Below are 57,671 nucleotides of genomic sequence, written 5' to 3'. Positions count from 1 at the left end.
TCGAGAAGATTGAGGGGCTCGACCATGCCGTGGTGTTCATCGACGAGGTTGAAGAAATCGCGGTGCGTCGGGGCGGTGAGCCGCCCTCGCCGATGCAGGGCGTGACGAATGAACTGCTCAAGCTCATCCCCGCGTTTCGAGAGAAGCCCGGTCGTCTGCTTATTTGTGCCACCAACTTTATTCGTGCGCTGGACCCCGCATTTTTGCGCCACGGTCGGTTCGATTATGTGCTTCCGATCGGGCTGCCGGATGCGGATGCCAGGCGCGCCATTTGGCAGGGTTTCGTGCCGGCCAAGTCGGCAGCTGCACTCGATTTTGATTCGCTCGTAGAAGCGAGCGACGGCTTCTCCCCTGCCGATATTGAGTTCGCCTCTCGCAGCGCCTCGCAATCGGCTCTGGAGCGCGCGGTAGCCACGGGTGACACTTCCGGCGGCCCCACTTTGGAGGACTTTCTCGCCGCGACGGCGCAGACGCGCACGACTGTGTCGCCCGAGGTCAATGCGGAGTTCAAGGAAGACATCGAGGAGATCGCGCGGCTTTAGGTTGGCGCGAGTGCGGCGCTATTGCGCACGCGAGTCCGCACTCGCGTCGCCATTCTTGTCACCACCGCCAGCAAGGATGCGCGGGGACTGAATCGTCATCACGGTTGGCCCGCCGGAGGGGCTGGTTATAGCGAGGGTGGCGTCAAAGGTATCGAGTCGCTTACGGATACCCGCGAGACCTCCCGCGCTGTCGGATCCGCGTGATTCGGCCAGAGCTCCCACCCCACCCTTACCGTCGTCGATCACGAAGACGGTGACGCTTTCGCTCGTTTCGGTGAAATCAACCCGGATGTGTGACGCTTCGGCGTGTTTTACGGCATTGGTGAGGAGTTCGGACACCGCAAAGTAGAGCGCCGATTCGAGCGGTGCGGCGAGCGGCTGCCCCAGTGCGGAAGTAACTTCCGTGAGCACCGCCGAATCAGCGGCGAGCGCCCGCACCGCCGCCACCAAGCCGCGGTCGGCCAGGACCGGTGGGCGAATGCCGCGCACAAGGTTTCGCAGGTCACGCAGGGCCGCGGCAGATTCATCTTTCGCCTGCGTCAGCAACTCGATCGCCGCATCCGGATCGTCTCGAACCAGCCGCGTCGCTTCCCCAATTGTGAGGCCTGTGGCGACCAGGCGCATTTGCGCACCATCGTGCAAATCGCGCTCGATCCGGCGCAGCTCGGCCTGTTCGAGATCGAGCGCATCTGCGCGGGTGGCCTCAAGCTGACTCACTCGACGCCGCAGCGCCGCGGTGTTTTCCACGTGCAGCACCGCACGGGTCCAAACGCCGAGCGCGCGTAGCGTGGGCCGGGCGATCACCCAGCCGAGTGCCATCTGCGCGAGCGAGGCGAGGCCCGAAGCGAGGACGATCAGCCCGAGGTTTTCCGTGAACAGTTCGAAGAGAATAAACCAGGTCCCCGGACGAAACTGCGGAAACGCGAGTTCGAAGGGAATCGCCGCGAGTTGCCAGAGCCCATCGAGCACGAGGCCAAAGGGCAAGACGCCAAGCACCAGCCCGACGACGGGATTGGCGAGCTGCCACAGCAGGTCCCGTTGCACCGCCGGGTCACGCAGCCGCTGCAGGGAGTGTCGATACCCCGCGAATCCTGCTTCACCCGCGATCGGCAGGTAGTTCGCCTGTACATCCTTCCCTGCAAACCGCCTCGCGAGCCGCCGCGAGCGCTCGGCGTTGTTGCGCGCAAACGCGAGCGCACTGGGCACGAGCCACAGTCCCACGACCACCAGCACCAGGGTGAAGGCGAGGAGCGTCCAGAGCAACCCGACTAGGTCCAGGAGCGCCTGCCCCGCGAAGCGCAGTGTCCGCCACCAGGCTCGAGGTGCTTTCGGTAGCGCGCTCTTGCGCGCGGTGGCCGACGAGGTGTCGGGATACGATGTGTCGGCAATCACAGTGTTCATGGCTCCAAGAATGTCGCGGCGCAGCTCGTGGCTCGATGGTGCCAGCACCACTGTTCGCACCGATAGTTTCGAGGGTAGTGCCGATGCGTGTATTCATCGCCGAAGACCAGCTGCTGGTTCGCAAGGGGATCGAGCAACTCATCCGCGCCCACGGTATCGAGATCGTGGGCACCGCCGACACCGCAATTGGGCTCGAGGATGCGGTACTCGCCTCGGGCGCGTCGATCGCGCTGCTCGATATTCGGATGCCGCCGACCGAAACCGATGAGGGTATCCGTGCCGGCGTCGAACTGCGGCGCCGCTCACCGGGGTTCCCTGTCGTGGTGCTCTCGCAGTACGTGGAACAGCTCTACTTCAATGAACTCCTCGCAGACGGCCACGGTGCGGTCGGGTACCTCTTGAAAGACCGGGTCTTCGATGACCGACGATTCATTGGCGTCTTGCGGGCCGTGGAGGCCGGTGACACCGCGGTGGATCCCGAAGTCATTGCCAGGCTCGAGCAGCGCCGACCCGCCACCGGGGTGCTGGCCGAGCTCACCGATCGCGAATACGAAGTGCTCGGCTATATGGCCATGGGCGCGGCGAATTCCGAGATTGCTGAGCGGCTTTTCGTTACGGAGAAGGCGGTCGCAAAGCACATCAACGGGATGTTCGCGAAACTCAGCTTGAGCGACACCACGGTGAGTTCCCGGCGAGTCCAAGCGGTCCTCATGTACCTGCGGCGGTGACAGCCTGCAAGCGGTGGTGTGGTGGCCTGAGGCGCGCAAATAACGAGTACCGTTGAATTGTGGTCGAACTCCTGTTGGCTTCCCCGCTTCTCACGCTGTTTCTTACCGCTGCGCTCGGTACGTTACTCGGCGCGATTCCATTTGGCCCATTGAAGTTCGGCGCCGCAGGAGCACTCTTTGTTGGGCTGGCAATCGGTGCGCTGGACCCCGATCTCGGTACCGGGCTCGAGATCGTCCAGTCCATCGGCCTGGCGCTGTTCGTCTACACCGTGGGGCTCGCCTCTGGTGCTACCTTCTTCCAAGACCTCCGTCGTCAAGCACCGCTCATTCTCGGGGCAGTCGCGCTGCTGGTCGTCTTTGCCGCAATCGCGATCGCCGCGAACCACATCCTGGATATTGGCAGCGAACTCACCGCCGGCATGATGGCCGGCGCCCTCACCTCAACCCCCGCGCTCGCGGCGGCAACCACGGCAGCTGGCGGCAGCGTAGAACCCGCGGTCGGCTATTCGATCGCCTACCCTGTGGGCGTCATTATCACCATGATTATCGTGACGATCGTGGCTCGACGTCCCCTGCCCGGCAAGCGCGACCCCAACCGCACCAATCTCGAAGGCCTCGAAGCCTGCACTGTCGCGGTGGAGCATCCCATGCGGGTCAATGAGATTCCGGGCATTGCCGAGATCCCGGGCAGCGACACCGGAGAGGTGCGCGTGTCGTATCTGCAGCGAGATGGCGGGGTATCGGTAGCCACGCCGACCGAGTTGCTCCATCGGGGCGATCGGGTTGTCGTGGTCGGGGTGCCGGATGCGGTCAAACGCGCCCAGGAGGCGCTCGGTAGTCGCGTCCAAGACAACCTCGTCCACGATCGCTCGGTCGTGGACTACCGACGGTTTATTGTCTCCGACCCGGATCTTGTCGGGCGCACGGTGGCTGAACTGCTCATCCCACTGCGTTTCGACGGGCTCATTACCCGCGTGCGCCGCGGAGACCACGACCTGCTGCCGACCGCAGAAATGACCCTGCAACTCGGCGACCGGGTGCTGGTCGTAGCCCCGCGCAAGCGGCTCGGTGAAGTCTCGGAGTTCTTCGGTGACTCCGAAAAGCGAATCACCGAGATCGACTTTTTCTCGATGGGTCTCGGCATCGCCCTCGGTGTCGCGGTCGGACTGATCTCGCTCCCGTTCGGAGGCGGGCTGAGTATTGCGCTCGGCAGCGCTGCCGGTCCCCTCATTGTCGGGCTCATACTGGGGCGGATGGAACGCACCGGGCCGATTGTCTGGAGCATCCCGATGGGAGCGAACCTCACGATTCGACAGCTCGGGCTGGTGATCTTCCTGGCGGCAGTCGGGCTTGCGAGCGGACAGGCCTTTGCGGATACGGCGTTTACGTTGACGGGGTTGACAATCGCACTGACTGCGGCGGTGATGCTCGCAGGAATACTGCTGTTGCTGTGGTGGTGGAGTCGGGTTACCGGGATGTCTTCGGCTCGAGCCGCCGGTGCCATCGCTGGCTTCGTGGGCCAGCCCGCAATCCTGAGTCACGTGAATTCACTCGTGGACGATGCCCGCGCGAGTTCGGGCTACGCCGCGCTCTTTGCCATCGGCATCATTGTGAAGATTGTCCTCGTGCAAGCGGTCGCGGTGCTGTAGTAGCGCGACCGAACGGCCCGCATCCAAGGGCATAGTTGCACCTGAGATAAGGGCCGTTGCTGGCTGCGGTGTCGAACCGCGAGCTAGCTATCCGGTAACCACCACGAGCTCATTCGAGGCGTGGGGCAATTCCGCCGACTGGGTCACTTCGCCGGACACGTAGTCGACCTTGTGGATGGCATTGTTCTGCGGATCGGTGATGTACACGTAGCCACGCTCCTGCGCGATCGCAGGGTGGGCCTCTTGCCACTCAACCGGGGCGGTCCACGCATCCGTCACCTCGATGGTCGAGGTAATTTCACCCGTCTCCGAGTCGATCACGCGCAGGCTTCCGTCTTCTCCAAGCACGAGTGAGGAGCCGTCGATGCCGCGATCGATACCGCGCCAGGTGTAGGTGGAGCCCACTTCGACAACGGAGATTTCTTCGGCCTCGGTGTCGATCAGCGAGATTTCGGTGAGACCGTTACCGGCATCCGGGTCGGTCTTGTAGTCACCGAGCACGATGGCGGAGTCCTCGACCGAGTGTGCGTTGCCGATGCGCGCAAAGTCTGGGCCCGCGTCGATCTTGTGGAAGTGGTCACCGTGCAGGAGGAGCACGCCGTCCTCGCAGCCCACCAAGATGTTGTCTTCCACGACCGTTTCACCGTGCACGCCCGGGCACTGGTCGTTGGTCACGATTTTCTCGTCATTCTCGTCGAGCAGGGATGCGCCGTCGCGGTTATCTTCATCCCCTTCGGTGACGAAGAGGGTGCCGTCTTGGGAAGCCACCGCGACGCCGTGGTGCGGGGCGTCGGTGGTGTAGGTACGCGTAGGTGTGACTTCGCCGGTTTCACCGATGGTGGTCCAGTCTTCGGTCGGGATCACCGTGACCTGACCGGTGCCGTCGTCGAAGAGCGTGGTCAGGCCGTCGTGGACCACGACGTGGGCGGGCGTATCTGCCTCCACAACCACTTCGTGAAGGACCGGGTCGGCGGTGTAGGAGTGCGTGTGATCGCCGTGCGGCTCCGTCCAGGTGCCCGTGTCCAGGAGGGCCCAGCCACCCGCGGTAGAGACGAGGACGTGGCGTCCGTCACCCGCGGCATTGACTCGATTGAAGCCATCCATTTCGAAATCGGCGACCACTTCCAGGCTCTGCGAGTCGATCACGAGCAGGCCCCCGTCATAGGTGACTACCGCGCGCGGGGTGGGACCGGCGGCCTCGGTTACTTCTCCGCTGCCTTCTTCATGCTCGTGGTCGTGCTCATGCGCGGTCGTGGCCGTGCCCGAAGTTGTCGGCGCGGGGGTTCCCGCCGACGCGCAGGCAGTGAGTGCCAATAGGGAGGTGAGCGCGACCGCGGCGAACGCGGTGCGGGTGATCTTCTTTGTCATGTGCTGATTGCTCGACTTCGAGCAGTCCTCTCCAACTCGGTAAATATCTTGCACCAGACACAGTACTCTATTGATAGCGATTATCATTACTTGGCCAAATGGAAAAGGAAACCCGGCTCCACACACCGAACCGGGTCTTTGTCGCGCTTGTTGGCGCGCGGTCTTAGTCGCGCTTATCTCGGCTCACACGAGGCGCGTCCCGGAGTCGTCGATGAGCAACGCTTCGCCATCACGCAGTAACACCAGTCGATGTTCCGCGCCGTATTGCCGCACCGTTTCGGCAAACACTTCGATGGGAAACACCGGTACCGAACCGCTTGCATGTGGAATCACGACGTACTCGGTGAACCCCAGCCCGCTGTAATCGGTCAGTTCCGGCGCAAGCGCCGGCGAATCCAAGAGGCTCACCGGTGCAATGCTCGGCCCCGCAATCACAGCGCCCGCACTCGTACCGATATATCGCAGCCCCGCCCGCACGTGCCGGGTGAGGATTGCATCCGTGCCGGTGGACCGGAGCACGTGCAGTAAATCGAAGGTCTCTCCCCCGGCTACGTAGACGCCGTCCACTGAATTCAGGATGCGTTCTACTTCGGCCTGCGGGGTGGTCGCCAGCGGCAATTCGACGAGTTCGAGCCCGTGCTCACGGAGCATCTCGCGCTCGACGTGAACGAAGGACTGATCCTCAAAGGTGCGAGTGGCATCCGAGACGTAGGCGACTCGCCCGGAGACAAAATCCCCGATGAGTTCGTGGCCGAAGGACGTGAGTAGTAATTCCATGCCGAAAGGCTAGCTGAGAGATATTCGGTGGTGCTCGCCGCGAGCTCGACCTCATCTTCGATCATGAGTACGTCGTAGTCCATGCGCTTCCCCCGAAGTCCTGTGCTCGCCTTCGAGCATAGGCCGCTCAGGATTTCAGGACGCTGACGCGATTGACTGCCCCGCGATGAAATCCGCAGCTACCTCACACAGCCGCACGCGGCATGGCCGCATCCGTGATGAAGGAATCGACCAGCAGTTTTCCGCCGAATCCGATCAGCACCAGGCCGGTGATGCGATCGATCAGCGCGAGTGCTCGCGCGTTGGCGAGCCAGCGTCGGGCATACGAGCCGCCAATGATGATCAAGGCGAACCAGACCATGGTCAGCAGACAGTGCACCCCGGCGAGCAGAACTCCCATGAGTAGCGGCGAGGCACCTGAAGGAAGAAACTGTGGAATCGTGGCGATATAGAACACGCCAACCTTCGGGTTCAGCAGGTTCGTGCCCGCGCCAATGAGCCAACCCTGCCACGGCGAGGAAGCTTGCTTTACCGGCACCTGATTCGCGCCCGTGTGACTTTGCGGTTTCTTGCGGAACGTTTTCCAGATCATGGATGCGCCGAGCCACAGCATGTAGAGCGCACCTGCGGTCGTGAGGATGCGATAGGCAAGTTCGGATGCCGTGAGCAGTGCCGAGATTCCCACCGCAGCCGCCACTCCCCAGACCATGGCACCGGTTGCGACACCCGTGGCTGTTGCCCAGGCGTACGCTTTCGATCGTGTGAGTGAGGAACGCAGCACGAGGGTGGTGTCGAGCCCCGGAACCAGTGTCAGAAAGCCCGCGAGCACGGCGAAGGCGAGCACCGCATCCAGAATCGTCATCGAAAAAGCATAGCTGCGGCTGCCAGAGGACACGGACGATCTCGAATCACTGTGGGTGTATCACGTAAGCATTGCACCTAGCGCTCATCATGGTTGAAGTACGAACCATGATGAGCGCTAGGTGCAATGACGACGGCGCGCCTGCCACCAATGCGCTGAAAACTAAAGGCCCTCTGACCAGGTTTTCACTGGTCAGAGGGCCTATCTCGTTGCGGGGGCCAGATTTGAACTGACGACCTCCGGGTTATGAGCCCGGCGAGCTACCGAACTGCTCCACCCCGCGGCACGAAGGTCTAGCCTAGCCCATCGATTGAGGGATGTGCAAGTTTCACCACTCGCGGCGTAGCGAGACTCTTGGGTTCACAAAACGCGTGGGGTCGCGAACATTGCCGTGCGTGTGCAATTTCCGAACCAGGACACGATTGCGCCCCGAGGCAATTTTCTGAGTCACCGCGGTGCCAGACTTGAAAGAAGGCATCGCTCAGGAGGAATGGCCATGAGTATTGACGTTCAACAACCACAACCCTATGACCTCGTTGGCACGACCATCCAAATCGCCGGCACTGCGGGCGGCGCATTTGAAGCCAACTTCAACTACCGAGTATCCGAAGGCCACGATGAAGTGTCCGGCCACTTTATGTCTGGCGACGGCATCGGCGGCCACGGACAGTTCCAAGTCACCGTTGATGTTGCTGGCGCCTCATTCACACAGGCCGTAGCCTTCATCGAGGTGTTCCATGTGTCGCCTCGCGATGGCGCAGAACTCGACCACGTGTTCATCCCGATCGTACTGGGCCATATGCTCGTTCCCGGTTACACCAGCTATCTCGAACACGAAGTGCGCGCAGGCGAGACCCTCTGGGGAATCGCGCAGCAGCACTACGGCAATGGCAACCTCTACCCGCGGCTTGCGACCGCGAACCGCCACACGATCCCGAATCCGAACCTCATCCGTCCCGGCGACATCGTGCGCGTACCCCGAGCGCTCTAAACAGGAATCGTGGAATGGTTGCTGCATGACGCGAAGGACAATCGATCTGCAGTACCCATTCCACGGGTTCTGTCTCATTCAGAATTCGCCGGCTAACCGCATCCCCAGCCACGGCACCCACCGCTTCGCCCTCGCCCACTCCATCGACCTCGTTCCCACCGATGCGCTCGGCCGCACCGCGCGCATCCGTGCCGGTTCCCTCATCCGCGCCGAATCACCCGAAAGATTCCCCGGCTTTGGGATACACGTCACGGCACCGGCGAGCGGGAGAATTATCGCCGCACATGATGAAGAGCGCGACCACGATGTGTTCCGCGGCCTTCCATCGATCTACTATGCGCTGACGCAGCGACGCCGACTTCGCGAGGGAGGCTGGCGCGGCGTCGCCGGCAATCATATTGCGATCCATTGCGACGGCGTCGTAGTCATAGTCTGCCATCTACGGCGACACAGTATTCGCGTGGCGATCGGCGACGAAGTCACTCAGGGTGAAGTCATTGCGCAGTGCGGCAACTCGGGTAGCAGCACGGAACCGCACGTGCACTTGCAAGCAATGACTTCTTTCGATGTCGAGCGAGCCGAGAGCGTGCCGATCACGCTTGCGGGGCGTCTGCCTCGCAACGGCGAGGTCATCCATTCGGATCGCTAAGCGCCGCGGATGGCACTTCGCCGGGCTTCTCGTCGTGTGTCGTCACGGGGCGCACGCAAGCATTGCACCTAGCGCTCATCATGGTTCGTACTTCAACCATGATGAGCGCTAGGTGCAATGACAACTGCGCGAAGCCACGGATGACGGCTGCGCGCCAACGCCAACGCCAACTGCACGCCGCTGCGCCGCCGTCGCGACCCAGGAACCCAGGAACCCGCGCGGCGGAAAGCTAAAGGCCCTCTGACCAAGTTTTCACTGGTCAGAGGGCCTTTCTCGTTGCGGGGGCCAGATTTGAACTGACGACCTCCGGGTTATGAGCCCGGCGAGCTACCGAACTGCTCCACCCCGCGGCACAAGAGTCAACATTACCGGACGTTTACCTCAATGTCTAGTCAATGTCAGAATCACGTTGCCGCGGGGCCAGCATCACTACGGGTTATTCATCCGAGCTTCCGCTTCAGCAGCGCGTTCGAGCGCCTCCGTCATCCGCGCATCCGCCTCGGCCGCAGCGACCAGGTCGTTATTCGCGTATGCCTCGGTGCGGTCGTCAAGGGCCTGGGACGCATCCTCGAGCGCCTGGACGAGATCCGCGTAGGCGTCGTCACCGCTACCATCGGCCGGTGGTGCCGGAGTCTCTGCTGGCGTTTCCGCCGGAGTCTCTGCCGGTGCCTCGGTTGGTGCGGGAGTCTCGGTCGCATCAACGCCCTCGGTCGGTACGTCCTCCGGTGCGTCGCCCGCATCCGGCACCTCGATATTCGGGTCTTGCTCAACGTTGTCGATGTTCTCATCACCGGCGCTCGCACCCGAATCACCGAGGAAGAGCTCATCGAGAGCCGCGTCGAGGGTGTCCTCGAAGGCGATCTGGTCACCGAATGCGACCAACACACGACGCAGCAGCGGATAGCTGGTTTCACCCGTGGACTGCACGTAGACCGGCTGGACGTAGAGGAAGCCCTCACCCACAGGAAGTGTCAGCAGATTACCTCGCAGCACTTCCGTCTGCCCACCTCGTTCAAGCAGGTTCAGCTGGTTCGCGACCGTCTCGTTCGAGTTGAAGATGTTCTGTACCTGACCGGGACCGTTCACCGAGTCGTTCTCGATCTCCAAGAGCGTCAGGGTTCCGTAGTCTTCGGCAACTTGCCCATCTTGGTTACCGGCATTGGCATTCGCCGATAAGTATCCGGTCAGCACATTTCGGGTACTCGCCTCCCCCGACACCATCGGGATGAAGGTGGAGTACAGCGAGAAAGCGGGTTCCTGGCCCGGCATCTGCATGGTCAAGTAGTAGGGAGGCTGCAGCTCTTGCGACTCCGAAGAGGAAGTCGGGTCAAGCGGCAGCTGCCACGCGTTGGTCTGGTTGTAGTACTCCGCCGCATCGGTGACGTGGTAGGTCGAGAGGATCTCACGCTGCACCTTGAACATGTCTTCCGGGTACCGCACGTGGCTGAGGAGGTCACCCGACATGTCGTCGATCGGCTGCAGGTTGTTCGGGAAGATCTTCTGCCAGGTCTGCAGGATGGGGTCTTCCGTGTCCCACGCATAGAGCGTCACGCTACCGTCGTACGCGTTAACCGTGGCTTTCACCGAGTTCCGGATGTAGTTCACCGGCGCAGTGGGGACGCTCGGGGCAGGCGTATTCGAGTCAGCCGCAGCCTCCTGAATCGAGGTTTGGGTTGAGTACGGGTACGCATCACTCGTGGTGTAGCCGTCAAGAATCCACACAAGCTGTCCGTCGACCACGGAAGCATACGCATCCGAGTCAAGCGTCAGATACGGCGCTGCCGCCTGGACGCGCTCGACAGGACTGCGGTCGTAGAGGATCTGCGACTGATCGTTGATCGCATCCGAAAGCAGGATCTGCTCCGACTGGAACTGAATCGCGTAGACGAGCCGGTTGAACAGGTTTCCAAGCGAAGGACCGCCATCACCGCTAAAGGTGTAGTAGGTCTGCGAGGCTTCCGAGGTGTCCGCGGCTTCCTCACCGGCCTCGCTGGCCTCGACTTCCTCGGGGTTCGTCGCATCCGGAGGGCCGATACGGTCGAACTCCACCGGGTTCGCCTCATCCGGCGCACCAACGATCGAGTATTCCGGTGAGTTCTCGCCGAAGTACACGCGTGGTTCGAACTCCGGCAGTGCCTCAGCCTGCTGCGGCATACCGGATGCGAAGAACAGCGGCTGGCCGTCGGGGCCGCGCTGGTTTCCATAACCGGCGACGAGGCCATAGCCGTGCGTATACACGATCGTGCGGTTGACCCACGATTGCGCATCCGCGCCAAGGCCGTCGACGTTCAGCTCACGAACCGCCATTACCGCATCCTGCGTCTGATCGCCGATCTGGTAGCGGTCCACATCGAGTTCGTTGGAGAACTGGTAGTACGCACGCTCCTGCTCGAACTGCGCGTAGGTTGGCGCGACCAGCGCGGGATCGAGGATGCGGATATTGGCGGTGGTTTCGGCGTCTTCACGAAGCGCGCCGGGCTCCGCCTCGGTCACGCCCGCATAGCCTTGGACGTTGATGTCAGAGACGCCGTAGGCATCTCTGGTCGCATCTATGTTGTATTGGATATATTCCGTTTCGAGCGACTGCTCGTTCGGGCCAACCTGCAGCTGCTGCACGATCCACGGGTACAGTGCACCGGCCACGAGACCGACCACGAGCAGACCCGCGACACCCACCACGGGCAGCGTCCAGCGTCCCGCGATGGCGGCGAAGAAGAACAGCAGTGCGACGATTACGGCCGCACCGGCGAAGATTGCCAGACCGGGGATGCGCGCGTGGGCATCGGAGTAGAGCGCACCGGTCCAGCGACCGTTCGTTTCGGTCAGGGCGTTATAGCGATCGAACCAGAAGCTCACGCCCTGGCTGAGCACGAACAGACCCGCGAGGATCGCAACCTGGATGCGCGCGGCCTTTGAGATGACGACCTCGCGTCCGGTGACTCGAATACCACCGTAGAGATAGCTCACCGCGACAGTCAGGATCAGGCTGAGTAGCAACACCGCGCTCAGGAATGACACCACGCCGCGCCAGAACGGCAACTGGAAGATGTAAAAGCTGATGTCGTGGCCGAACAGCGGGTCGGTCTGGCCGAATGGTGTGCTGTTGATGAACATCAGCACGGTCTCCCACGTCCCCGCGGTGCTCAGGCCAGCGAGTAGGCCGAGGAAGGCGGGGATGATGATGAATATCGCTTTGCGGATCGGCTCGAGTGCCCGCTGGTACTCGCCGAGCTGCTGCGAGAGTTTCGCGTAAACGGGTCGCTTTCGGTAGGCCAGTGACAGCACCAGGTAGGTCGGCACAGCCATCCCGATGAACCCGACCAGGAACATCACCGCGGTGGAGATCCACTGCGTGTAAAGCACGTTCACGAAGCCGAGCTGGTCGTACCAGAGGATGTCGGCGTAGAACCCGGTGAACCAGAAGAAGACCAGGATGAGCGCGACAACAATCGCGATGGTGATGGCCAGTGGGCCGAATCGGCGGCTACTGGAGCCCGAGGGCTTAGCGGAACTTGGACTTGGTGCTGCGGTAGAGCTCACTGATGACCCGTCGTGATTCTGAGGATTGGATATGCCGCGCCGCTAAAACAAACTCGTCGCACGGTGGCGGCGTTGCGCCAAGTCTACCCGGGGCCTCGCGAGCCGCTAATTACACCTGTGGGACGTTCGCCTCAAGCGCATCTTCACACGTGCGGATCTCTTCGGTGTTACCTGTGCCCTCCGCTTCGAGCACGTCAAGGGACTCTTCGAGACTGGACACGGCATAGATCGGCAACTGGTCTGCCACACCTGCCGACAGCGCCTCGGCACAGTTCGACTCCGGGGCCAGGAAGTAGTCGGCATCGATATCGACGGCAGCGTAGACCTTTTGGCGAATGCCGCCAATTGGCCCCACTTCCCCATCGGCAGCCATGGTGCCGGTACCGGCAATATTCATGCCGTGGGACAGTTCGCCTTCTTCGAGTACTTCCATAATGGACAGCGCAAAGATGAGTCCGGCGCTCGGCCCGCCCACCTCACCGAGTTCAATCTCAACTTCCATCGGGAACTCAAAGCCTTCCTGCACCAGGACCCCGAGCAATGGCGTCTCGTCATCCTCTCCCTGTTCCGGGGTGACGGTCAGCGTCTTCTCTTCACCGTCACGCAGGACCACGACTTCGGTGGCTTCCTCGCGAAGCGGTTCCGCCTGCAGCGAGGCAAAGTCGCTAATCGGGCGCCCGTCCACTTCCACGAGGATGTCTTCCGGCATCAGGATGCCCTGCGAAGGGCCTTCCTCAAACACGTCCAGGATCTTCAACTGGGGGTCGACCTCATAGCCGAGTTCCGTGAGCGCTGCGGCAATTGCGGTCCCCTGCGACTGCGTCATCATGGCCTGGTTCTCTGCGCCACGCTCCTCCGAGGACACCCCATCCGGGTAGTACATCTCTATCGGCAGCACGTCTTTGTCGGGGTTGAACCAGGATGCGGCTACGGAGAACCAGCTCGGCTGATAGTCGGGGGTGCCCTGAATATTCACGGTCATTACGGCCATGGTTCCCGATTCGGCATCGAAAGTTTCGGCACCGTCGATACTGATCACATCCACATCGACCTTTTCGCCGTCTTCTTGCTCAATCGGTGTCGTGCCGAGCGCGTCATACGCCGGCCCCGGGAGTCGAATCACGTAGGGTGCGGGAGCGAACGCCAACACGATCAACAGGATGAGTCCGGCAGCGAGCAGATATTTGCCCCAGCGAGTGCGTTTCGTGGGTGTCTCCTGGGCGGGCTCAGTAGTAGGTGTCATGGATCGATTTTTGCTTTCGGCGCAGGCTTGAGAATAGCTGAAATCCGCTTTCAGTGAACGAGCCCCAGCTTCGGGCAGATGCTCGGGACACCTCGTTACTCTAGAACGAACCCCCTGAGAGGAGCGCCGCAGATGAGCGACCAGGATACGCCCCGTGACAACGAGGGCCAACAGCCTGAAGAAGAGTTGCGCCGCATGCTCGAGCAGTTGCTCGGCGGCGGAATGATCAACCCGAATCAGCTCGCTGGCGTTGCGGGTCTGCCCGCAGACCCACAAGCACTCTCGCAAATGCTGATGCAATTGCAGCAGGCCATGATGAACCCCGGTGACGGGGTGAACTGGAATCTCGTACGAGATGCGGCCCGTCAGGCTGTCACCGACAACCGGGAAGTCACGAAGCAAGAATCGCAAGAATACGACCAGGCACTCTCCGTCGCGCAGCTCTGGTTGAGTGAAGTGACGAGCGTTGGCTCGAACGTGCTCATCGAGCCGCCGCGGGCGATCACGCGCTACGAGTGGCTCAACCTGAGCCTCGATACCTGGTCAGAGATCAGCGGTCCGGTCGCAGAGAGTATTTCGCGGGCGCTCGTGGAGATGCTCAGCGAACAGGCTCCGGAAGAGTATCGCGAGATGATCGACCGCTCAACGCCAATGGTGCGGTCGATGGGTCAGGCCATGTTTGCCATGCAGCTTGGTCAAGTACTCGGCCAACTCGCTAAGGAAGTCCTCTCCGGCGGTGACATTGGAATGCCGGTCCTGCAGAACGGTCAGGCGGCGCTGCTGCCGCAAAACCTTTCCGCCTGGGCTGAAGGATTGGAGCTCAACTTTTCGGAAGTACTGATGTACTTCGCCGTACGAGAACTCGCGCACGCCCACCTGTTCGTCCACGCACGGTGGCTGCGATTGCACTTGGTCTCCGCGATCACCGAGTTCGCGCGCGAAATCCGCATCGACGCAGATCGTATTGAGGACGCCGTCAGTGGTCTCGATGTCGCAAATCCGGAAGAACTCAAGCAAGTGCTGCAGTCCGGCCAGCTCATCCCGCCGCGAACGCCCGAGCAAGAAGTGGCGTTGGAGCGGTTGGAGACGATGCTCGCGCTGATCGACGGTTGGGTGGATGTGGTCACTCGCGACGCGACCTCGCGCCTACCCAATGCGGATGCCATCGCCGAGATGGTGCGTCGCCGTCGCGCTACCGGAAGCCCCGCCGAGCGCGCATTTGGCTCACTCGTCGGGCTGGAGCTCCGTCCGCGTCGACTTCGTGAAGCCACCAGCATGTGGAGTTTGGTGACCGAGAAGCTCGGTGCCGAGACCCGCGACAGTCTGTGGGACCACCGCGATGCCCTCCCCGGGGCCGAGGACATCGACGATCCCTTCGCACTCGTGGAACGACTCTCAGGTGGCGACAAGGCCGAGGAAACCGATGAGCTCGACGATGAATTGGCTCGACTCTTGGGCGACCCTGACTCATTCGGTGAGGCCCCCGAGGGTGGCGAGACGCAGAAGGACGCCTAGCTGTGGATAACTCGACTGTGCCTCGGCGCAGTCGACCATGATGGCGGTGTGCGCTACCGACTTCCCGAACACACCCCGATTACTTGGTCGAGCCCGGCCGAAATCCGAGTCGGTGGCAGCCACAAAGGCTGCATCGTTCCGGATCATCCGGCCGTGCATTTGATGTTGGAGTCGCTCCAACTTGGTACCAGCGAAGCGTTCCTCAGAACCCTTGCCGAATCGCATGGGCTCGGCGAAGCCCGTATCGACACTGTGGTGCAGGCGCTGCTCGACGTGTGCGAGCCGCAGTCGACTCGAGCAACACCGAGGCGTCGCGTGTGCGTGCGCACGGGCCCGCATACCGAATCCCTGGCGCAACTCGTTGCCAAAGAATTCCTGCGTAGGAATCACGACACCGCGATCCTCGGCGCGGATCATCGAGGTCCGCTCACGGCAGCGGACCTCGTGATTGACGTTGCCGACTACGTGGTTCCGCCACGGCGCTATCTGCCGCTGATGTCAGGCGATGTGCCGCACTTGGTCCTGGTGCGCGACACGGCCGGAGTGCTACTTGGTCCGCTGGTCGTTCCGGGCAAGAGCCCCTGCCTGCGCTGCGATGATCTCGCGAAACTGACCCTGCATCCGGAATGGGCCGTGGTCGCGACCCAGCTCGTCACCAGTACGCCCGCACAATTGCGACCGGAAATTGAGTGGTTGGGCGCGCTCCAAGCGGGACTTATTGGTGAGGCCTTCCTCAGCCAGGAGGATCCGGATGCCGTGGCCCCGCTGAGTTCCACGCGGCAGCTCATTGCTGCGGATACCGGCGAGATCACTCTGCGCTCGAGAAGTTTCCACGATGGATGCGGTTGCCAAGCTCCGCAAGATACCGCGATGGTGCCCCCACCGCTCGCGGATACGAGAGCGCAAGATGCCGTCGCGCTCGCGTGAGCGCCACGTACAGCAATCTTCGCTCCTCATGAATGGCTTCCTCGGTGACGGCCTGCGCAATTGGCATTCGGCCCTCCGCAAGTCCGGTAACAAAGACTCGATCCCATTCAAGGCCCTTGGCACCGTGCATCGTGGAGATGGTGACCGCTGCTACCTCGGGCTCGTGCTGGTGTTTGGCCCGCTGCATGAGGTCATTGGCGAACGCCGCCAAGGTAGTTCCAGGTGCGGCAGCGTCAGCGAGTCGCATAATCGCATCCAATGCACCCCAGGCCTCGCGGGCGGGACCGGCTTCCCGGGGCGGTTCCACGGTCCAACCCCGACTGCGTAGGACATCGCTGACCGATCGAAAGAGCGGTCCGGAATCCTGTTCCGCCACCACCGCGGCCCGCAGACCGGCAACCGCGGCGCGCACCTCGGGACGCTTAAAGAAGGACTGACCGCCAGCGATGCGGTAGGCAACGCCACGGTTTTGGAAGGCACGTTCGAGCGGCGCTGCCTGGCCATTGGTGCGGATGAGGACCGCGATCTGGGCAGGCTGCTCCCCCGCCGCAATTGCCTCGGCGGCTCGAGTGGCGATGCCCTGGGCCTCGGCGAATTCGTCAGGGTAGTCAAAGAGTTCCGGCAAGGTCGAGGGCCGCAGCGAATCAACCGCGCGTTCGAGCTGCAGCGCATGCGGAATCTGCTTGGCGAGCGAGTTGGCGACGGCGATGATAGGCGTCGCCGAACGGTAAGAGCCTTCGATCTTCACGGTCCGAGCATCCGGATACTCGTGCGCGAAATCGATGAGATAGCGGTTCGTTGCGCCGGTGAAGGAATAGATGGTCTGTGCGGGATCACCAACGACGCACAGGTCGCGACGCTGTCCAAGCCAGAGTGTGAGCAGTCGATGCTGAAGGGGCGAGATGTCCTGATACTCATCCACGACGAAGAATCGGTATTGCTCGCGCACCTGCTGCGTGATCCACGGTTCGGATTCAAGCATCCCGGCGGTGGCCAGCAGAATGTCCTCAAAATCAATGACTCGGCGGTCGTCTTTGACCTGCTCATAGCCCGCGAGCATGTCCACCGCCTGGGCCACGGTGAGGCGTGCCGGTGGGGTGCGCTGTCCCGATTCGAGAGCCGCAGCATACTGGTCGAGTGTGAGCTCGGAGATCTTTCGCCACTCGACGTCTTCAGCAATATCGCGCAGTTCGGTCGGCCCCACGCGGAGCCGTACACGTTCTGCCGCTTCGGCGAGGATCTTTGCCTTCGAGGCATTGATTTGCGGCATTTCGCCGCCGATTGCGTGCGGCCAGAAATACCCGAGCTGCCGCAGGGCTGCCGAGTGGAATGTCCGGGCCTGGACGGCCTGGGCACCGAGCGCCGCGAGCCTGCCGCGAAGTTCGCCCGCGGCTCGGTTCGTGAAGGTCAGGGCGAGTACCCGCTCGGGGGTATACACGCCGGTGCGCACTCCGTAGGCGATCCGACGGGTAATGGTGTGGGTCTTGCCGGTTCCGGGCCCGGCGAGGATGCACACCGGGCCAACGACTGCGAGGGCAGCTTCGCGCTGTTGTGGGTTGAGATCGGCGAGCAGGCTGGAACCGGTTGTGTCCTCCCTATTCGAGGGGTCCGCCATACCATTCCTCGATAATGGCGCGGGAGATCGACACCGGTGGCGGCAACAGGTCAACGTTCTGCGCAATTTCCTCACGCGTGAACCAGCGCACTTCGGCGATTTCGTGGCGGTCTGCGCGTACGGATTCTGGATCCTGATCCGGGTCGAGTTCGGCAAGGAAACCGATCATGACGCTGGCGGGGAACGGCCACGGCTGCGAGCCGAGGTATCGATGGTTGACGACGCGGGCGCCCGCTTCCTCGAAGAGTTCGCGGCTCACCGCCTGCTCGAAGGACTCTCCCGGCTCAACGAACCCGGCGAAGGTCGAGTACCGGCGCGGCTTCCAATTCACGTTCGCGCCGAGCAGGATGCGGTCTTGCTTATCCACCACACCCACGATGATGGCGGGATCGACTCGTGGGAAGATCGGCTGGCCACCATTTTCGGGACGAACTACCCAGCCACCGTGCTCGTGGGAAAGTCGTTCTCCGGTTACCGGTGAAAACTGGTGCGCGCGGTGGAAATTGCGAATCGCAAGCGCCTGCGCGTACAAGCTCGCGTCTCGCACATCGAGCTCGAGGCCCGATTCATTGAGCATGGGCCAGGAATCGGCATCCGGCTCGAGCTCGGTGGCTTCAAAGTCGTCGAGGAGCACCGCAAAAATCGGGGTTCCGGCCGGGTCGATTCGGCCATCCGTGTTTTCCCGGTCCTCGATGAGCTTGCCGAGGTAGATCGGATCGGCATATCGCGGTAGGGGCTCTGGTAGGCGCAGATCGAGCGCGAGTCCGGTGCCGCGTTTTCCCACCAGCGCGGTGTCTCGATGCTGCAGCAGGATGCGCGAGTCGGCTTCCTTGAGCTGTTCGAGGGCGCGTTCCCTGCCGAGGTCGTCTCGATCGGTGCGGGTGAGAGCCAGGGGAAGTCGCTCGATGAAGTCATTCATAGTTGCCCATCTTAGGTTCGCGAAATTGCGCGGTGTGGCAGGACCCTGAATGGGCTCAGGCCTCGTAGTCTGGCGCGTATGGGTGGGCACTTTCTTGAGCTAGCAGGGTACGCGACCGTTGCCGTCGACGGTTTGGTCGTGGCTGGTGCCAACGAATGGACGTTTGATTCCAACGGTGACTATCAATCGGCGGTGCTGCGCACCGGGGACGACCAGATCCTCCTGGTGCGTCGGCCCAACTCGCAGGCAGCCTCGCAGGAACAGCTCGCGATCTCGCGGGCCCTCGCGAGCCTCACCAAAGGCTTACGCAGTCGGCTCTCTTTCACGATCCCAACCGAGATCGGCGCGCTCAACACCGCTGACGTGCAGCTGGCGGTATACGACTTCATCCCCGGAACCACCTGCGATCGCGTCCAGTTCGAACACGACTCGCTGCTCGTGGCGGATATTGGTCGAGCGATCGCGGCGATTCATGCCCTGCCGAAGCAGTACGTTGAGAACGCGGGCCTACCGGTGCAGAGCGCGAATGATTCCCGCGAGGCGATCGAGCAGTTAATGGCGCAGGCCAGAGACACCGGCCGTCTCCCCGCAGCCCTGGATGAGCGTTGGGGCAGCGCGGTGGATGATGTGAGTCTGTGGAGTTTCGTGCCGAGTGTCATTCACGGCTCGCTCGAACGGAATTCTTTTCTCACGAATGGTGCCGGTGTCGTCGGCGTGCTGGGCTGGGGTGACTTGCGGATTGGTGACCCTGCCCGCGATATGTCGTGGCTGCACAGCGGCGACGGGGCGGTGGCAAGAGCAGTCTTCGATGAGTACGTGGAGTCCCGGGGCGCCTCGGTGGACCGGCAGTTGCGGCAGCGCTCCACGCTGTATGCCGAACTCGAGCTCGCGCGGTGGCTGGTGCACGGTGTTGAGTCGGCAGATGAAGCGATCGTGGCCGATGCCGAACAGTTGCTGGACAGCCTGGTCAATCGCGTGCGGGCGCTCGAGCAGACCGAATTGCGTCACGAAACACTGCCGGTGCTCGACATTATTGAGGTGCAGGAGCTCCTGGCTGATGCCGGGGCGAAAAACCGCCACCCCGGTCAACGCTTGCTTCGCCCCGAACCGGATGAGCATCCTGCCGGCGAATTACAGCCCGGTGATCACCTCGACGAAGAGCCGGAGAATCTCCACGGTGACGACGAAGTGGTGTACGACACCGAGGAGAATCCGAACCGCGGCCGCTAAAGGTGAGTCGCTCGGCGCTAGCCTGCGCTGACCTGTTCTTGGGCTGCCTCCAGCTTGTGAATTAATGCCTCGCGGCTGAGCAAATCACGAACCGAGATTTCTTCATCGCTCGAGACGTAGTAGAGCGTGGCGCGGATCCGTTCCAGCGGCACGTCAAAGCCCTGCGAATAGGCGTGCGCGTAACACATTAATTGGAGTTCTCGACCCTCGCGTTCTTCTCGAGTGCGTGGTGCGCGGCCGGTTTTCCAGTCGACAATTTCCACCTCGCCGCTCGCTTCGTCGATATATACCGCGTCGAGCTTGCCGACAATCGTGTGGTTGCCGAGCGGGCTGTTGATCGCGAGTTCCACCGCTGCGGGGCGGTTGCCGTCGCGCGCGAATCGGCTTGCGAGGAAGGTCTGTTTGAACTGTTCGAGCCGCGCGATATCGGCTTCTGCCGCGGCGATGAGCCCGGTGTCCGCGCGATCCTCGTCGTCGAGATCGGCGCCTTCGAGCATCGTGCCACCGCCACCCACATCCGTGTAGAGGGATTCCACCCACCCGTGGAAAAGGTTTCCGATGAGGGTGGCGCGAAACGGTTCCTGCGGCATGGGTCGCCGACGCTGCCTCGCAACGGCAACCGGGTCCTTGAGCAGGTCGGAGAGCAGCGAAGCGCCAAACCGTTCCGGGAGGCGTAATTCCGTGTGCTGGCCTTCGGTGTCACGCTCGGCGATGAGCAGATCAATGAGCTGGTCGTGCATGTGCTCAGTAGCGCGCGAATCCTTGCCAGCCGGCACATCGCTGCCGGCGATGTGGTCGTGGATGCGCTGGGCCGAGGCCCGCAGTCGTTCCAGTCTGGGTGTTGCCATGGGTGGTCGTGGCCACACCTGGTAACTGCCGCCCTCGTTCGGGTTGGTTGCGAGAATCTTGTTGATCCCGCGGCGGTCGTCGGCGGTCTGGTCTTCGGAGAATATGACCGGCTCGTCATCGATCAGCGCATACGGTTCGCTCCCGGGAGGGCAGTCCAGCGTGATATCGCCGACCATTTCGTGGAGGAACGCGGACGGGAAGGATTGCTGCTTGTTGCGACCGCGCCAGCGCGACCCGGTAAGCAGCAGCGTGCTGCGGGCACGGGTGACCGCGACATACGCGAGTCGCCGGTCTTCATTAAGTTGGTGCGCAAGTTTTTGGGCCGTGAATGATGGCCGTTCCCCCACGGGTGGTGGCAGCACGCGTGTTTTGTCTACCTTGAGTTCGGCTTTGATGTCATCGAGCGATTCGGCATGCTGCCAATCGAACTGTGGCAGGTCACGGTGATCGTCGCGCAATTCGTACGGCAGTTCATCGGACGGGATCCAGGTCGAGCTGCCCTTGGTATCCGGGAGCACCTTGTCGCTGAGCTGAGCGATGGCAACGTAATCCCATTCGAGGCCCTTCGCGGAGTGCATCGTGGTGAGTTGCACGACCCCCTTCTTTTCGCTGACCTCGGTGATTTCGGCGAGTTTGTCATCGCTTTCGGCGAGCTCCACCCAGTCAAGAAACTCGTGCACATCCGCCATCGGGTTCGCGGCCGTGTACCCGACAACGGCATCCAGATAGGCCTCGAGATTCGCCCGGCCAACGGGTCGATTCGCGTTCGCCACGGTTTCGATGTCCAACCGCGAACGTCGGATCGCGTAGTCAACCAAATCGGTCAGCGGCAGGCTCAGTCGGATGCGCACATCGTGGAGGAGTTCCGCGGCCTCTCGGAGACGGTTTTCGCCGATTTCGCTCAGTCCCCAACCGCGGAATACGCCCGGTTTCGAACTGCGCAAGACGTCGAGGGCATCCACGAGGCTGACGCCGCGGTCCTCAGTTTTTGCGTCGTGACGTTCCAGTGCCACGCGCTCCGAAGTCAGTGGCTGGCCGTCGCTATCGCGTCGTGACTGTTGCCGCGCGATGTCGTGCAGCGTGACGATATCGGCGAGGCCGAGCTCGAATTGGGCGCCCACGAGCAGTCGAATGAGTTCGCTGCCCGCGTGTTCGTCGGCCGCCGCGCGCAGTATCGAATTGAGGTCGACTACCTCAGGGGTGCGAAATAGCCCGCCGAGCCCGAGCACCTGATGCGGGACATCGGCTTCGGCGAGGGCTTTTGCGATGATCGCCATATGTGATCGTGCGCGGACAAGGACTGCGGCAGTGCGATCTTGTCCGTCGGGACTGTCCACGAGCAGCTCGCGGAACCACTTCGCGATGTACGCGGCTTCATCGCCGTCGGTCAGCAAATACGCGTGATCGACCGTTCCCACGCCAGCACCCTTTCGTGGGGCAAGCACCTTGGCGCCCTGAGCTTCCGGGAGTGTGGCCGCAACGCGGTTGGCGCATTCGAGGATGCGCTCATCATTTCGCCAGGATACGGACAGCTCAAACTTCTGGCCGGGTCGCAGCCCAAAGAAGTCATCGTCGAAGCGCTTCATATTGGCCGCACTCGCGCCGCGCCAACCATAGATCGACTGTTTCGGGTCCCCCACCGCCATCACGTTGTGCCCCTTGAAGACATTTGAGAGCAAGCGAATCTGCCCGACCGAGGTGTCTTGATACTCATCCAGAATCACAACCTGCGCCTGTTCTCGGAGCTCCCCAGCGATCGACGGGTCGAGTTCGAGAATCTCGGCCGCGGTGGCAACTTGGTCGCTAAATTCCACGACCCCGGCTTCGCGCTTGGTGGCCTCGTAACGGTCGGCGATCCCCGCATAGAGTTTCAACAACCCAAGGCGCTCAAGAATTGCCTTCGTGTCGTTTGTTTTTCGGCCCGGTAGCGAGGTGAGTGTCTCAAGCACCGCATCCACGCGCTCCCGCACAGTCGCGGCGTTGAGTCGCATTTCACGCATCCCTCGAGCAATGCTCAGCGCGACACCACTCATGTGGCCAATGGACGGCTTTTCGAGGGCAGGCAGCGCCTCATCTTCATGCTCGAGGAGCGTTTGCCGCATGAGTGAGAACGCGCCCGGCTGGTCGAGCAGGATTGCGTCTGGATCCCGGCCCACGAGGAGCGCATACTGCGCGTAGATCGAGTTGGCATAGGAGTTATAGGTCGACACCTGCGGGACATCAAACTCGTCGATCTTGATGAGACCCGCTTGTCGAAGACCGTCGAGCCCGGTCTCGATCCGCTCACGCAACTCCCCCGCAGCCTTGCGGGTGAAGGTCAACCCCAAGACTTGCTGTGGCGAAATCCCCTCATTCGCGATCAGCCATAGGATGCGCAGCATCATGGTCTGGGTCTTGCCGCTACCCGCGCCCGCAACTACCAGAGCGGGGTCGAGCGAGGCCTCGATGATCGCCTGCTGTTCTTCGGTGGGCAGATAGAACTTACCGTCGCTCGAGAGTGCTTTCGCGATGTCTTCGTGGGATACGTGGGTCATTCGGTTACCTCGGCAATGGCGTGGATGTGGCAGTTGCGGTTGTTGGGCAGGCAGTGTTTCTCGTGGTCGGAAAGATAGGCGGGGGCGGCCTCGAGGTCGGGAGCGAGACCGGCCATCGGGAACCCTGCCTCACCGAAAGCCGCTTCGAGGAAGTTGTCTTCCACAACATCGAGTTCGTCAGCGTTAAAGGCAGCCTGTTCCGACAGCGACCAGAGCTCGTCCTTTGTGCGGATCCGAGGGAAGAGCAGTGCCGCAGTTTCGACCTTGAGTTGCTGGGCAGCCGCGGGAAGCACCTCGTGGCGATGCGCGAGTTGATAGGCGCGCAGCTGCCGATTATCGAAGAGCTCGGTTTTCGTTGGCTTCTTGGTACCGGTCTTCACGTCGATGATGCGCAGGCCCGAGTCGGTGGCTTCCATTCGGTCGATCCTGCCGGAGACCGTTATTTCCGCGCGGATTCCGCTCTCGAGTTCGCGTTCGAGCAGGAACCGGAATGCGTGTTCGTTCGCGATCACTTCCGAACCGTCGCGCCGCAGGTACGTCCAGAGTGATTCGGCGGCCCCGCGGACCATATTCACTTGAATTTCTTCAACCCACTCGGCATCAAAATTCATTTCGCGCAGTTTCGCTTCGGCGAAGTCCATCATTTCTGTTCGGTCGGCGAATCCGGCTTCCTTCTCGGCCGCGAGGTGCAGGATGTTTCCAATGGTCATTGCGTCGCTCGGGGCGCTGCCCGAATACTGATCAATGAACCAGTTCACGCCACATTCAAAGAAGCTGTCGATCCCCGAGGGGTACAGCTGCAAGCGAAGCGTGTCGTCCTCGGCGCTCACCAGTGGTGCTTTGGTGGATCGTCCGCGAATGCCAAACCAACTCGAAGGATGCGCACCGGCCACCTCGGTGCGGGCAAGTCTCGCGAGCGCGTGCTCGGCATCACCGCTCAGGGCCTCAGCGCCAATTTCCCGGGCCGCGATCTCCCGGCGCAATACGGCCACGAGGCCTTCGAGCGTGAGCTCTTCGTAGCCGAATTGTCCGACCGAACCAAGGCTGAATTCCTTCGGCAGATCCGTCAATGCAAGTGAGTGGAGATACCTCGAGGGCTGCGCGTCCTCCCCGGCGATCGCGGTGACGAGGATGCGTTCACTGGCACGCGATAGCGAGGCCACCAGCATGCGGGTTTCGTCGCTGAGTACCTCGGCGCGACGGTCAATGATTCCCAGCGGTGCATCGCCCTGTGCCTCCCCGAGTCGCCCCGAACCCAGTAGCGAGTCACGCACCTTTAGATTGGGCCACACGCCTTCGTTCACGCCGGCCACCACCACGACTTTCCACTGGCGGCCAACCGCGCCGGCAGGTGTGGTGAGCGTCACGGCGTCTCGACCCGAGAACCCCGCGAGGGAGTCATCCACGACCGAATCGCGTTGCCATTCGATGAGGAAGGCCGCGAGCGAGGCGTGTGGTTCTCGCTCTACGAACCGTTTTGCCCGATCAAAGAGCACCGTCAGCGCATCGAGTCGCCGATTCATCGCCACCGACGCGGTTTCCGAACCCAGCGCAATTTCTTGCCACCGCGCCGCACGCTTCTCGTCGCGCCAGGCCTCAAACAGTGCGGTGTCAATCGGGTCGCCCGCACGCAACCGACCGACCATCCGGCCAAGCACTTCGGCGACGCGACGAACGGCGTCGGCACCGAGCCACCCGTGGGAGCTTTTCAACTGTGCGAGGGTGGCCTCACCCACCTCGTCTGCTTCGCCTCGAAGCCGCGCATTCACCGTGTCGGTGAGCACCTGTGCCCCGGCGCGGTTCTCGTGCTCGAGATCGGCGAGATAGTGTGCCCGGCGCATCCGACGAAGCTCGAGCGGATCGATTCCAAACAGCGGTGAACGCAAGACTCGCTGGAGCGCATCCGATTCAATGCCCTCGGCGACCGCAGCTTCGCCCAGTTCAATGATCGCCCGGACTGTCGCGTCATCGGCGGCGGGTAGCGGGGTCGATGTACTCGTGGGGATTCGCGCCCGATCGAATGCTCGAGCGAGCGCTGGCAGTCGCGCACCACTTCGAGAGATCACTGCCATCTCCTCCCAAGGCACCCCGTCAAGCAGGTGCAGTCTGCGGAGATAGCCCGTGATGAGGCTCATTTCCTCGACTTCGCTGGGCTGGATTGTCTGCGCGGCAATGGGCACCTCCCCGCGCGCATCCGCCCCGACGCTTGGGGTTTGTCGCTGCGTACCCGCAAGCGCCGCGCCCAACCCCGCGGTGGCTTTTTGCACCGCGGACCGCAACTGCGGGCCGTGGCGGTGCACGCTGCCAAGCTCGACCCGCTCGGGGGCTGGATAGGAGTCATCGCGCCAATTCACCGCGAGCGTTGCGCGGCCACCGTGAAATGCCCCGGTACCAATATCCGGATCGCCAAAGCTGACGATCTGGGCACCCCGTACCTCGAAGGCCCGCACGAGTCGCCTTGCCGGTTCGGTCAGTTCTTGCGAGTCATCGACCACCACGAGCTTGACCCGGTCAAAGACGCGTCGTTCCAGCCCGAGGCCGTCACGCTCCAGCAAGAGCAACGCCGCCTCACTTAGCGCCTGACCGGAATCAAAACTCCCCTCAAATGCCCGATCGAGCACGTCAGAATACTGCTGCGCAATCATCGCCGCGCCTCGCCACAGCGCCCGGTGCCGCGTCCCGGCGGAGGGCTCGCTATTTGGTTCGAGGGCGAGTTCCCGAAGCTGCTGCGGTGAGATGCCTTCTTCCACCATCGCCCCCAGCAAAGCGCGCATCTCATCCCGAAAGCCGCGGAGCTGCAGCGTCTCGGGACCGAACCAGTCGGGCCATTCACCGGCTGCGCGAAAGGCCGCACCGGGTGCATCCTCATCGAGCAGCCCGGTGATGAGATCGGCAAGAATATCGTCCTGCTGCGATCCGGTCAGGAGTTTCGGTGCGGGTAGGCCCTGCCGAGACTGCTCTTCCGCGATAATTTCAATCGCGAGTGACGCGGCCGTCCTCCCCAACGTGCCGCCGGCGGCGGCGACCCGTACGCGCTGCTCAATATGATCGCGCAGGTCAGCCGCGAGCTTTCGATTCGCCGCAATCGCAATGATCTCTTCGGGACGAACACCGGCGGCGATGCGGGCGGCCACGAGCTCAACCAGTGTCGTGGTGCGGCCAGAACCGGGTGCGCCAATCACGGCTAGGGACCGACGAGGGTCACTCTCGACCACGCGGAGCTGCGTTTCATCGAGGTCAATCTCGCGCTGCAGAATAGGCTGTTCGCTCATGGCCCCAAAGGTATCGCCAGCCACCGACATAATTCTCGAATGTCGATCGGTAGGCTGGTGCTCTATCTCCCAGACCTAGTGAAAGGCGCGCTTGTGGAAATTCGTATCGGCGTTGAAAACTCGCCCCGCGAGATCAGTTTTGAGTCCAACCAGTCCGCAGCTGACGTAGAAAAGATCGTCACCGAGTCACTCGAGTCAGGTATCGCCCGCTTCGTCGATGACCGTGAGCGCGTCATCCTCGTGAACAGCGCGAAGATCACGTTTGTCGAAATTGGTGAAGAGACCCAGCGCCGCATTGGCTTCGTCGCGTAGCAATGGAACTCTTTTTCGCTGGCATTTTTAGCCTGCTGATCGGACTCGCTGCGAGTTTCCTCGTTCGGCCCAGAACTGTGATGGGCAGCGCCCTCATTCCCGGTGTCGGTACTGCGGTCGGGCTCGCATTCTGGGTAGTCGCGACCTGGTTGCTTAAGATCCCGGCCTTCTCGTGGTTGGCCTATGACCGCGCGGTTATCTGGGTGCTGCTCGTCGTGATCGTCGCAGCAGTCGTGGTGCCGATGGCATTCACGCTCCCCCGACAGCGGGTGCGCAGCGATCAGGAACTGCTCGATCGCTTGAGCCACGCAGGCCCCTCGGTCCTCTAACGCGCTAACTCAGCACGAGCGCGTTTCCGCGCGGCCGGTTACGCAGCAAGCTCGAGCGTATTCATGCGCCGGGAGTGCTGCGCGAACAGGGCCTTGACCATCGCCTCGACGATCTCATCGGCTCCTTCGATGACATCGTCGGGGTGTTCTCCGGGTGCAATACCGAGGATCTGTCGCGCCCACAGCACCGAGTCACCGGCGATTCGTCGGCCCCACACTGCGAGTCGATCGTCGAGTTTCGTGTCGAGTTCGAAGAGCTTCCGCAAGGCGTCAACCACCGATTCCTGCACGTCTTCCCAGCCAATGAGGTCATCGAGTTGACCGTCACCGAGGTGGCGAAGCACATCCTCGAAAAACCCGGCATTGAGGTGCACCGATAGCAGCTGCTCGTGCGCATCGCGGCCGCGCGTGCGCGCCCAAAGCTGCGCGATCAGGTTGTCGTAATGCTCGTGCGGTTCCGCGCCCACCGTTTCGCGCGCGTAACCGGCGCGCTGTGCAATCAGATCGGCGGCGTGGCTGATCTCCAGCGCCACCGATAGCGATGAGTATTCCTTCCGAAGCGCATCGAGTTCCGTTTCCAAGCTCACCAGTGCGCGGACAGCAAATTGGCGGAGTTCCGCCGTTGCGGGGACGAGGGCATCGTGGATCTCAGTTTCGCGGGTCACAGGCCCATCCTACGCAGTTCGAGTCTCGCCAAGGCACCGCACGCTAGGCTTGAGCGCGTTGCCGCAGACGGCACGCGAGCGCCCAAGGAAAAAGGGGCGCCATTTCATCCCCAATTTGTTAGGGCGTAGTTTTTTGGTTACTTTCACCGAACTCGGAATCGATTCCGACATTGTGCAGGTGCTTTCCCAGCACGGCGTCACCGATGCATTCCCGATCCAGGCCGAGACGATCCCGCTCGCGCTTCGCGGGCAGGACATCATCGGTCAAGCGAAAACCGGTACCGGTAAGACACTCGGGTTCGGCCTGCCCCTCCTGCAGCGACTCGGTGCGAACCCGGAACCCGGTGTCAAGGCACTCGTCGTCACCCCGACTCGCGAACTCGCCTCCCAGGTGCACGAGGATCTCAAGCTCGCCGCTTCCGAACGCGGCACCACCGTGGTGCCGATCTATGGCGGCAAGGCCTATGAAGAGCAGGTCGAGCAAATCAAGAACGGTGCGCAGGTGATCGTCGGTACCCCCGGGCGCCTGCTCGATCTCATGAACCAGCGCATCCTCTCGCTCAAGAACGTGAGCGAGATCGTCCTCGACGAGGCCGACCGGATGCTCGACCTCGGTTTCCTGCCCGATATCGAGCGCATCTTTTCTTCGGTTCCGGCGATCCGCCACACGATGCTGTTCTCGGCGACCATGCCCGGGCCGATCCTGAATCTGGCGCGTCGATTCATGACTACGCCAGTGCACATCCGGGTCAGCGATCCCGATGAGGGAATCCTGCAGGCGAATATTAAGCACATCGTGTATCGCGCTCACCCGCTCGATAAGGATGAAATGATTGCCCGCATCCTGCAGGCAACCGGCCGTGAAAAAGTCGTGATCTTCATGCGGACGAAGCGCGCGGCCGCAAAGCTCTTTGAGGAACTCAAGGACCGCGGTTTCGCCGCGGTCGCGGTGCACGGTGATATGGATCAGGGGCAGCGAGAGCGCTCCATGAATCAATTCCGTGAGGGCAAAAAGGATGTGCTGATCGCCACCGATGTCGCCGCTCGCGGTATCGACGTCGATGATGTGTCGCACGTCATCAACCACACGATTCCCGAGGATGAAAAGACCTATTTGCACCGCGTGGGTCGCACCGGTCGCGCAGGCAAGACCGGAATCGCCGTCACCTTCATGGACTGGGATGACCAGCACCGGTGGACGATGATCGCCAAGGCCCTCGAACTACCGGCCGCCGAACCCGTGGAAACCTACTCCTCGTCACCACACCTCTTCGCCGACCTCAATATCCCCGAGGGCACCAAGGGTCGTCTTCCCGGTGCCACTACCCGGGGAAAGGATGCTCCGCCCAGGGAAGCTCGAAAGTCTGCTGGCGAGGGTACGGCATCGCGGTCGAACGGCAACCGTACGCGAACACGTCGACGCCGTCGCAGCGGGAGTAGCAGTGGTTCGACTGAGCAGGCACAGGGTTCCGCGGCAACCACCGACAGCACCGAAAGCGATGCCGGAACTGAGCAAGCTGCAAGCAAGCCCCGTCGTCGACGCCGTCGCCGGACAGGTTCAGGCTCCAGCTCCGGTTCCGGACAGCAAGCTTCCGAGGACTAGGGAGTCTAGGCCGACGACGAGCCGTATTGCGGCTTCGTGCCCGTGGCGGCATCGATAATTCGCTGCAAGTATTCCGGCTCGGTGGTGTTTTCACCGAGCCGGTTCTCTTTTCCAGCACCGTGGTAGTCACTTGAACCGGTGACGATGAGGTCAAATTCGCGCGCGTAGTCCCACAGCAGCGCGCGACTATCCTCGTCGTTCTCTCGGTGATAGATCTCGACACCGGCAAGCCCCGCAGCAACCAGACGCTCGAACCTTCCGCCGTCCAGACCCACGCGTCCGCGACTACCCGGGTGGGCGAGCACCGCAACTCCCCCCGCATTTCGGATGAGTCGGATCGCCTCTTCCGGTTCGGGCGCGTGATGCGGCTGATAGTAGCCACCCCGCCAGTGCAAAATGCTCTCGAATGCCTCGGACCGGTCCGCCACAATCCCGCGACGAATCAGGGCATCCGCAATGTGCGGGCGGCCAATGGTCGCACCCACTTCTGACTCACCCAACACGTCCTCCCAGGTCAGCGGAAAGTCAACGCCGATCCGCTCGACCATGCGCTCGGCACGAGTGAGTCGGCTCTCACGCACCTCGGTAATGGACTCGTATAGCTCGACATTGTGTCGGTCAACCAAGTAGCCAAGCACATGAACGGATGCGCCGTAGACCTGGGTCGAAAACTCCACTCCCGGCACGAAAGTAATTCCAGCAGCCTTGGCCACTGCGGCAGCTTCATCCCAGCCATCCCAAGTGTCGTGGTCGGTGAGGGCGATTGTGCCCAGGCCCGCCCGTTGCGCTTGCCGGATCACCTCGCCGGGTGACTCGGTACCGTCCGACACGTTTGAGTGCGTATGCAGATCAATTGGTCGCTCGGCATCAAATCCAGTCGTACTCATAGTTCAGCATCCTAGGCTGCAGCGCGTCACAACCCATTATCAATCCCGCGGGCTAAAGTAATCCGGTCATGGCGAAACCTAAGAAAATCTCCCCAGCCTGGGCCGTCTTCGGCATCATCTTTGGCATCATCGTGTTTCTCGCGGGTGCCATTTTTGTGTGGCCGCAGTGGTTCGGTGTGCAGCGCGAGCTGCTCGTGAGCCAAGCAATCTCATTCCGTCTCGTGATGCTGCTCGCCATCGCGGGGTCCCTCATCGTGATTGCGCTCTTCCTCCTCATTTCCCGCCAGGTCCGCGCGCTCCTGGCCGGCACCGCGATTGCCCTGGTGATCCTCCTCATCGGCGGCGGCGCGAACTACCTCATGCGCGGCATCACCATTTCCACGCCGCCCACCGGTAATGAAGAGGCAATTCGCGTGCTCGCGTGGAATACCCTCGGCAATGAGCCAGGGTCCCCGACAATCGCCCAGCTCGCACTCGACTATGAGGCCGACGTGGTGATGCTGCCGGAAACCACGCAGGATATGGGCGTAGAAATCGCCGGTCTCATGTCTGAGGGTGGCTCCCCCATGTGGGTGCTGTCGAATACCGGTGCGCCCGGTTATCGTGCCGCGGAAACCACAATTCTGATTTCCTCCGATCTGGGTGAATACCAGCTTGTCGAGGACTACGGGGACACCTCCGCCCTGGCCACCGTGATCGCCGAGCCCGTCAACGGCGATGGCCCGCGGTTGGTTGCGGCGCACCCGATTGCGCCAACCGCCGAGTACATGGATCTGTGGCGCAGCGACCTCGAGTGGCTCTCCGGCATTTGCGAGGGCAACACGATCATCGGCGGCGACTTCAACGCGACGCTCGACCACATGTACGGTCTCGAGAATTCGGATGTTGAGGGTTCCGTCTTCGGCGATTGTTCGGATTCGGCGCAAGATCTTTCGGGGGCCCAGGCGGGTACCTGGACCAGCGGCCGCCACCCCTATCTCGTTCCCGCAATCGACCACGTCATGTCTACGGCACAGTGGGAGACCACCGGCTTTGAGGTGATCCAGAGTCAGGACCGTGCCGGCTCGGACCACCGACCGGTGTTCGCGGAGCTGACGCCAGTGTCCTAACCACTCAATGAGCTCACCGTGGTTGGTGAGACAATGACGGGATGAGTGATAGCAACCGTTCCACGACCCCCGCATCCGATACCTTCCGCGATTTCATCACGCAGGGCTGGGCACCACGCGAGGAAGTCGTCGCGGAACGCGCAGAAGTGGCGAGCTACGCCGCCGCCCGTCGTGAACGGTTGTCGGCACAGCATCCGGGTGAGCGCATTGTGATCGCCGCAGGAGACCCGAAACCACGCTCCAATGACGTCGACTACCCGTACCGGGCACACACGTCCTTCACCTACCTCACGGGCTGGGGCTCCGACACCGTGCCGGGCGCAAAGCTCGTGCTCAACCCGACCGGTGACGGCCACGAGGCGACCCTCTACTTCCGAGAGGGTGCGGGACGCGATACTGACGAGTTCTACGCGAACTCGGCAATTGGTGAATTCTGGACCGGGCCGCGGCCGTCGCTCAAGCAGGTGAGCGCACAGTTCGACATCGCCACCAAGCACATTGACGAGTTCGAACACCGCCGAGGTGATCTTGAGCTGGACACCCCGCAGCTTGCACAAGAGCTCAGCGAAATGCGCCTCGTCAAGGACGAATGGGAAATTCGCGAGCTGCGGGATGCGATCGACGCGACCGCGCGCGGCTTCGAGGACATTATTCGCGAGATCGCTCGTGCCGCCGACCACCCGCGAGGCGAGCGAATTGTCGAGGGCGCGTTTCAGGCTCGGGCACGGCTCGACGGCAACGCGGTCGGCTATGACACGATCGCTGCCTCCGGATCCCACGCGTGCATCCTGCACTGGACCGACAATGACGGCCCGGTGCGTTCCGGCGACCTCATCCTGATCGACGCCGGGGTCGAGGTTGATTCGCTTTACACCGCGGACATCACCCGCACCTTGCCGGTGAACGGTGCCTTTTCGCCGGTGCAGCGCCGCGTGTATGAAGCGGTCCGCAAGGCCGCCGACACTGCGTTCAATATTGTTCGGCCCGGCATCACGTTCCGCGAGGTGCACGACACTGCGCTGCGTTCGATTGCGGCCACCCTCGATGAGTGGGGTGTACTGCCGATGTCACTCGAGGATGCGCTGCAGCCGGGTAACCAGCCGCATCGCCGCTATATGGTGCACGGTACGAGCCACCACCTCGGCCTCGACGTGCATGACTGCGCGCAGGCGCGACGCGAAATGTATCTCGACGGCACGGTAGAAGCCGGCATGGTGTTTACGATCGAACCCGGACTCTACTTTCAGCCCGATGACCTCACGGTGCCCGAAGAGCTTCGCGGCATCGGTGTGCGCATCGAAGACGATATCCTCGTCACCGAAAACGGTGCGGAGAACCTCTCGATTGAGATTCCCCGCACCGCGGATGATGTTGAGGTGTGGATGCGCCGGGTTCGCTCCTAGGGAGGTTACCGACCGACGCCCTTCTTATCGCGGTCGCTCACAAATCCTTGGATGGTGACCGCGATGAGTCCGAAGAGCACACCCGCAATCGGCCACATGATCCAGCTGCGTTCCCAGGCGTCGCCGATGAAGCTCCACGCGAGGAACACGAGAACGGCAAGCATCCAGTACGGTCCAGCGATCTTGCCGATGAGTTCATTGTCTTTGCGCACCTCGGGATCGTATTCACCTTCGAGGGTGAGCTGATTGAGTGACCCGCGTCGCATCCCGGCCATGACCAGAATGCCAACCCCAATACTGATGATCAACGGCATGGGTCCCACGAGCCACATGGTGCCATCCCCGGCGCCCTGGTCGCTCAGGATGCCGCCGGTCGCGGCCATGCCAAAGGCCAAAATCATGACCAACACACCGGCCACAATTGAGGCGGTGTACCGGCCCTGTTCTGCTTCGCGAACATCGCGATAGTGCTGGTAGGCCGCAGCATCGAGTCGCAGTTGGTGGCGTTCATAGCGATCGAAGCGTCCGAGCGACATGCCACTGACGATGAACATTCCGACCGCGATGGCAGCGGCGAGGAAAAAGAGTACGAGTGAAATCGGGTTCAGTTCCTCGTCTTCGGATGCAATTTCGCTGAAAAGGATCATGTTGGACACCCCCAGCATGATCACGAAGATGCCGCCAGCAATCAGTCGTGCTGCGCGCTTTCGCGTACGCAGGAACCGTTCCGCTTCCTCGCGAGACACATCCAGCGCTTCGACGCCTAAACCTGCAATGCCATCGAGCTCACTTCGAATTCCGAGATCGTCGGCAAGTTCATCCAAGTCACCGAACTGCGTGATCACGCGCCCAACGGCCTCGTGTTCGCTGACCCCATCGGCGCGAAGCTCGTTATAGCGGTCCTCGCACATCTGCTGGAGTTCCCGCTGTGCCTTGGTGACTTCACCGGTCTTGGGCAGGCCGCGAAACATGTGGTCGATATAGCTCTTGATTGCGTCCATGAGAACTCACTCCCCGAGTTTGCTCGTCTTGCGGTTTAAGGCACGCGAACGAATTTGCGAACCAATTCAACGGTCTCTTCCCACTCAGCGCAGCGGTCGCGATAGTGCGTCCGCCCCGCCGTGGTGAGCTCGTAATAGGTACGAGCTCGGCCCTGCGATTGCGTGCCCTTGAATGAGGTAATTACTCCCTGTTTTTCGAGGCGGCGCAATGCCGAGTAGAGCGTTGTTTCCTTGAGTTCGTACTGGCCTTCCGAAATCTCTTCAATGCGTTTCGAGATTGCATAGCCGTACGACGGTTCATCAAGCAAAGCCTCAAGAACGAGCAGATCGACGTAGCCACGAATCACTTCTGCGCTAATCATGATCGACTCCTTCACCTGACGTAGTAATTACTATACGTGGCGTACTACGTCAGATCAAGTAGTTCTTTTTGTGGGTGAGTTGCGTGCGGCTCTCGCTACGAGTGATCGCCGGTCTGCTCGCGCGACTGGTCGCCCTGCGGCTGGTTCTGCTGCTGGCCCCGTTGCTGCTGCAGTTGCCGTTCCCGTTCCTGCCGCCGCAGTTCATCCTCCATTTCTCCGTAGGTTCGAGGCGGATGCGCGGGCTGCTCGGGCTGAGCTGGCTGTGCCTGTGCGGCACTGCCAGCGTGGTCGGGCTGTCCCGCCGCGCCCGAGTGTCCAGTTCCTGGCTGACCGGCACCACCGTGACCGGCACCGACGTGTCCCGAACCTACCTGCCCACTGCCAGGTTGCTGCCAACCTTGGCCGCCCGGCTGTTGCCAGCTCTGGCCTACAGGCTGCTGCGCCCCCGCATCCACGCCCGGCTGTGCCTGCGGCTGCACCGGGGACGACGCCTGCGGCTGACCCCAAGAGCCCCCGCGCTGCAGAATGTCGCGCACTTTGCCGCTGAGATTCTGCGGCACGATCAGGTCAAAGCGCGAGGCGGTAACCTGCATGATCGACGTGAACTCACGCTTCTGCGGCGACAGTGCATAGCCGAGCACACCCCAAATCACACCAAAGGCGAGAGACATCACAAAGACGCCAATCACCGACAAGAAATCAGTGGTCGGGAAGAAAATGAGCCACATCAGCGAAAGAAACAAACCGATCATGACACCGTTCATGAGCCCACTCAGGGCTGCCCGCCCGAAGTTCATCCGGCCGGTGACACGTTCGACCGATTTCAGATCGCTGCCAACGATCGAGATCGCGTCCAGTGGCATGCCCTCTTCACGCACTAGCATGTCCACCGCGCCACGCGCGGCTTCATAGGTTGGATACGAAGCCACCGTGTCACCGGTTGGGATCGTGGGAAGCCCCATTCGACTGATGTTTCTAGGAGAACTCATATGCTCTATTGTCCTAGCTCATCAGGGGAGTTTGCTGTGTCGACAGTAGGATGAGCGAGTGAGTGTTTCAAAAGTTTTCGTCGCCAGATTGGCGAACACGCCCGTCTATGACCGGGACGGCGACCGGGTGGGGCGCCTTCGCGATCTCATCGTGAATTATCGCTCTGCCCACTCACCTCGCGTCAACGGAATTCTCGTGGAATTGCTCGGCGCGACGCGAAAACTCGTGTTCGTCAAGATGAAACACGTCACTTCGATCGGCTCCTCGCAGCTCATCGTGAAATGGGAAGATGCCGATCAGCGCCCCTTCGAACAACGTGGTGAAGAGGTCCGCATCCTTTCCGAGCTTTTGGACCGCTCCGGAACACTCCGCGAGACCGGTACCCGCGGCGTGATCGAGGATGTGTCGATCATCGAGGACGATGCTGGCGACTGGGCAGTCGGCCAGCTGTTCTTGCGATTGCCGCGCACCTCGCTCAGCCTCTTCGCGAAGGCACCGACCAAGTACGTCACCTGGGATGAGCTCGATCTCGATCTCGATCCCGAAGGGGACACGCCGGCGACCCAGTTCCTCACCGCACACTCCGAAATGGGTCCGAGTGACCTCGCGGATGCACTCCTAGATCTATCTGAAGATCGTCGCCTGGACATCGTGGAAGAGCTTCCGGATGACCGCCTCGCAGATGTCCTCGAAGAAATGTATGAGGATGACCAGGTCGTCATCATTCAGCATCTCGACGAGAATCGCGCCGCGGGTGTGCTCGACCACATGCAGCCCGACGACGCCGCCGACCTCGTTGCCCGCCTCGACGACTCCAAGACTGAAGCGCTGCTCGCGCTCATGGAGCCCGAAGAAGCCGAAGACGTGAGGATGCTGCTCGAGTTCGAACCCGACACCGCCGGTGGGCTCATGACCACGGATCCGATCGTGGTCTCCGGCGACACCACCGTCGCCGAAGCACTCGTGCTCATTCGCCGCACCGAAATCGCCCCGGCCCTCGCGACGGCGGTATTTGTCACCGCATCCCCCTACGAAGTGCCGACGGGTCGATACCTCGGGCTCGTGCACTTCCAACGACTGCTGCGATATCCGCCGCATGAGCGTGTCGGATCGATCCTCGATAAACGCATTGAACCCGCGCACACGACCACGCCGGATGTGGAAGTAGTGCGCTCGCTCGCGCGTTACGACCTCGTCGCGCTCCCGGTGGTGGATGATGAGGACCGGCTTGTCGGTGTCATCACCGTCGATGACGTGCTCGACCACATCCTGCCGGATGACTGGCGCTCTGTCCCGCGTGAGAATCTCGCCGAAACTGGCATCATCACGCTTCCAACGCTCGACTCGGGGGGTGCTCATGGCTGAAATCAACGAGAACGACGAACTGCTTGGCGTACCCAAATCCCAGTCGAAAAGGCGCCGCCCGAAGCGCACCCGCAGCGAGCGGCGCGACGATAAATCGAAGCCCCGCAAGGACCGCAAGAGTGAGCAGAGTGAGGACGACCGCAAGGATCACGACTACCTCGGTCGCGCGATGGAGACCATCGCACGGGCCACTGGTACGCCCGCGTTCCTCATTATCCTGACGGCGTTTGTTGCGGGCTGGATTGCCTGGAACACGCTCGCCCCCGACGCCTGGCGATTTGACTCCGCGGATCTTGGCTTCATTGCGCTCACCCTGGCACTCTCGCTGCAGGCGTCCTATGCTGCGCCAATGCTGTTGCTCGCACAGAACCGTCAGGATGACCGCGACCGCGTGCAGATCGAACAGGATCGGCAGCGCGCCGAACGCAATACCGCGGACCTGGAGTACCTCACGCGTGAGGTGGTGGCGCTCAGGATGCGCATGAGCGATATGGCCTCCCAAGACTTCATCCGCTCCGAGCTGCGTGCACTGCTCGAGGAAATGGAAGATCGCGAAAAGCTAACCGCCTCAGCAGACGACGGTGACCGGGTTGACTGATCCGCGCGTTGCTCGCATCCGTGAAGAGCTCAGCACCGTCATCGACCCCGAGCTTCGACTGCCTCTCACGGAACTCAATATGGTCGGTGAAATTCTCGCTCCCGAGGATGCGCCGATCAGTGTCGAGATCAAACTTACGATTGTCGGTTGCCCGCGTGCGAGCGATATTGAGGCGGATGCGCGCGCCGCGATCGAGCGCGCGATCGGCGAGGATGAGTATGAACTGACAGTCGGGGTAATGTCGCGCGAACAGCGGCGCACGCTCACCGAGCAGCTGCGTGGTGCGAAGCCCAAGACGCATCCGTTTGGCGAGGGCTCCTTCACTCGAGTAATCGCGGTAACCAGTGGCAAGGGTGGCGTCGGGAAGTCCACCGTCACGGCGAATCTTGCGGCTGCAATGGCCGCCGACGGGCTCGATGTCGGCATCATCGACGCTGATGTGTTCGGTTTCTCCATCCCTGCCCTGCTCGGCATCGCTGATGGCACGCAACCCACGCAGGTCGGCGAGCTCATGCTGCCGCCAATCGCGCACGAAGTAAAAGCGGTGTCGATCGGGATGTTCTTACAGTCACCGGATGAGGTCGTCGCCTGGCGTGGTCCGATGCTGCACCGCACCCTGGAGCAATTCCTCAAGGATGTGTTCTTCGGCGACGTGGACGTGCTGCTGCTTGATCTGCCACCCGGCACGGGCGATGTGGCGATCTCGCTCGGGCAGTTGCTGCCCAATAGCGAGGTCGTGGTGGTCACTACGCCGCAGCCCGCCGCGGCCGATGTGGCCTGGCGCTCGGGTGCGGTGGCGCGGAAAACTGGTCAACGCGTCATTGGAGTGATCGAGACAATGTCACCCGCAGTCGGTCCGGATGGCACGGAGTTTGCACTTTTCGGTTCTGGCGGTGGCGAAGAGGTTTCGCGCCGCTTCGAGGTGCCGCTGCTCGCGAATGTGCCGATTTCAAGCCAGCTCCGGCTAGACGGTGACGCGGGCACGCCGATTGTGCTCGCGCATCCGGATGATCCCGCCGCGATCGCACTGCGTGACGCCGCCCGCAAGCTCTACCAGCGTCCACGCGGACTCGCCGGAAAACAGCTGGGGATCACGCCCACGAACTGAGGCGTCCGCTGCGATGCTGCGGTGCCGCGGTTTTCGCTCCTCGCGCAGAGATTCCACCCATTATGCTGCCGTTTCGCGCAGTTCGTCATCCTGTCCTACGTCAAAAATCCCTATTGGGGTCTGAGGATGGACGATGTGCCCTAACTCGGTGGCATCGCCACGCTGACGACCCCTTTCGGGATTTTACGAAGCCGAAGACTCGGCAAGCCAGGCAGTGCTTCAGTGATGGGCACCGCAACTGGCTCAAGGGCACCGCCGCTGGCCAATGAAGCGCGGCGACAGGGATGCTTAGACGCGACTGAACCGGGACGCTAGGTCGCTTCGGTGTCGAAGGGGGCTTCTCCCGGGACGAGCGGTGCGGTGGGCTCCGCGGACGCAGTATTCATTGCCCAAGCGGGGCGAGAACTGCTGCCGCCCGCTTGCATGTTTGCCGCGCCAGCAGCACCTGCGGCCGCACCAGCAGCAGCCGCACCGCCAGCCGCAATTGCGGCGGCCGGTTTCCGGGGGTTTGGATCGGCGTCGTTCCAGGCATCTCGGACGATTCGACGCGGGTCATATTGACGCGGATCGAGTTTGCGCCAGTCCTCTTCGGTGAAGTCCTCACCCATCTCTTCCGACACGCGCGTCTTCGCGTCCTCAGTCCACGCACGAGCCCGCTTAATGAAGTGCGCAAGTTGCTCGGCGAGCTTTGGCAGACGATCGGGCCCGAAGATGAATACGGCAATGATCCCTATCAGAAGGAGTTTTTCAAAGGTCAAGCCGCCCATGTCTCCAGGGTAACCTGGTTGGATGTCCGAATTCGAGTTGAGCATGCGCTTCATCGACGAACAAATCGTCGAGCTTAAGCCGCAGCAGGTCGCCCGCCGCTATGCCCTCGAGCTCGGTTTGCCCACGATTTCTCGGGCGCTTGGCGCGCATTTGGCCTTTGTCGCGGCCGCAACGCGCGCGCAACAGATCATTGAGATTGGTTCCACGGGCGGTCTCACCACGACCTGGCTTCATCGCGGGGCTCCCACCGCGACCATCACCTGCATCGACGGCGAACCAGAACACCTCGCGCAAACGCGCCGGGCGCTACTTGACGCTGATCACGCGCCGTCAGCGATCCGGTGCATCACCGGGGACCCACACGTGGTGCTTCCCCGCATGAGCGAAGACACCTACGATCTGGTCCTCGTCACCGGTCCGCTCGAGCATGTGGCGGCGCACCTGCAGCACAGCCTCCGAGTCGTGCGCCCCGGCGGCACCATCCTGGTGTTGAACGCGCTCAATAACGGCCGGGTGGCGGATCCTGCGCGACGAGATGCGGTCACGACCTCACTGCGACTGGTGATCCGCGAGTTTCAGCGCCAGCCAGATCTGGCGAGCTCCGTCATCCCCCTCGACGGTGGTCTCTTGCAGGTCACGTCGCTGCCGCAATAACTGCGCTGCCGCAAAGTCCCGGAAAACAACACTGCGGGTCCCCTTGGTGGGGCACCCGCAGCGACTCCGAACCGAACTACTACTTATTTGATCGCGCCATTGAGCGCGTCAGCGAGTTCTTTCGCCTCCCCATCGTTTACCGAAACAACGAGTCGACCTCCACCTTCAAGTGGGACTCGAACGATGATGAGACGGCCCTCACGAACGGCCTCCATCGGGCCATCGCCGGTACGCGGCTTCATTGCAGCCATTTACTCTGCCTCCTGTGTAGTGCGAACTTACCCATTATCTCACTGCTTGACCGTTTGTGGCGCATACAGCTGCGGAATACCCGACTCTGGAATGACACAGGAATAGCTGAAGACGCTTTCGGGTTGGCTTCTAGTGGTGCAGGTAACGTCACCTGTGGCACCAATCACTTCACGAAAGGAACACCATGGCAGAGTTCACTCTCCCCGACCTTCCCTACGACTATTCGGCACTCGAGCCGCACATTTCGGCAAAGATCATGGAGCTTCACCACTCGAAGCACCACGCAACCTACGTGAAGGGCGCAAACACCGCGCTTGAGCAGCTCGCAGACGCGCGCGACAAGGGTGACTTCGCGAACATCAACAAGCTCGAGAAGGACCTCGCGTTCAACGTCGGTGGCGTCAACAACCACTCGATCTTCTGGACCAACCTCACCCCCGACTACGCTGAGCCAGCCGGTTCGGCGAAGGACCTGCTCGACAACGAGTTCGGTGGCCTCGAGAAGTTCCAGGCACAGTTCACCGCAGCAGCACTGGGCATCCAGGGCTCGGGCTGGGCCGTGCTCGGTCGCGACAACGCCACCGGCAATGTTTCGACCTTCCAGCTCTACGACCAGCAGGGCAACGTTCCCTTCGGCGTAACCCCGCTGCTCATGCTCGACATGTGGGAGCACGCCTTCTACCTCGACTACGTCAACGTCAAGGCTGACTACGTCAAGGCATTCTGGAACATCGTCAACTGGGCGAACGTTTCGGAGCGCATCGACGCATAGGGTCTAGTCCACGGACTAGCACCGCGCAAGCGCGAAGCACGGTGGCCGCCTTCCAATTTGGAGGGCGGCCACCGTATTTTCCTGGCATGCAGCCTACGGCGGGGTCGTGTCGTAGCCGATCACGAACCACATCCATTGGAACCACACCACCTGCAAGATAATCGCAACCACCGACACCACCACTCGGTACACCGGCGAATGCGGCAGCGCGAGCGGCGCGGCAGCGGGAAAGAGCGGAAACAGGATGCGGAAGAAGGAAGACTGCGGGTAGAACACGGCGAAAATATAGGCCGTATAGGCAACGCCCCAGAGCCGAATCTCGATCCCGAAGCGGCGCATCACCGGCGCCATAAACCAGCACGCGAAGAGGATGATCACCGCAATCACGATGATCGTGCCCTCGGGCTGACCGAACCAGAATCCGCCGGCCCAGAACCACGGCGTAAACGGTAGCGTTTCTTCACCGCCGGTGTAGCCGTGGCGCCACGCGAATTCCGTCTGCAGGTACGCATCCCACTGCCCGGTCGCAATCCCCGCGATGATCAGCCACGCGAGGCCCATCACCCCGGAGAACACCGCCACACTCCAGAGCTGCTTCTGCTCGGCCGCGTCGAATCGTTCCAGGCGCGTGACATAGCGATTTCGATAGCGATATAGGATGTAGAGCAGCAGCGTGAAGGCAAGGGCAAGTCCCGTGGGTCTCGTCAGGGACGCGAGCACGATGAGTGGCACCATCGCAAGCCATTTACGCTCGACCATCAGGTTGAGCAGCGCCGCGACCATCCAAAAATGCAGCGCCTCGGCATAGCCGACCTGGAACATTGGCGAAACGGGCCCAATGACCAGCAAGAACACCGAAAACATCGCGACGTTATTCGACACGAAGTGCCGCAGCAGTTTATGCAGCGCAAATACCGTGCCGAGCCCCGCGATCACCGAGATGAGTACCGTCGCCATTTCGAAGGGCATCGTGGTGATCAATGAGATGAGGCGCGCTAGGAACGGGAACACCGGCATAAATGCCCAGGCGTTCTCCGTGACTCTGCCCTCTTCATTTCGGGGCAGTTCGGTCGGATAACCCGCCGGGGCAGCCTCCCCTACAATCCGCGCGTACCACTCCGCATCCCAAATATTCGCGAACGAGAAGTAATCGGGTTGCGCATCCGTCTGCCAGGTGTCCTCCTGCCGGGATGCGTAAAACAGCATCAGCGAGGTGGTGAGGATGCGTGAGAAGGCGTAGATGAAGACGAGCTGGAACCAGGTCGGCAGCAGCGTCCAGGCACGCGTGATGACGTTGTCCGCTGGCTTCCGAGCCACATGAAAATCTCGTCTGTCTATCGCGGGATCTCGATATCGCTTGGGGAGCGTCGGGACTTCGGCGCGCAAAGCAGACATAAGTTCAAGTGTACGGTCATCACGGAAACTCGATCTTCACGGCGCTAGTGTTAGGCGCATGAGTGCGCAAGAAATCCAGTGGGCTTGGGGCGATGGCCTCGCAACGATTACCGACTCGGGCACGGTCCTCGACTGCTGGTTCCCCGAACCGCAGCTCGGACGGGTGGCGGCCGATCGCGACCGCTCGCTCGCGCCGAAGTCACTCGCCGATGAAGCACACGAAGATCCGCGCCGCGGCGTGCGCGTCACACCGGTGCTGGTCGAAAGTGACCTGAGTGCGCCGGTTGCGTCCACGCTGGATGCGTATTTACGGCTGCACCTGTTCTCGCATCTGCTCGTCGCTCCGCACGGCCAGAATCTCACGGGTCTTTTTCACAATCTGCCGGCAAATGCGTGGACCGACCTCGGCCCGATGGCGGCCGATGAAATCAATACTCGGCTGCCGGCGCTCCGTCGCGGCGGCATCCAGATTTACGCGATCGACAAGGTGCCGCGCCTGCTCGACTACGTGGTGCCGCGGGATGTTCGCATCGCCGATAGCGGTCGCGTCCGGCTAGGTGCGTACCTCTCCCCCGGCACGATCGTGATGCACGAGGGCTTCGTAAACTTTAACGCGGGCACGCTCGGTCCAAGCACCATTGAGGGTCGTATTTCGCAGGGCGTCGTCATCGGCGCGGGTACGGATATCGGCGGCGGCGCCTCCGTGATGGGACTCGTCGCGACCGATAGTGATCAGCGCGTCCTCGTCGGCAAACGCTCGCTAATTGGCGCGAATGCGGGCATCGGTTTCGCACTCGGCGACGACTGCGTGGTGGAAGCGGGGCTCTATGTCACCGCGGGCACGAAGGTCTCGGTGGTCGGCGAGGGCCGCACCGTGAAGGCGGGCGAACTCGCCGGCGTTCCCAGCCTCTTGTTCCGCCGCAACTCGCAAACCGGCGTCGTGGAAGTGTTTTCGCGCGATGGCTAGCATCGGTGAGGACCGCAATGCGGTGGTGATCAGCGCATCCACCAGTGCCGCTGCGGGCACCGCCGAGGACCGAACCGGGCCGCTACTCGTAGCCTGGCTGCGTGAGCAAGGCTATGCCTGCGAGGCTGCGATTGTGGTGGCCGACGGCGCCCCGATTCGGGCGGTCTTCCGGCAACTCTTTGAGCACCCCGAGAGCGCTCCGCGCTTCATCATCACCACCGGTGGCACCGGCCTCAACCAGGACGACTGCACACCCGAGATCACCGAAGAGTTCATCGAGCGCCCAGTGCCGGGGGTCATGCACGCCCTCTGGACTCGCGGCCTGCTGAGCACACCCTCCGCGGTCATGAGCCGCGGTGTTGCCGGGGTGCGTGGTCAGACGTTTATCGTGAATCTGCCCGGCTCACGCGGAGGAGTCCGAGACGGTATCGAGGTGCTCACGCCGCTGCTCAGTCACATTCAGGAGCAGATCGAGGATGTTCACGGTCACGGTGCTCGCTGAGCAACCGCTCGAGATCCTCGGGTGAGTCGATATCCGAATAATCACGCTCATCGATTGACACGTTTGCGAGCACCACGCCCTCGTAGAGCCGGCGCACCGGCTGATTCGCGGCGGTGGCGGTCTCCAGTTGCGCGAGCCGCTGCCGCAAGAGCGGCTCGGGCCACGCAGCAAAGAGATACTGCGGATATCCCTGCGCGTCGACGGGCGTCGCGACGGCTTGCTGGGCCCGGCTCGCCTCGCAGAGTCGCACGAGGGATGCGCCGGTCACGAACGGTAAGTCACCGGCGAGTAGCTGCACGGTCGCGGTGTCCGACGGCTCGAATTCGTCCATGGCAGCGGCGATACCGGCGAGCGGCCCCGTAAACGGCGGATCTTCACGCACCGTGCGCAATTCCACACCCCCGACTCCCTCGCTCGACCCCGCGAGCAGAATTTCTGCGGGAGGAGTCAGCTGAGTGACGGCAGCGATGATTCGCTGCAGCACCGTTTGTCCCTCAAATTCGATCGCAGGTTTGTGACGACCGGCAAATCTCGTGGACCGCCCGCCGGTGAGAATTACGGCTCGAATCAGCATGGAGCGAGCCTAACTCGGCGCACCTTTGCTAGTCTCGAGTCATAGCTGAACGGGTGCAAAAAACGCATCCGACCTGCCATTTTTTAGTTAGGCTCACCTAACTTAGGCGAGTTGAGTACGAAGTGGCACGGTGACCCAATTACCGTGACGACCACGCAATGGTGTGTGCTCCAGCGGCAATAGTGGCCACTTCCTGGAGTTATTCGCGCGAAATGCGAAAGTCGGGTTCGTCGATGGCAATCACCAAATCTCAACAAACCACGGCCCTGGTCATGGCCACGCTCGGATTCGCCGTGAACTTCTGGGCTTGGTCACTCATCAGCCCGCTCGGTCCAATATTCGTGGAAAAGGGCCTAACCACGGATGCCTCGCTGATGGTGGCGATACCGGTCCTGGTCGGGTCACTCGGTCGGATTCTGGCAGGTGCGTACACCGACCGCTTCGGCGGCCGCCTGATGATGCCCCTCATTTCGTTGCTCACGGTGGTTCCCGTCCTCTTCATTGGGTTCATCGGACAATACGAGTACTGGACACTGCTCTTGGGCGGTCTTTTTCTCGGGTTCGGCGGCACCTCATTTGCGATCGGGGTGCCGTACGTGAACTCGTGGTTTCCGCCCGAACGCCGAGGTTCAGCTATCGGCGTGTACGGCATCGGTATGGGTGGTACCGCGATCGCGGCCTTTACCACCGCGCCTCTCTACAACATTGACGAACGGCTCCCGTTCATCATCACCGCCGCGGCCCTGCTCAGCTACGCAGCTGCCGCCTACGCGCTCATGAAGAACTCGCCGAATTGGAGCCCGTCGCACCGCAGCCTCGGCGCACAGTTGCTCGACACCTCCAAGATTCTGCTCACCTGGCAGGCTTGCTACCTCTACGCCCTGTCTTTCGGTGGCTACGTCGCCTTTTCGGTCTATCTCCCCACCTTCTTGAATCACGCTTACGGCCTCGAAACCACGGATGCGTCGCTGCGTACCGCAGGATTCGTCATTGCCGCGGTCCTCATGCGTCCCGTCGGCGGCATCCTCTCTGACCGCATCGGTGCGGTGCGTACCCTGCTGATTGGCTACGCCATCGTCTTCGTCTGCGCCATCACCCTCAGCTTCAATCCGCCGCTGATGCCAACTGCCACGGCCGCCTTCATCATCATGTCGGTCGGACTCGGGCTCGGTTCGGGCGCCACCTTCGCGCTCATCGCGCAGGTGAGTGACCCATCCAAGATCGGTTCGATTACCGGGTTCGTTGGTGCCGCCGGTGGCCTGGGTGGTTTCGTGCCGCCGCTGCTGCTCGGCGCAATCTGGCGGGCCTGGCAGGACTACACGCTGGGAATCGCTCTGCTCGCCGTATTTACTCTGATCGCCGCTCTCATCGCCTTCTGGATTGGTGTGGTCCAGCGCCGAAATACACCACCATCCGCCCAGTCCCAGCCCGCAACGGAGGTCACCCCATGACGATCGATAACTCACTGATGGATGGACTCATCGGTGTTCGAAAGTTCTTCACGCGCAGCAAGAATGTCTCCGACGACAATCGTGAGCTGCATTTGCGAGGTGGGCGCGAGGGTGACGCGTTTTACCGGAATCGCTGGGCACACGACAAGGTGGTGCGCTCCACACATGGCGTCAACTGCACGGGTTCTTGCTCCTGGCACGTCTATGTCAAGGACGGGCTCATTACCTGGGAATCCCAGGCCACCGACTACCCGAGCGCAGGCCCGGACATGCCGGAGTATGAGCCGCGGGGCTGTCCCCGAGGCGCATCTTTCTCTTGGTACACCTACTCGCCCACTCGCGTGCGCTATCCGTACGTGCGCGGCGCACTCATCCAGCTTTTTCGGGAAGCAAAACTCCAGTCCGGCGGTGACCCGGTTCTTGCGTGGAAGTCCATTGTGGAAGATCCCGAGAAATCTCGCCGCTACAAGTCCGTGCGCGGTAAGGGCGGTCTCGTGCGGGCAAGTTGGGACGAGGCGGTAGAAATCGTGTCGGCTGCCTACGTCTACACCGTGAAATACCTCGGCCCCGACCGCGCCACCGGGTTTTCGCCCATCCCGGCGATGAGTCCGGTGTCCTTCTCCTCGGGTGCGCGCTTCCACCAGCTCATCGGCGGCTCAATGCTGTCCTTCTACGACTGGTATGCCGACTTGCCGCCCGCATCCCCCCAGGTCTTCGGCGACCAGACCGATGTACCGGAGTCCGGCGACTGGTGGAACTCGAGCTATCTCGTCATGTGGGGATCGAATATTCCGCTGACGAGAACCCCGGATGCGCACTGGATGGCCGAGGCACGGTATCGCGGTCAGAAAGTCATTTCGATCGCGCCCGACTATGCCGAGAACGTGAAATTCGCCGATGAGTGGCTGAGCCCCGCGCCGGGTACCGACGGTGCCCTCGCGATGTCGATGGGCCACGTCATCCTCAAGGAGTTCTTCGTCGATCAAGCCGAGCCCTATTTCGATAACTACGTCAAGAAATACACGGATCTCCCCTTCATCGTCGAACTCGAGCCCGCCGAGAACGGCCGCTACACCACCGGCAAATTCCTGGTGGCAACCGACCTCGGCGCCGAGGTCACTGCGGAAGCGAGCACCGAGCACGCCCAATTCAAACCTGCTGTCTGGGATGCGGCCACCGACCGTCCCGCCGTTCCGAATGGCACCCTCGGCCACCGCTACGCCGAGGACGGCGAGGGCAAGTGGAACCTCGATCTCGGCGATATCCAGCCGAAACTCTCGCTGCTGGACGGTGCCGATGAACACGTGGAAGTTGAGCTGCCGCGGTTCGATACGGCAGCGCAGGGTGAGATCGACACCGTGATTCGCGGCGTTCCCGCCAGGCGCCTCGGCGATCGTCTCGTGACCACCGTGTTCGACCTCATGCTCGCCGAGTACGGCGTCGGTCGTCCCGGTCTTCCCGGTCAGTGGCCGAGCGACTATGGGGATGAGACCAGCCCCAATACTCCCGCCTGGCAGGAGCGCATCACCGGAGTTCCGGGCGTTGCGGCAGCGAGAATCGCACGCGAGTTCGCGCAGAATGCTCGCGATTCCAAGGGCCGTTCCATGATCATCATGGGAGCTGGCACCAACCACTGGTTCCACTCCGACCAGACCTACCGCACTTTCCTCACCCTCACCACGCTTTGCGGCACGCAGGGTGTCAATGGCGGCGGGTGGGCACACTATGTCGGGCAGGAAAAGATTCGCCCCTTTACGGGCTGGCTGCACATGGCAAATGCGCTCGACTGGTCCCGCCCGCCGCGCCAGATGACGCAGACCACCTACTGGTATATCCACACCAATCAGTGGCGCTACGACCAATTCGGCGCCGACACGCTCGCGGCCCGAGCGGGCAAGGGCAAGTTCGCCGGTATGTCGACGGCGGATGCGGTGGCCCAGGCCACGCGCCTCGGTTGGCAGCCCTTCTATCCCACCTTCGACCGCAACCCCCTCGACATCACCGACGAAGCCGCAGCTGCCGGGCAAGCAAGCGCGGACTACCTCGTGAACGCGCTCAAGGACGGCAGCATCAACTTTGCCGTGGAAGACCCGGATGCGGAGAATAACTACCCGCGGATCTGGTCCATGTGGCGCGCTAACACCCTCGGTTCTTCGGCCAAGGGTGACCAGTACTTCCTCAAGCACCTGCTCGGAGTGGATAACGCGGTCACCGCCGCGGAGACACCCGAACACGCCCGACCACGCGACGTGAAGTGGCGCGAAGAGGCACCGGTCGGCAAGATCGATCTGCTGCTCACCCTCGATTTCCGGATGACCACGACCACGCTGCACAGTGACGTGATTCTTCCTGCCGCCACCTGGTACGAGAAACACGATCTCTCCACCACGGATATGCATCCGTTCGTGAACGTGTTCACGCCCGCGATCTCGACCCCGTGGCAGTCCCGCACCGACTGGCAAACCTGGGCCACCATCGCGAAAAAATTCTCCGAGCTCGCCAAGGAACACCTCGGCACACGCAAGGACATCGTCGCCTTCCCCCTCCAACACGACACTCCCGACGAGGTCAATACCCCGCACGGCCGGGTGAAGGACTGGAAATTCGGCGAATGCGAACCGGTGCCGGGAGTGACACTCCCCCACCTCATTGAGGTGGAGCGCGACTACACGGCGATCCATGAGAAATTCACGTCGATTGGACCGCTGCTTGAGTCGAAGGGTATGACCACTCGCGGCATCAAGTACGACGTGGATCACCACGTTGAGCGGCTCCGCAGGCTCAACGGCACGGTTACTCGCGGAGTGGCCAAGGGCCAGCCACGACTCGATGAAGACCTGCATGCTGCCGACTACATCCTGGGGCTTTCGGGAACCACCAACGGGCTGATGGCCACCGAGGGGTTCCGACAGCTCGAGAAACGCACCGGGCAGCAACTCGCGGACCTGTCCACCGAACACGAGGGCAAGCAGGTGTCCTTTGAGGATGCGAAGGCCGCGCCGGTGCCGGTAATTACCTCCCCGGAGTGGTCGGGATCGGAGACCGGTGGCCGACGCTACTCGCCGTTCACGATCAATGTCGAGCGGCTCAAGCCCTGGCACACCCTCACCGGCCGGTACCAGTTCTATGTGGACCACGACTGGTTCCAAGAAATGGGCGATGCTCTGCCCACCTTCCGACCGCCACTGGATATGAATGCGCTCTTCGGAGAACCGACCATCGGTGACACGGACGGCCACTCGATCACGGTGCGCTACCTCACCCCGCACAATAAGTGGGCAATCCACTCCATGTACCAAGAGAACTTCTTCATGATGAGTCTCGGTCGCGGCGGTCAAACCATCTGGATGAGCGTGGAGGACGCCGAGGCGGTTGGTATCGAGGACAATGACTGGATCGAAGCGGTTAACCGCAATGGCGCCGTCGCCGCTCGCGCCATTGTGTCGCACCGCATGCCCAAGGGCACGGCATTCATGCACCACGCCCAAGAGCGCACCGCCAACGTCCCAATCTCTGAGTCATCGGGGCAACGCGGTGGCATCCACAACTCCCTCACCCGAATCATGATCAAGCCCACGCACCTTGTGGGCGCCTATGCGCAACTCTCGTACGGCTTCAACTATTACGGGCCCACGGGGAACCAGCGAGACGAGGTCACTGTGATCCGCAAGCGCACCAATCAGAACGTCGAATACTAGTCAAGACGAGGAGCGAACAATGCGAGTCATGGCACAAATGGCAATGGTGATGAACCTCGACAAGTGCATCGGTTGCCACACCTGTTCCGTCACCTGTAAGCAGGCCTGGACGAACCGAAAGGGTGTCGAACACGTCTGGTTCAACAATGTGGAAACCCGTCCCGGTCAGGGGTATCCGCGCGGCTATCAGGATCAGGAGAAGTGGCAGGGTGGCTGGGCACTGAGCCGCTCGGGCAGGCTCAAGCTCAAGGCGGGCGGGAAACTGAAGAAGCTCGCATCGATCTTCTCGAATCCGAAGCTGCCGGAACTCGACGACTACTACGAGCCGTGGAGTTACGAATACGAGAACCTCCTGGGCGCACCTGAGCAAAAGCACATCCCCACCGCGCCGCCGCGATCGCTGCTCACCGGCGAGCGGATGGCGATCAACTGGTCGGGGAACTGGGATGACGATCTCGGCGGCACCTACGCGCAAGGCGATAAAGACCCAATGCTCAAGGGCCTCGAGGACAAGGTCAAACTCGAGTTCGAGCAGACCTTCATGTTCTACCTGCCCCGCATCTGCGAACACTGCCTCAACCCATCCTGCGTCGCGTCCTGCCCCTCGGGTGCGATCTACAAGCGCGAGGAAGACGGCATCGTCCTGGTCGATCAGGACACCTGCCGAGGTTGGCGCATGTGCGTGACCGGCTGCCCCTATAAGAAGATCTACTTCAACCACCGCACGGGTAAAGCCGAGAAATGTACCTTCTGCTATCCCCGCATTGAGAACGGTGAGCCGACGGTCTGCGCCGAAACCTGCGTGGGACGACTGCGCTATATCGGTCTCGTGCTCTACGACGCAGACCGAGTGACGGAAGCGGCATCCACCAAGGATGAAAAGGAACTCTACGCCGCCCAGCGTGACCTTATCCTCGATCCCTTCGACCCCGACGTCATGAACGCCGCAGACCGAGCCGGTATCCCCCACGACTGGATGATCGGGGCACAAAAATCCCCGATCTATAAGCTCATCAAGGATTACGAGGTGGCGCTGCCGCTCCACCCCGAATATCGGACGATGCCAATGGTGTGGTACATCCCGCCGCTCTCGCCGGTGGTGGATGTGGTCAAGGACTCCGGCTATGACGCCGAGGACTCGATCAACCTCTTCGCCGCGATCGAGGATCTCCGGATCCCCATGGAGTATCTCGCGAACCTGTTTACCGCGGGTGATGTCGACATCGTCTCGGATGTGATGCGGAAGATGGCCGCCATGCGCTCCTATATGCGCGATATCAACCTCGGTGGCGAGGGTGATCCGTCGATCCCGTACTCGGTGGGCATGGAAGCCGAGGCCATGGAAGACATGTATCGGCTGCTGGCACTTGCCAAGTATGACGAGCGCTACGTGATTCCCGCCGGGCACGCCGAACAGGCACACAACCTCGAGGGCATTGACACCGACTGCCCGCTCAACAGCGACGGTGGTCCCGGCATGAACGAAATGTGGGACATTCCCGAACGCTCCGGCGAGGTCCGAGAAACCGGCGGTGGCAAGCGTTCGCTTGCCGGTCGTGTGAACCTCCTCAATTGGGATGGCCAGGGCCGCCCGCAGGGGCTGTTCCCCAGCACCGGACAGGCCTGACATGCTCGTACCGCTGAAGTTCCTCAATAAGTGGCGAAAACGCGCGGAGAATGCTGCGGAAGGCAGAATCGACACCGCAGTGCCGCTCACCCAGGATGAGATCCGCACGGTCTGGCTCGCCGCATCCTGGCTCATTGGCTATCCTGAGGACGAGCTCTTCGATCGCATCCCGGCCATTACCGTGCTCGTGGCAAAGCTTCCCACCGAGGTTGCGAAGCCACTTCGCGAGGTCGCAGCCGCGCTCACCTCGCGCGACCAGGTCGAAATTCGCGCCGACTATGTGGAGACTTTCGATACGCGCCGCCGCGGCTGTCTCTACCTCACGTATTTCATGAATGGCGATACGAGGAAGCGCGGCATGGCGCTGCTCGAAATTAAGGATGCGTACCGCGGCGCGGGCCTGGAAGTGTCGGATCTCGAGTTGCCCGACCACGTCTCCTACGTGCTCGAATTCGGCGCGGGCCACGATTTACGCGGAGCACTCGCCATCCTGCTGAAAAATCGCGCGGGGCTCGAACTCTTGCGGCTCCACCTCGAAGAGATCGGCTCACCCTGGGCCGGAGTCCTCATCGCACTGTGCGCGACCTTGCCGCCCCTGGACGGGGACGACATCACCGAGGTGCAGCGACTCATCACCCAGGGTCCCGAGGAAGAACTTGTGGGCCTCGACGGGTACGGCGACGGTTCGCTTGACATGCCGCCCGCCGATATGACCCCGTATGCGGTTCCCGCCCGTGGGACGAGCACCTTTATTCCACTGCACGACGTGAAAGGGCTGCAGTAATGAACGACACACTGGGACTCATTCTCTGGGTCATCATCCCCTATATGGCGCTCGTCAGCTTCATCCTCGGACACGTGTGGCGCTACCGCTACGACGGGTTCGGCTGGACCACCCGCTCAAGCCAAATGTACGAATCCAAGCTGCTGCGGATCGGGTCACCGCTATTCCACTACGGCATCATCTTCGTCTTCCTCGGGCACGTGGTGGGCCTGGGCATCCCCAAGTCCTGGACCGCCGCAGTCGGCATTACCAACGAGGTGTATCACCTCATGGCGGTCACCATTGGGCTCGGTGCTGCGGCGGCGACCATCGGTGGGCTCATCCTGCTGATCTACCGTCGACGCACCAATAACCGCGTCTTCGGCGCCACCACCAAGATGGACAAGCTGATGTACGCGATGCTCGCGGTGACGGTGATCGCTGGCATCTACTCGACCATCTTCGAGTCACTAATTGGCCACTACGACTACCGCGAAGGTATCTCGGTGTGGTTCCGCCAGTTTTGGATCTTTCAACCCGATATGGGGTTGATGACCTCGGCCCCGCCGGGGTTCCAGGTGCACGTGATGTCGGCGATTCTGCTGTTCGCGGTGTGGCCGTTCACGCGGCTCGTGCACGCCTTCACTGTTCCCCTGGGCTACCTCATGCGGCCGTATATCGTGTATCGCTCCAACAGCGCGAAGAAGCCCGCCGAGCGACGCGGCTGGGAAAAGGTGGATTTTTAGGCTCGCGCAGAGCCCCGACCACACGAGAAAACGCCCCGTTGCCGGGGCGTTTTCTGTTACTGCTAGGCCTGCGAGATGAAGTCGCGGCCTTCGGGGTAGTCGCGCTTCGTGGGGCCCAAGTACAGCTGCTGCGGGCGTCCGATCTTCGACTTCGAGTCCCGGCTCTGTTCACGCCACTGCGCGATCCACCCGGGCAGGCGACCGATCGCAAAGAGCGGGGTGAACATCCGCGTTGGGAAGCCCATCGCCTTGTAGATGATGCCCGTGTAGAAGTCCACGTTCGGGTACAGCCGGCGGTCCTGGAAGTAGGAGTCGTTGAGCGCGACCTGCTCGAGCTCTGCGGCAATTTCAAGCAGCGGGTCGTGGATGCCAAGCGACTCGAGCACGGCGTCGGCCGATTCCTTGACGAGCTTGGCGCGCGGGTCGTAGCTCTTGTAGACGCGGTGTCCGAAGCCCATGAGCTTCACGCCGTCTTCCTTGTTCTTGACCCGCTCGACGAAGCGCTGGACACCGTCTCCCGATTCGCGAATCTCTCCGAGCATCTTGAGCACTGCCTCGTTCGCTCCGCCGTGGAGCGGACCGTACAGCGCCGAGATACCGGCTGAGATGGATGCGTAGATATTCGCTTCGGTCGAGCCCACGAGGCGAACGGTCGAGGTGGATGCGTTTTGTTCGTGGTCCGCGTGCAGGATCAGCAGGCGCTCGAGCGCCTTGGTGAGCACCGGATTCTGCACATATTCTTCGGCGTAGTTGCCGAAGTTAAGCATGAGGAAGTTCTCGACAAACCCGAGCGAGTTGTCCGGGTACATGAAGGCTTGGCCGATGGACTTCTTGTGCGCGTAGGCGGCAAGCACCGGCAGTTTCGCGAGCAGGCGGGTGGTGTTGACCTCCACCGCCTCGGGGTCGTGCACGTCGAGGCTGTCCTCGTAGTACGTCGCCAGGGCGGCAACCGCACTCGAGAGCACCGACATCGGGTGAGCCGAGTCAGGCAGGGCCTGGAACAGCGGCTTCAGGCCCTCACGCAGCAGCGTGTGACGGGAAATCTTGGTCGTAAATGCTTCGTACTCTGGCTCGGCCGGCAGCTCCCCGTAGATCAGCAGATAAGCAACCTCGAGGAAGGTCGACTTCTCAGCCAGCTGTTCAATTGGGTAGCCGCGGTAGCGGAGAATGCCCTCATCGCCGTCGATGTAGGTAATCTCCGACCGGGTTGAAGCGGTATTGACGTAGCCGTAGTCAAGCCCGGTATACCCAGTCTGCTTCGTGAACGTGGAGAGGTCGATTGAACCACGCCCTTCCGTCGACTGAAGAATCGGGAACTCGGCATTGCCGCCGGGAAAGGTCAGGGATGCGACCTGTGGCGCGTCATTCGTTTGGTCGAGCTGCTCGCTCACGGAACCTCCTGGAACGCTTTGATCAATTGCATAGCGCATTCGTGACGGCCATGCCGTCTTATAGCCTAAACCGTCCGTGTGACTGTTCACTGCAACGACAACGAATTACGAAATCCGTTGATGTTACCTACAAGTCGTGCTCTTGCGGCGGCAGCGCTTCGACCAGCGGGTGGTCAAAGTCATAGGGGCCGACCTTCGCGGCACCGCCCGGGGAGCCAATCTCGTCGAAGAAATCGACATTGGCCCGGTAGTAGTCGCTCCACTCGTCCGGAACGTCATCCTCGTAGTAGATTGCCTCAACCGGGCACACCGGTTCGCACGCACCGCAGTCCACGCATTCATCGGGATGGATGTAGAGCATCCGTTCACCCTCGTAAATGCAGTCCACGGGGCACTCGTCGACACAAGCGCGATCCTTGAGATCCACACACGGGAGGGCGATCACATACGTCAAGGCTGAAACAACTCCTCTTTCACAAGAATCAATGGCTCAAGTCTACGCGTGATCTTCCATGGTCTCAGGTTGCTGCGGCTGCGATTGGATGCGCGGCCACAGCACCGGTAGGAACGATACGACCGCCGCACCGTACATCCACACCTCGCTCGCCCCGAAACCGGTCGGCGAGGCTGGCAACACGACCGACTGGCCCGCACCTCCGGTGGTGTACATCATCACCGCGGCACAGACTCCGATCGCAAACGCGAGCCCCGGCTTCCGCTCATCGAGGTAGAGCCGCAAACCAACCGCGATGAGCCCTACGGCTAAAAGCGCCACAGCCCAGCCGAGCCACCAGGTGGTCCCGAAGAGTTCGAGTCGGCCGCGATGCGCGAACGTCCCCACCGCTCCCGCCATGATCCCGAAGACGAGATAGGCGACAACGGTGAAAATCGTTTCGACAAGGCGGCCGGACTTCATCCCTAGCCCTCGCGCTTCCGACGCGACGCCTCGCGGCCTCGAATCGTCGCGTTCAGCTCGATCTTGCGGATGCGGACGATCTCCGGGGTGACCTCGACGCACTCGTCATCGCGGGCGAACTCGAGGGCCTCTTCCAGCGTGAGCTGGCGCGGCGGGGTGAGTTTCTCGAACTCGTCCGAGGATGCCGCACGCATGTTCGTGAGCTTCTTTTCTTTGGTGACGTTCACATCCATGTCATCGGCGCGGGTGTTCTCGCCGACCACCATGCCCTCGTAGACCTCGTCGCCGGGCGATACGAAGAAGGACATGCGCTCTTGCAGGCCAATCATCGCAAAGGGAGTGACCGATCCGGAACGGTCGGACACGATCGAACCGTTCATGCGGGTCGTGATCTGACCGGCCCAGGGCTCATATCCGGCGGCGATCGAGTTGACGATGCCGGTACCGCGAGTGAGTGTCATGAACTCGCTGCGGAATCCGATGAGACCGCGGGCGGGCACGGTGTATTCCATACGAACCCAGCCGGAGCCGTGGTTTTCCATGATGTCGAGGCGTGCCTTGCGGGCGGCCATAAGCTGCGTGATTGCGCCAAGGAACTCCTCGGGCACGTCGATCGTGGTGTGCTCGAAAGGTTCGTGCTTCTTGCCGTCAATTTCCTTGGTGACCACCTGCGGCTTACCCGCAGTGAGTTCGAAACCCTCGCGGCGCATGTTCTCGATCAGAATCGACAGCTGCAACTCGCCACGGCCCTGCACCTCCCACGCATCCGGGCGACCAATGTCGTTGACCCGCAGCGAGACGTTACCAATGAGTTCGCGGTCGAGACGGTCCTTGACCATGCGAGCGGTAAGCTTGTGGCCCTTGACTTTACCGACCAGCGGCGAAGAGTTCGGGCCGATCGTCATCGAGATCGCGGGGTCGTCGATCGTGATCGTCGGTAGCGGTCGCACATCGTTCGGGTCGGCGATCGTGTCACCGATGGTGATGTCCTCAATACCGGCGATGGCGACGATGTCCCCTGGTCGACCGAGATCCGTATTGACTCGCTCGAGACCCTTGGTCTCAAACAACTCAGTGATGCGGATATTCGAGGTCTCGCCCTCGTGTACCCAGGCCACGGTTTCACCCTTCTTGAGCGTGCCGTTGTGCACGCGCAGCAGCGCGAGGCGGCCGAGGAAGGGCGAGGAGTCGAGGTTGGTCACGTGTGCCTGCAGCGGTGCCTCGGGGTCGTAGGTGGGCGCCGGGATGTGGTCCAGAATCGCCTTGAACAGCGGCTCGAGCGTGTCGTTGTCGGGCAGCGAACCGTTCTCGGGCTGATTGGTCGAGGCGGCACCGGCACGACCGGATGCGTAAAGCACCGGCAGGTCGAGCAGTGCGTCGATGTCGAGCTCGGGCACCTCGTCGGCGAGGTCTCCCGCAAGACCGAGCAGGAGGTCCTGGGCCTCCCCCACGACCTCGTCAATGCGCGCGTCAGGGCGGTCGGTCTTGTTGACCAGTAGCACGACGGGCATGAGTGCTTCGAGTGCTTTGCGGAGCACGAAGCGGGTCTGCGGCAGCGGGCCTTCGGATGAGTCGACAAGCAGTACGACACCGTCAACCATCGACAGTGCACGCTCGACTTCACCGCCGAAGTCGGCGTGGCCCGGGGTGTCGATCACGTTGATCGTGATCGGGCCGTCCGTGGCGTGTTCGCCTTCGTAGCGGATCGCCGTGTTCTTGGCGAGGATGGTGATGCCCTTTTCACGCTCGAGGTCATTCGAGTCCATGACTCGCTCTTCATCGGCGTGCTGGGAGTGATCGCCGAAGGTGCCTGTCTGCTTCAGCATGGCATCCACGAGGGTGGTTTTGCCGTGGTCAACGTGCGCGACGATAGCGACGTTTCGAATATCGGAGCGACGGGCGAGCGAGGGGTTGGTCATACGCGAGGTGACTTTCTCATAGAAATGTCGGACAGTTCAGTCTAGGGGGTCAAGGTGAAATTGGTGCACTCAACCTAGGCTTGCGTGCATGACGGCCCAGTTTTCTTCGCGAACCCACCTCACGCGCATCAGGCTTCGCTGGGAAATCATCCTCGTTCTCGGGCTCTCGCTCGTGCCGTCCTCGCTCACTTCGATTGTCGGTCTGATCGAGTTGGCCGTGCAGCCCACGCCGCTCGGTGAGGCGTCGACGACACTCAACGCGCCCGCATCCGAGTTCCCGCTCTTCGACGTGCTGTTTCGGCTCATCAGCGTTGCGAGTGCACTCGTACCGGTGGGGCTGGTGATTTGGCTTTTTTGGTCCCGTCGCGAGTCGGGGTTCGCACGCATCGGCTTGGATGCGCGTTCCCCCGGTCGAGACCTGCTCGGTGGGCTGCTGCTCGCCGCCGCAATCGGCATCCCGGGGCTCGCGCTGTACGCGATCTCGCGCGCCTTCGGGCTCACGGTGCAAGTGGTGGCGGGCGACTCACAAATGATGTGGTGGGCGGTGCTCTTACTCGTGCTGTCCGCCCTGCGTGCCGCGCTCATCGAAGAGGTCATCGTGGTCGCGTACCTCACCACGCGCTTGCACACGCTCGGTTGGAGTCGCTGGTCGCTCATCCTCGCCTCGGCGCTACTGCGAGGTTCCTACCACCTGTACCAGGGTGTGCCGATGGCGCTCGGCAATGTCGTGATGGGCATTCTCTACGCGTGGGTGTTTACACGTCCGCGAAAGGACGGCGGGCGACCGCGAGTGATGCCACTCGTGATCGCCCACCTCATCCTGGACCTCGTGTCCTTCCTCGGGTATCCCCTCGCGGTGGCGTGGTTCCCCGAGCTCTTCTAGGTTGTGTCCTGTATGTGTCATCGGAGGCGGAGCACGATGCTGGCGATGAG

General features: G+C 61.9%; 49 protein-coding genes and 2 tRNA genes (1 of these 51 running past the window's edge). 26 read left to right on the top strand and 25 right to left on the bottom strand.

The window, feature by feature from the left end:
- Positions 1-542, top strand: partial view of an ATP-binding protein gene (locus ACTHXA_RS00255; RefSeq protein ID WP_441668155.1) — the end only. 736 nt of this gene lie to the left of the window's left edge; the window shows 542 of its 1,278 coding nt (coding positions 737-1,278); the start codon falls outside the window, past its left edge; it ends in the stop codon at positions 540-542.
- Positions 543-560: 18 nt separating this feature from the next.
- Here ACTHXA_RS00255 and ACTHXA_RS00250 read toward each other — a convergent pair whose 3' ends face one another.
- The gene (locus tag ACTHXA_RS00250; protein ID WP_441668153.1) at positions 561-1,943 is read right to left on the bottom strand and encodes a histidine kinase; all 1,383 of its coding nucleotides are present in this window, start codon (positions 1,941-1,943) and stop codon (positions 561-563) included.
- An 83-nt stretch (positions 1,944-2,026) separates the two neighbouring features.
- Here ACTHXA_RS00250 and ACTHXA_RS00245 point away from each other — a divergent pair, with 83 nt between their 5' ends.
- Together ACTHXA_RS00245 and ACTHXA_RS00240 are read left to right on the top strand one after the other, a co-directional pair.
- The gene (locus tag ACTHXA_RS00245; RefSeq protein WP_441668151.1) at positions 2,027-2,671 is read left to right on the top strand and encodes a response regulator transcription factor; all 645 of its coding nucleotides are present in this window, start codon (positions 2,027-2,029) and stop codon (positions 2,669-2,671) included.
- 59 nt (positions 2,672-2,730) lie between these two features.
- Positions 2,731-4,320 carry an aspartate:alanine exchanger family transporter gene (locus tag ACTHXA_RS00240; protein ID WP_441668149.1) on the top strand — a complete coding sequence of 530 codons (1,590 nt, stop codon included), beginning with the start codon at positions 2,731-2,733 and terminating at the stop codon, positions 4,318-4,320.
- 87 nt (positions 4,321-4,407) lie between these two features.
- Here ACTHXA_RS00240 and ACTHXA_RS00235 read toward each other — a convergent pair whose 3' ends face one another.
- From ACTHXA_RS00235 to ACTHXA_RS00220, 4 genes are all read right to left on the bottom strand, one after another.
- Complete coding sequence (locus ACTHXA_RS00235; protein ID WP_441668147.1) at positions 4,408-5,688, bottom strand: hypothetical protein; 1,281 nt, start codon at positions 5,686-5,688, stop codon at positions 4,408-4,410.
- A 183-nt stretch (positions 5,689-5,871) separates the two neighbouring features.
- The gene (locus ACTHXA_RS00230; protein WP_441668145.1) at positions 5,872-6,465 is read right to left on the bottom strand and encodes a Type 1 glutamine amidotransferase-like domain-containing protein; all 594 of its coding nucleotides are present in this window, start codon (positions 6,463-6,465) and stop codon (positions 5,872-5,874) included.
- A gap of 184 nt (positions 6,466-6,649) precedes the next feature.
- Positions 6,650-7,327 (bottom strand): LysE family translocator, encoded by a 678-nt coding sequence (locus ACTHXA_RS00225; RefSeq protein ID WP_441668143.1) that lies wholly within the window; start codon positions 7,325-7,327, stop codon positions 6,650-6,652.
- Between the two features lie 209 nt (positions 7,328-7,536).
- Positions 7,537-7,610, bottom strand: a tRNA-Met gene (locus ACTHXA_RS00220).
- A 213-nt stretch (positions 7,611-7,823) separates the two neighbouring features.
- On the opposite strand from ACTHXA_RS00220, the gene ACTHXA_RS00215 reads away from it, so the two are divergent.
- Together ACTHXA_RS00215 and ACTHXA_RS00210 are read left to right on the top strand one after the other, a co-directional pair.
- Entirely contained in the window at positions 7,824-8,318 is a 495-nt protein-coding gene (locus ACTHXA_RS00215; RefSeq protein WP_441668141.1) for a Gmad2 immunoglobulin-like domain-containing protein, read from the top strand.
- Positions 8,319-8,343: 25 nt separating this feature from the next.
- A complete protein-coding gene (locus ACTHXA_RS00210; protein ID WP_441668139.1) occupies positions 8,344-8,967 on the top strand; it encodes a M23 family metallopeptidase in 624 nt (207 codons plus the stop codon).
- Between the two features lie 276 nt (positions 8,968-9,243).
- Here the strand turns inward: ACTHXA_RS00210 and ACTHXA_RS00205 are convergent.
- From ACTHXA_RS00205 to ACTHXA_RS00195, 3 genes are all read right to left on the bottom strand, one after another.
- A tRNA-Met gene (locus ACTHXA_RS00205) sits at positions 9,244-9,317 on the bottom strand.
- A gap of 79 nt (positions 9,318-9,396) precedes the next feature.
- Positions 9,397-12,507, bottom strand: a complete 3,111-nt coding sequence (locus ACTHXA_RS00200) for a UPF0182 family protein (RefSeq protein WP_441668137.1) — start codon at positions 12,505-12,507, stop codon at positions 9,397-9,399.
- 109 nt (positions 12,508-12,616) lie between these two features.
- Positions 12,617-13,750 carry a YlbL family protein gene (locus ACTHXA_RS00195; protein WP_441668135.1) on the bottom strand — a complete coding sequence of 378 codons (1,134 nt, stop codon included), beginning with the start codon at positions 13,748-13,750 and terminating at the stop codon, positions 12,617-12,619.
- A 132-nt stretch (positions 13,751-13,882) separates the two neighbouring features.
- Here ACTHXA_RS00195 and ACTHXA_RS00190 point away from each other — a divergent pair, with 132 nt between their 5' ends.
- Positions 13,883-15,265, top strand: coding sequence for a zinc-dependent metalloprotease (locus tag ACTHXA_RS00190; protein WP_441668133.1), 1,383 nt, complete (start codon positions 13,883-13,885; stop codon positions 15,263-15,265).
- Positions 15,266-15,313: 48 nt separating this feature from the next.
- The gene (locus ACTHXA_RS00185) at positions 15,314-16,192 is read left to right on the top strand and encodes a hypothetical protein (protein ID WP_441668131.1); all 879 of its coding nucleotides are present in this window, start codon (positions 15,314-15,316) and stop codon (positions 16,190-16,192) included.
- On the opposite strand, the gene ACTHXA_RS00180 is transcribed toward ACTHXA_RS00185, so the two are convergent.
- Positions 16,074-17,807 carry an ATP-dependent helicase gene (locus tag ACTHXA_RS00180; RefSeq protein ID WP_441668129.1) on the bottom strand — a complete coding sequence of 578 codons (1,734 nt, stop codon included), beginning with the start codon at positions 17,805-17,807 and terminating at the stop codon, positions 16,074-16,076. The genes ACTHXA_RS00185 and ACTHXA_RS00180 overlap by 119 nt on opposite strands.
- Complete coding sequence (nudC, locus tag ACTHXA_RS00175) at positions 17,788-18,726, bottom strand: NAD(+) diphosphatase (RefSeq protein WP_441668127.1); 939 nt, start codon at positions 18,724-18,726, stop codon at positions 17,788-17,790. The genes ACTHXA_RS00180 and nudC overlap by 20 nt, the downstream gene beginning before the upstream one ends.
- A 78-nt stretch (positions 18,727-18,804) precedes the next feature.
- Here nudC and ACTHXA_RS00170 point away from each other — a divergent pair, with 78 nt between their 5' ends.
- Positions 18,805-19,956, top strand: a complete 1,152-nt coding sequence (locus tag ACTHXA_RS00170) for a phosphotransferase (RefSeq protein WP_441668125.1) — start codon at positions 18,805-18,807, stop codon at positions 19,954-19,956.
- A gap of 17 nt (positions 19,957-19,973) precedes the next feature.
- Here ACTHXA_RS00170 and ACTHXA_RS00165 read toward each other — a convergent pair whose 3' ends face one another.
- Positions 19,974-23,339, bottom strand: coding sequence for an ATP-dependent helicase (locus ACTHXA_RS00165; RefSeq protein WP_441668123.1), 3,366 nt, complete (start codon positions 23,337-23,339; stop codon positions 19,974-19,976).
- Positions 23,336-26,611, bottom strand: coding sequence for a PD-(D/E)XK nuclease family protein (locus ACTHXA_RS00160; RefSeq protein ID WP_441668121.1), 3,276 nt, complete (start codon positions 26,609-26,611; stop codon positions 23,336-23,338). The genes ACTHXA_RS00165 and ACTHXA_RS00160 overlap by 4 nt, the downstream gene beginning before the upstream one ends.
- Positions 26,612-26,650: 39 nt before the next feature.
- On the opposite strand from ACTHXA_RS00160, the gene ACTHXA_RS00155 reads away from it, so the two are divergent.
- Both ACTHXA_RS00155 and ACTHXA_RS00150 read left to right on the top strand, forming a co-directional pair.
- Positions 26,651-26,923 (top strand): DUF3107 domain-containing protein, encoded by a 273-nt coding sequence (locus ACTHXA_RS00155; protein ID WP_441668119.1) that lies wholly within the window; start codon positions 26,651-26,653, stop codon positions 26,921-26,923.
- 2 nt (positions 26,924-26,925) lie between these two features.
- Positions 26,926-27,252, top strand: a complete 327-nt coding sequence (locus tag ACTHXA_RS00150; protein WP_441668117.1) for a hypothetical protein — start codon at positions 26,926-26,928, stop codon at positions 27,250-27,252.
- Between the two features lie 38 nt (positions 27,253-27,290).
- Here ACTHXA_RS00150 and ACTHXA_RS00145 read toward each other — a convergent pair whose 3' ends face one another.
- The gene (locus ACTHXA_RS00145) at positions 27,291-27,917 is read right to left on the bottom strand and encodes a hypothetical protein (RefSeq protein WP_441668115.1); all 627 of its coding nucleotides are present in this window, start codon (positions 27,915-27,917) and stop codon (positions 27,291-27,293) included.
- Positions 27,918-28,050: 133 nt separating this feature from the next.
- Here ACTHXA_RS00145 and ACTHXA_RS00140 point away from each other — a divergent pair, with 133 nt between their 5' ends.
- A complete protein-coding gene (locus ACTHXA_RS00140) occupies positions 28,051-29,520 on the top strand; it encodes a DEAD/DEAH box helicase (protein ID WP_441668113.1) in 1,470 nt (489 codons plus the stop codon).
- 5 nt (positions 29,521-29,525) lie between these two features.
- Here the strand turns inward: ACTHXA_RS00140 and ACTHXA_RS00135 are convergent, their stop codons facing one another.
- Complete coding sequence (locus tag ACTHXA_RS00135; RefSeq protein ID WP_441668111.1) at positions 29,526-30,407, bottom strand: PHP domain-containing protein; 882 nt, start codon at positions 30,405-30,407, stop codon at positions 29,526-29,528.
- A 68-nt stretch (positions 30,408-30,475) separates the two neighbouring features.
- On the opposite strand from ACTHXA_RS00135, the gene ACTHXA_RS00130 reads away from it, so the two are divergent.
- Together ACTHXA_RS00130 and ACTHXA_RS00125 are read left to right on the top strand one after the other, a co-directional pair.
- Positions 30,476-31,516: an endonuclease/exonuclease/phosphatase family protein gene (locus ACTHXA_RS00130; protein ID WP_441668109.1), complete on the top strand. Its 1,041-nt coding sequence runs from the start codon at positions 30,476-30,478 to the stop codon at positions 31,514-31,516.
- A 41-nt stretch (positions 31,517-31,557) separates the two neighbouring features.
- Positions 31,558-32,919 (top strand): aminopeptidase P family protein, encoded by a 1,362-nt coding sequence (locus ACTHXA_RS00125; RefSeq protein ID WP_441668107.1) that lies wholly within the window; start codon positions 31,558-31,560, stop codon positions 32,917-32,919.
- A gap of 5 nt (positions 32,920-32,924) precedes the next feature.
- Here ACTHXA_RS00125 and ACTHXA_RS00120 read toward each other — a convergent pair whose 3' ends face one another.
- From ACTHXA_RS00120 to ACTHXA_RS00110, 3 genes are all read right to left on the bottom strand, one after another.
- On the bottom strand, positions 32,925-33,920 hold the full coding sequence (locus ACTHXA_RS00120; protein ID WP_441668105.1) for a permease prefix domain 1-containing protein: 996 nt from the start codon (positions 33,918-33,920) through the stop codon (positions 32,925-32,927).
- A 35-nt stretch (positions 33,921-33,955) separates the two neighbouring features.
- On the bottom strand, positions 33,956-34,282 hold the full coding sequence (locus ACTHXA_RS00115; protein ID WP_441668103.1) for a PadR family transcriptional regulator: 327 nt from the start codon (positions 34,280-34,282) through the stop codon (positions 33,956-33,958).
- 95 nt (positions 34,283-34,377) lie between these two features.
- On the bottom strand, positions 34,378-35,271 hold the full coding sequence (locus tag ACTHXA_RS00110; protein WP_441668101.1) for a general stress protein: 894 nt from the start codon (positions 35,269-35,271) through the stop codon (positions 34,378-34,380).
- A 58-nt stretch (positions 35,272-35,329) separates the two neighbouring features.
- Between ACTHXA_RS00110 and ACTHXA_RS00105 the strand changes: the two genes are divergently transcribed.
- From ACTHXA_RS00105 to ACTHXA_RS00095, 3 genes are read left to right on the top strand one after another with little or no spacing between them, the layout of a single operon-like run.
- Positions 35,330-36,637, top strand: coding sequence for a magnesium transporter MgtE N-terminal domain-containing protein (locus ACTHXA_RS00105; protein WP_441668099.1), 1,308 nt, complete (start codon positions 35,330-35,332; stop codon positions 36,635-36,637).
- Positions 36,630-37,235: a DUF1003 domain-containing protein gene (locus ACTHXA_RS00100; RefSeq protein ID WP_441668097.1), complete on the top strand. Its 606-nt coding sequence runs from the start codon at positions 36,630-36,632 to the stop codon at positions 37,233-37,235. Before ACTHXA_RS00105 ends, ACTHXA_RS00100 begins: the two co-directional genes overlap by 8 nt.
- The gene (locus tag ACTHXA_RS00095) at positions 37,228-38,343 is read left to right on the top strand and encodes a P-loop NTPase (protein WP_441668095.1); all 1,116 of its coding nucleotides are present in this window, start codon (positions 37,228-37,230) and stop codon (positions 38,341-38,343) included. Before ACTHXA_RS00100 ends, ACTHXA_RS00095 begins: the two co-directional genes overlap by 8 nt.
- Positions 38,344-38,654: 311 nt before the next feature.
- Here the strand turns inward: ACTHXA_RS00095 and ACTHXA_RS00090 are convergent, their stop codons facing one another.
- Positions 38,655-39,110: a twin-arginine translocase TatA/TatE family subunit gene (locus ACTHXA_RS00090; protein ID WP_441668093.1), complete on the bottom strand. Its 456-nt coding sequence runs from the start codon at positions 39,108-39,110 to the stop codon at positions 38,655-38,657.
- Positions 39,111-39,132: 22 nt separating this feature from the next.
- Here ACTHXA_RS00090 and ACTHXA_RS00085 point away from each other — a divergent pair, with 22 nt between their 5' ends.
- Entirely contained in the window at positions 39,133-39,765 is a 633-nt protein-coding gene (locus ACTHXA_RS00085) for an O-methyltransferase (RefSeq protein WP_441668091.1), read from the top strand.
- Positions 39,766-39,848: 83 nt separating this feature from the next.
- On the opposite strand, the gene ACTHXA_RS00080 is transcribed toward ACTHXA_RS00085, so the two are convergent.
- The gene (locus tag ACTHXA_RS00080; protein WP_441668089.1) at positions 39,849-40,016 is read right to left on the bottom strand and encodes a DUF3117 domain-containing protein; all 168 of its coding nucleotides are present in this window, start codon (positions 40,014-40,016) and stop codon (positions 39,849-39,851) included.
- Positions 40,017-40,201: 185 nt separating this feature from the next.
- On the opposite strand from ACTHXA_RS00080, the gene ACTHXA_RS00075 reads away from it, so the two are divergent.
- A complete protein-coding gene (locus ACTHXA_RS00075; RefSeq protein WP_441668087.1) occupies positions 40,202-40,789 on the top strand; it encodes a superoxide dismutase in 588 nt (195 codons plus the stop codon).
- A 93-nt stretch (positions 40,790-40,882) separates the two neighbouring features.
- Here the strand turns inward: ACTHXA_RS00075 and ACTHXA_RS00070 are convergent, their stop codons facing one another.
- Positions 40,883-42,184 (bottom strand): hypothetical protein, encoded by a 1,302-nt coding sequence (locus tag ACTHXA_RS00070; RefSeq protein WP_441668085.1) that lies wholly within the window; start codon positions 42,182-42,184, stop codon positions 40,883-40,885.
- A gap of 58 nt (positions 42,185-42,242) precedes the next feature.
- Here ACTHXA_RS00070 and ACTHXA_RS00065 point away from each other — a divergent pair, with 58 nt between their 5' ends.
- Together ACTHXA_RS00065 and ACTHXA_RS00060 are read left to right on the top strand one after the other, a co-directional pair.
- Positions 42,243-43,151, top strand: a complete 909-nt coding sequence (locus tag ACTHXA_RS00065; protein WP_441668083.1) for a DapH/DapD/GlmU-related protein — start codon at positions 42,243-42,245, stop codon at positions 43,149-43,151.
- Entirely contained in the window at positions 43,144-43,653 is a 510-nt protein-coding gene (locus ACTHXA_RS00060; protein ID WP_441668081.1) for a MogA/MoaB family molybdenum cofactor biosynthesis protein, read from the top strand. Before ACTHXA_RS00065 ends, ACTHXA_RS00060 begins: the two co-directional genes overlap by 8 nt.
- On the opposite strand, the gene mobA is transcribed toward ACTHXA_RS00060, so the two are convergent.
- Positions 43,601-44,227 carry a molybdenum cofactor guanylyltransferase gene (gene mobA / locus ACTHXA_RS00055; protein WP_441668079.1) on the bottom strand — a complete coding sequence of 209 codons (627 nt, stop codon included), beginning with the start codon at positions 44,225-44,227 and terminating at the stop codon, positions 43,601-43,603. The genes ACTHXA_RS00060 and mobA overlap by 53 nt on opposite strands.
- A gap of 233 nt (positions 44,228-44,460) precedes the next feature.
- Here mobA and ACTHXA_RS00050 point away from each other — a divergent pair, with 233 nt between their 5' ends.
- Genes ACTHXA_RS00050 through narI form a run of 5 tightly spaced genes read left to right on the top strand, consistent with a single transcriptional unit; the run spans position 44,461 to position 52,512 of the window.
- Positions 44,461-45,678: a nitrate/nitrite transporter gene (locus ACTHXA_RS00050; RefSeq protein WP_441668077.1), complete on the top strand. Its 1,218-nt coding sequence runs from the start codon at positions 44,461-44,463 to the stop codon at positions 45,676-45,678.
- Positions 45,675-49,376: a nitrate reductase subunit alpha gene (locus tag ACTHXA_RS00045; RefSeq protein WP_441668075.1), complete on the top strand. Its 3,702-nt coding sequence runs from the start codon at positions 45,675-45,677 to the stop codon at positions 49,374-49,376. Before ACTHXA_RS00050 ends, ACTHXA_RS00045 begins: the two co-directional genes overlap by 4 nt.
- 19 nt (positions 49,377-49,395) lie before the next feature.
- On the top strand, positions 49,396-51,003 hold the full coding sequence (gene narH / locus ACTHXA_RS00040) for a nitrate reductase subunit beta (RefSeq protein ID WP_441668073.1): 1,608 nt from the start codon (positions 49,396-49,398) through the stop codon (positions 51,001-51,003).
- 1 nt (position 51,004) lies between these two features.
- Positions 51,005-51,787, top strand: a complete 783-nt coding sequence (narJ, locus tag ACTHXA_RS00035; protein ID WP_441668071.1) for a nitrate reductase molybdenum cofactor assembly chaperone — start codon at positions 51,005-51,007, stop codon at positions 51,785-51,787.
- Positions 51,787-52,512 carry a respiratory nitrate reductase subunit gamma gene (narI, locus tag ACTHXA_RS00030; protein ID WP_441668069.1) on the top strand — a complete coding sequence of 242 codons (726 nt, stop codon included), beginning with the start codon at positions 51,787-51,789 and terminating at the stop codon, positions 52,510-52,512. The genes narJ and narI overlap by 1 nt, the downstream gene beginning before the upstream one ends.
- Before the next feature lie 62 nt (positions 52,513-52,574).
- Here narI and ACTHXA_RS00025 read toward each other — a convergent pair whose 3' ends face one another.
- From ACTHXA_RS00025 to typA, 4 genes are all read right to left on the bottom strand, one after another.
- Positions 52,575-53,903: a citrate synthase gene (locus ACTHXA_RS00025; protein WP_441668067.1), complete on the bottom strand. Its 1,329-nt coding sequence runs from the start codon at positions 53,901-53,903 to the stop codon at positions 52,575-52,577.
- A gap of 127 nt (positions 53,904-54,030) precedes the next feature.
- Entirely contained in the window at positions 54,031-54,357 is a 327-nt protein-coding gene (gene fdxA, locus ACTHXA_RS00020; RefSeq protein WP_441668065.1) for a ferredoxin, read from the bottom strand.
- A 42-nt stretch (positions 54,358-54,399) separates the two neighbouring features.
- Complete coding sequence (locus ACTHXA_RS00015; RefSeq protein WP_441668063.1) at positions 54,400-54,819, bottom strand: hypothetical protein; 420 nt, start codon at positions 54,817-54,819, stop codon at positions 54,400-54,402.
- Positions 54,820-54,821: 2 nt separating this feature from the next.
- Complete coding sequence (typA, locus tag ACTHXA_RS00010; protein ID WP_441668061.1) at positions 54,822-56,738, bottom strand: translational GTPase TypA; 1,917 nt, start codon at positions 56,736-56,738, stop codon at positions 54,822-54,824.
- An 88-nt stretch (positions 56,739-56,826) separates the two neighbouring features.
- Here typA and ACTHXA_RS00005 point away from each other — a divergent pair, with 88 nt between their 5' ends.
- Positions 56,827-57,621: a CPBP family intramembrane glutamic endopeptidase gene (locus tag ACTHXA_RS00005; protein WP_441668059.1), complete on the top strand. Its 795-nt coding sequence runs from the start codon at positions 56,827-56,829 to the stop codon at positions 57,619-57,621.
- Positions 57,622-57,671: the final 50 nt, after the last annotated feature.

The sequence above is a fragment of the Gulosibacter sp. genome, assembly GCF_052090685.1.
GTDB lineage: Bacteria > Actinomycetota > Actinomycetes > Actinomycetales > Microbacteriaceae > Gulosibacter.
Note: the sequence above shows the minus strand (reverse complement) of the source record. Positions and strands in the feature narration are given on the sequence as shown.

Bases quoted from the DNA above. Each gene is read 5' to 3' on its own strand.
- ACTHXA_RS00130 (WP_441668109.1), top strand. From the start codon at position 30,476: ATGGCGAAACCTAAGAAAATCTCCCCAGCCTGGGCCGTCTTCGGCATC.
- ACTHXA_RS00195 (WP_441668135.1), bottom strand. From the start codon at position 13,750: ATGACACCTACTACTGAGCCCGCCCAGGAGACACCCACGAAACGCACT.
- ACTHXA_RS00165 (WP_441668123.1), bottom strand. From the start codon at position 23,339: ATGACCCACGTATCCCACGAAGACATCGCGAAAGCACTCTCGAGCGAC.
- ACTHXA_RS00225 (WP_441668143.1), bottom strand. From the start codon at position 7,327: ATGACGATTCTGGATGCGGTGCTCGCCTTCGCCGTGCTCGCGGGCTTT.
- ACTHXA_RS00245 (WP_441668151.1), top strand. From the start codon at position 2,027: ATGCGTGTATTCATCGCCGAAGACCAGCTGCTGGTTCGCAAGGGGATC.
- ACTHXA_RS00075 (WP_441668087.1), top strand. From the start codon at position 40,202: ATGGCAGAGTTCACTCTCCCCGACCTTCCCTACGACTATTCGGCACTC.
- ACTHXA_RS00045 (WP_441668075.1), top strand. From the start codon at position 45,675: ATGACGATCGATAACTCACTGATGGATGGACTCATCGGTGTTCGAAAG.
- ACTHXA_RS00090 (WP_441668093.1), bottom strand. From the start codon at position 39,110: ATGGGCGGCTTGACCTTTGAAAAACTCCTTCTGATAGGGATCATTGCC.
- ACTHXA_RS00160 (WP_441668121.1), bottom strand. From the start codon at position 26,611: ATGAGCGAACAGCCTATTCTGCAGCGCGAGATTGACCTCGATGAAACG.
- ACTHXA_RS00155 (WP_441668119.1), top strand. From the start codon at position 26,651: ATGTCGATCGGTAGGCTGGTGCTCTATCTCCCAGACCTAGTGAAAGGC.
- nudC (WP_441668127.1), bottom strand. From the start codon at position 18,726: ATGAATGACTTCATCGAGCGACTTCCCCTGGCTCTCACCCGCACCGAT.
- ACTHXA_RS00065 (WP_441668083.1), top strand. From the start codon at position 42,243: ATGAGTGCGCAAGAAATCCAGTGGGCTTGGGGCGATGGCCTCGCAACG.
- ACTHXA_RS00120 (WP_441668105.1), bottom strand. From the start codon at position 33,920: ATGGACGCAATCAAGAGCTATATCGACCACATGTTTCGCGGCCTGCCC.
- ACTHXA_RS00235 (WP_441668147.1), bottom strand. From the start codon at position 5,688: ATGACAAAGAAGATCACCCGCACCGCGTTCGCCGCGGTCGCGCTCACC.
- mobA (WP_441668079.1), bottom strand. From the start codon at position 44,227: ATGCTGATTCGAGCCGTAATTCTCACCGGCGGGCGGTCCACGAGATTT.
- ACTHXA_RS00190 (WP_441668133.1), top strand. From the start codon at position 13,883: ATGAGCGACCAGGATACGCCCCGTGACAACGAGGGCCAACAGCCTGAA.
- ACTHXA_RS00180 (WP_441668129.1), bottom strand. From the start codon at position 17,807: ATGGCGGACCCCTCGAATAGGGAGGACACAACCGGTTCCAGCCTGCTC.
- ACTHXA_RS00100 (WP_441668097.1), top strand. From the start codon at position 36,630: ATGGCTGAAATCAACGAGAACGACGAACTGCTTGGCGTACCCAAATCC.
- ACTHXA_RS00135 (WP_441668111.1), bottom strand. From the start codon at position 30,407: ATGAGTACGACTGGATTTGATGCCGAGCGACCAATTGATCTGCATACG.
- ACTHXA_RS00110 (WP_441668101.1), bottom strand. From the start codon at position 35,271: ATGAGTTCTCCTAGAAACATCAGTCGAATGGGGCTTCCCACGATCCCA.
- ACTHXA_RS00085 (WP_441668091.1), top strand. From the start codon at position 39,133: ATGTCCGAATTCGAGTTGAGCATGCGCTTCATCGACGAACAAATCGTC.
- ACTHXA_RS00060 (WP_441668081.1), top strand. From the start codon at position 43,144: ATGGCTAGCATCGGTGAGGACCGCAATGCGGTGGTGATCAGCGCATCC.
- ACTHXA_RS00210 (WP_441668139.1), top strand. From the start codon at position 8,344: ATGACGCGAAGGACAATCGATCTGCAGTACCCATTCCACGGGTTCTGT.
- ACTHXA_RS00215 (WP_441668141.1), top strand. From the start codon at position 7,824: ATGAGTATTGACGTTCAACAACCACAACCCTATGACCTCGTTGGCACG.
- ACTHXA_RS00050 (WP_441668077.1), top strand. From the start codon at position 44,461: ATGGCAATCACCAAATCTCAACAAACCACGGCCCTGGTCATGGCCACG.
- ACTHXA_RS00150 (WP_441668117.1), top strand. From the start codon at position 26,926: ATGGAACTCTTTTTCGCTGGCATTTTTAGCCTGCTGATCGGACTCGCT.
- ACTHXA_RS00250 (WP_441668153.1), bottom strand. From the start codon at position 1,943: ATGAACACTGTGATTGCCGACACATCGTATCCCGACACCTCGTCGGCC.
- ACTHXA_RS00170 (WP_441668125.1), top strand. From the start codon at position 18,805: ATGGGTGGGCACTTTCTTGAGCTAGCAGGGTACGCGACCGTTGCCGTC.
- ACTHXA_RS00125 (WP_441668107.1), top strand. From the start codon at position 31,558: ATGAGTGATAGCAACCGTTCCACGACCCCCGCATCCGATACCTTCCGC.
- narJ (WP_441668071.1), top strand. From the start codon at position 51,005: ATGCTCGTACCGCTGAAGTTCCTCAATAAGTGGCGAAAACGCGCGGAG.
- ACTHXA_RS00080 (WP_441668089.1), bottom strand. From the start codon at position 40,016: ATGGCTGCAATGAAGCCGCGTACCGGCGATGGCCCGATGGAGGCCGTT.
- narI (WP_441668069.1), top strand. From the start codon at position 51,787: ATGAACGACACACTGGGACTCATTCTCTGGGTCATCATCCCCTATATG.
- ACTHXA_RS00070 (WP_441668085.1), bottom strand. From the start codon at position 42,184: ATGTCTGCTTTGCGCGCCGAAGTCCCGACGCTCCCCAAGCGATATCGA.
- typA (WP_441668061.1), bottom strand. From the start codon at position 56,738: ATGACCAACCCCTCGCTCGCCCGTCGCTCCGATATTCGAAACGTCGCT.
- ACTHXA_RS00115 (WP_441668103.1), bottom strand. From the start codon at position 34,282: ATGATTAGCGCAGAAGTGATTCGTGGCTACGTCGATCTGCTCGTTCTT.
- ACTHXA_RS00230 (WP_441668145.1), bottom strand. From the start codon at position 6,465: ATGGAATTACTACTCACGTCCTTCGGCCACGAACTCATCGGGGATTTT.
- ACTHXA_RS00015 (WP_441668063.1), bottom strand. From the start codon at position 54,819: ATGAAGTCCGGCCGCCTTGTCGAAACGATTTTCACCGTTGTCGCCTAT.
- ACTHXA_RS00005 (WP_441668059.1), top strand. From the start codon at position 56,827: ATGACGGCCCAGTTTTCTTCGCGAACCCACCTCACGCGCATCAGGCTT.
- narH (WP_441668073.1), top strand. From the start codon at position 49,396: ATGCGAGTCATGGCACAAATGGCAATGGTGATGAACCTCGACAAGTGC.